The sequence below is a fragment of the Clostridium sardiniense genome, assembly GCF_019753795.1.
In the GTDB taxonomy this organism is placed as follows: Bacteria; Bacillota; Clostridia; order Clostridiales; family Clostridiaceae; genus Clostridium; species Clostridium sardiniense.
The window spans coordinates 288,357-346,027 of sequence record NZ_JAIKTU010000002.1 but is presented as its reverse complement, the minus strand read 5'-3'; the positions used below and the strand labels follow the sequence as shown (position 1 = coordinate 346,027).

53 protein-coding genes (1 of these 53 only partly in view) are annotated in these 57,671 nt (G+C 28.9%); 45 read left to right on the top strand and 8 right to left on the bottom strand.

The genetic code is table 11. From position 1 onward, the window contains the following. Positions 1–220: 220 nt before the first annotated feature. On the bottom strand, positions 221–685 hold the full coding sequence (locus K5V21_RS03410; RefSeq protein WP_221859146.1) for a hypothetical protein: 465 nt from the start codon (positions 683–685) through the stop codon (positions 221–223). Positions 686–1,047: 362 nt separating this feature from the next. On the opposite strand from K5V21_RS03410, the gene K5V21_RS03405 reads away from it, so the two are divergent. From K5V21_RS03405 to K5V21_RS03235, 35 genes are all read left to right on the top strand, one after another. Next, the gene (locus tag K5V21_RS03405; RefSeq protein ID WP_221859144.1) at positions 1,048–2,013 is read left to right on the top strand and encodes a PAS domain-containing protein; all 966 of its coding nucleotides are present in this window, start codon (positions 1,048–1,050) and stop codon (positions 2,011–2,013) included. Further along, positions 2,013–3,137 (top strand): sigma-54 interaction domain-containing protein, encoded by a 1,125-nt coding sequence (locus K5V21_RS03400; RefSeq protein ID WP_307495257.1) that lies wholly within the window; start codon positions 2,013–2,015, stop codon positions 3,135–3,137. The genes K5V21_RS03405 and K5V21_RS03400 overlap by 1 nt, the downstream gene beginning before the upstream one ends. 220 nt (positions 3,138–3,357) lie before the next feature. Further along, positions 3,358–4,356: a dihydroxyacetone kinase subunit DhaK gene (gene dhaK / locus K5V21_RS03395; RefSeq protein ID WP_221859142.1), complete on the top strand. Its 999-nt coding sequence runs from the start codon at positions 3,358–3,360 to the stop codon at positions 4,354–4,356. Positions 4,357–4,389: 33 nt separating this feature from the next. After that, a complete protein-coding gene (gene dhaL, locus K5V21_RS03390) occupies positions 4,390–5,016 on the top strand; it encodes a dihydroxyacetone kinase subunit DhaL (RefSeq protein WP_221859193.1) in 627 nt (208 codons plus the stop codon). Positions 5,017–5,043: 27 nt separating this feature from the next. Next, positions 5,044–5,436 carry a dihydroxyacetone kinase phosphoryl donor subunit DhaM gene (gene dhaM / locus K5V21_RS03385; protein ID WP_221859141.1) on the top strand — a complete coding sequence of 131 codons (393 nt, stop codon included), beginning with the start codon at positions 5,044–5,046 and terminating at the stop codon, positions 5,434–5,436. A 232-nt stretch (positions 5,437–5,668) separates the two neighbouring features. Next, the gene (locus tag K5V21_RS03380; RefSeq protein ID WP_221859138.1) at positions 5,669–7,837 is read left to right on the top strand and encodes a HelD family protein; all 2,169 of its coding nucleotides are present in this window, start codon (positions 5,669–5,671) and stop codon (positions 7,835–7,837) included. A 141-nt stretch (positions 7,838–7,978) separates the two neighbouring features. Continuing rightward, on the top strand, positions 7,979–9,199 hold the full coding sequence (locus tag K5V21_RS03375; protein WP_221859137.1) for a S41 family peptidase: 1,221 nt from the start codon (positions 7,979–7,981) through the stop codon (positions 9,197–9,199). A gap of 159 nt (positions 9,200–9,358) precedes the next feature. Beyond that, a complete protein-coding gene (locus tag K5V21_RS03370; RefSeq protein ID WP_221859134.1) occupies positions 9,359–10,192 on the top strand; it encodes a deoxyribonuclease IV in 834 nt (277 codons plus the stop codon). Between the two features lie 127 nt (positions 10,193–10,319). After that, on the top strand, positions 10,320–11,066 hold the full coding sequence (locus K5V21_RS03365; protein ID WP_221859132.1) for a CPBP family intramembrane glutamic endopeptidase: 747 nt from the start codon (positions 10,320–10,322) through the stop codon (positions 11,064–11,066). A gap of 197 nt (positions 11,067–11,263) precedes the next feature. Then, positions 11,264–12,409: a 1-propanol dehydrogenase PduQ gene (locus K5V21_RS03360; protein ID WP_221859131.1), complete on the top strand. Its 1,146-nt coding sequence runs from the start codon at positions 11,264–11,266 to the stop codon at positions 12,407–12,409. A 199-nt stretch (positions 12,410–12,608) separates the two neighbouring features. Beyond that, positions 12,609–13,433, top strand: a complete 825-nt coding sequence (locus K5V21_RS03355) for a MerR family transcriptional regulator (RefSeq protein WP_204594492.1) — start codon at positions 12,609–12,611, stop codon at positions 13,431–13,433. A 447-nt stretch (positions 13,434–13,880) separates the two neighbouring features. Further along, complete coding sequence (locus K5V21_RS03350; protein WP_221859191.1) at positions 13,881–14,933, top strand: hypothetical protein; 1,053 nt, start codon at positions 13,881–13,883, stop codon at positions 14,931–14,933. 5 nt (positions 14,934–14,938) lie between these two features. Beyond that, entirely contained in the window at positions 14,939–15,205 is a 267-nt protein-coding gene (locus tag K5V21_RS03345; protein ID WP_221859129.1) for a hypothetical protein, read from the top strand. A gap of 21 nt (positions 15,206–15,226) precedes the next feature. Next, positions 15,227–15,523, top strand: a complete 297-nt coding sequence (locus tag K5V21_RS03340; protein WP_204594494.1) for a BMC domain-containing protein — start codon at positions 15,227–15,229, stop codon at positions 15,521–15,523. 16 nt (positions 15,524–15,539) lie between these two features. Next, the gene (locus K5V21_RS03335; protein ID WP_204594495.1) at positions 15,540–15,839 is read left to right on the top strand and encodes a BMC domain-containing protein; all 300 of its coding nucleotides are present in this window, start codon (positions 15,540–15,542) and stop codon (positions 15,837–15,839) included. A gap of 27 nt (positions 15,840–15,866) precedes the next feature. Further along, positions 15,867–17,354 (top strand): aldehyde dehydrogenase family protein, encoded by a 1,488-nt coding sequence (locus K5V21_RS03330; RefSeq protein ID WP_221859127.1) that lies wholly within the window; start codon positions 15,867–15,869, stop codon positions 17,352–17,354. Positions 17,355–17,374: 20 nt separating this feature from the next. Then, the gene (gene cutC, locus K5V21_RS03325) at positions 17,375–19,921 is read left to right on the top strand and encodes a choline trimethylamine-lyase (protein WP_221859124.1); all 2,547 of its coding nucleotides are present in this window, start codon (positions 17,375–17,377) and stop codon (positions 19,919–19,921) included. A gap of 66 nt (positions 19,922–19,987) precedes the next feature. Further along, on the top strand, positions 19,988–20,941 hold the full coding sequence (cutD, locus tag K5V21_RS03320) for a choline TMA-lyase-activating enzyme (protein WP_221859122.1): 954 nt from the start codon (positions 19,988–19,990) through the stop codon (positions 20,939–20,941). A 17-nt stretch (positions 20,942–20,958) separates the two neighbouring features. Then, positions 20,959–21,312 (top strand): BMC domain-containing protein, encoded by a 354-nt coding sequence (locus K5V21_RS03315; RefSeq protein WP_221859120.1) that lies wholly within the window; start codon positions 20,959–20,961, stop codon positions 21,310–21,312. After that, positions 21,309–21,743 carry a EutP/PduV family microcompartment system protein gene (locus tag K5V21_RS03310; RefSeq protein ID WP_221859118.1) on the top strand — a complete coding sequence of 145 codons (435 nt, stop codon included), beginning with the start codon at positions 21,309–21,311 and terminating at the stop codon, positions 21,741–21,743. The genes K5V21_RS03315 and K5V21_RS03310 overlap by 4 nt, the downstream gene beginning before the upstream one ends. A 16-nt stretch (positions 21,744–21,759) precedes the next feature. Beyond that, complete coding sequence (locus K5V21_RS03305; protein WP_221859116.1) at positions 21,760–22,389, top strand: cobalamin adenosyltransferase; 630 nt, start codon at positions 21,760–21,762, stop codon at positions 22,387–22,389. Beyond that, positions 22,382–23,227: an ethanolamine utilization protein EutJ gene (gene eutJ, locus K5V21_RS03300; RefSeq protein WP_221859114.1), complete on the top strand. Its 846-nt coding sequence runs from the start codon at positions 22,382–22,384 to the stop codon at positions 23,225–23,227. Before K5V21_RS03305 ends, eutJ begins: the two co-directional genes overlap by 8 nt. Before the next feature lie 16 nt (positions 23,228–23,243). Further along, positions 23,244–23,546, top strand: coding sequence for a BMC domain-containing protein (locus tag K5V21_RS03295; RefSeq protein ID WP_221859112.1), 303 nt, complete (start codon positions 23,244–23,246; stop codon positions 23,544–23,546). Further along, entirely contained in the window at positions 23,543–23,809 is a 267-nt protein-coding gene (locus K5V21_RS03290; protein WP_221859110.1) for a EutN/CcmL family microcompartment protein, read from the top strand. The genes K5V21_RS03295 and K5V21_RS03290 overlap by 4 nt, the downstream gene beginning before the upstream one ends. A gap of 91 nt (positions 23,810–23,900) precedes the next feature. Continuing rightward, entirely contained in the window at positions 23,901–24,560 is a 660-nt protein-coding gene (locus tag K5V21_RS03285; RefSeq protein ID WP_221859108.1) for a cupin domain-containing protein, read from the top strand. A gap of 23 nt (positions 24,561–24,583) precedes the next feature. Further along, positions 24,584–25,258, top strand: a complete 675-nt coding sequence (locus tag K5V21_RS19495; protein WP_280637765.1) for a BMC domain-containing protein — start codon at positions 24,584–24,586, stop codon at positions 25,256–25,258. A gap of 26 nt (positions 25,259–25,284) precedes the next feature. Beyond that, positions 25,285–26,880: an acetaldehyde dehydrogenase (acetylating) gene (locus K5V21_RS03275; RefSeq protein ID WP_221859106.1), complete on the top strand. Its 1,596-nt coding sequence runs from the start codon at positions 25,285–25,287 to the stop codon at positions 26,878–26,880. Between the two features lie 8 nt (positions 26,881–26,888). Next, a complete protein-coding gene (locus K5V21_RS03270; protein ID WP_221859104.1) occupies positions 26,889–27,548 on the top strand; it encodes a phosphate propanoyltransferase in 660 nt (219 codons plus the stop codon). 77 nt (positions 27,549–27,625) lie between these two features. Then, complete coding sequence (gene eutM / locus K5V21_RS03265; RefSeq protein ID WP_204594508.1) at positions 27,626–27,913, top strand: ethanolamine utilization microcompartment protein EutM; 288 nt, start codon at positions 27,626–27,628, stop codon at positions 27,911–27,913. Positions 27,914–28,252: 339 nt separating this feature from the next. Then, entirely contained in the window at positions 28,253–28,636 is a 384-nt protein-coding gene (locus tag K5V21_RS03260) for a VOC family protein (RefSeq protein ID WP_221859101.1), read from the top strand. Positions 28,637–28,910: 274 nt separating this feature from the next. Beyond that, entirely contained in the window at positions 28,911–34,247 is a 5,337-nt protein-coding gene (locus K5V21_RS03255) for a glycoside hydrolase domain-containing protein (RefSeq protein ID WP_221859099.1), read from the top strand. Positions 34,248–34,445: 198 nt separating this feature from the next. Further along, positions 34,446–35,117, top strand: a complete 672-nt coding sequence (locus tag K5V21_RS03250; RefSeq protein WP_221859097.1) for a response regulator transcription factor — start codon at positions 34,446–34,448, stop codon at positions 35,115–35,117. Further along, the gene (locus tag K5V21_RS03245; protein ID WP_221859095.1) at positions 35,114–36,127 is read left to right on the top strand and encodes a sensor histidine kinase; all 1,014 of its coding nucleotides are present in this window, start codon (positions 35,114–35,116) and stop codon (positions 36,125–36,127) included. Before K5V21_RS03250 ends, K5V21_RS03245 begins: the two co-directional genes overlap by 4 nt. A gap of 111 nt (positions 36,128–36,238) precedes the next feature. Further along, positions 36,239–37,009: an ABC transporter ATP-binding protein gene (locus K5V21_RS03240; protein ID WP_221859093.1), complete on the top strand. Its 771-nt coding sequence runs from the start codon at positions 36,239–36,241 to the stop codon at positions 37,007–37,009. After that, on the top strand, positions 36,999–38,984 hold the full coding sequence (locus K5V21_RS03235) for an ABC transporter permease (protein WP_221859091.1): 1,986 nt from the start codon (positions 36,999–37,001) through the stop codon (positions 38,982–38,984). The genes K5V21_RS03240 and K5V21_RS03235 overlap by 11 nt, the downstream gene beginning before the upstream one ends. Before the next feature lie 33 nt (positions 38,985–39,017). Here the strand turns inward: K5V21_RS03235 and K5V21_RS03230 are convergent, their stop codons facing one another. Beyond that, positions 39,018–40,121 (bottom strand): amidase domain-containing protein, encoded by a 1,104-nt coding sequence (locus tag K5V21_RS03230; RefSeq protein WP_221859089.1) that lies wholly within the window; start codon positions 40,119–40,121, stop codon positions 39,018–39,020. A 31-nt stretch (positions 40,122–40,152) separates the two neighbouring features. Further along, positions 40,153–41,064, bottom strand: coding sequence for a M15 family metallopeptidase (locus K5V21_RS03225; protein ID WP_221859087.1), 912 nt, complete (start codon positions 41,062–41,064; stop codon positions 40,153–40,155). Between the two features lie 209 nt (positions 41,065–41,273). Between K5V21_RS03225 and K5V21_RS03220 the strand changes: the two genes are divergently transcribed. Beyond that, positions 41,274–41,618, top strand: a complete 345-nt coding sequence (locus K5V21_RS03220; protein ID WP_221859085.1) for a hypothetical protein — start codon at positions 41,274–41,276, stop codon at positions 41,616–41,618. Between the two features lie 56 nt (positions 41,619–41,674). Here the strand turns inward: K5V21_RS03220 and K5V21_RS03215 are convergent, their stop codons facing one another. Continuing rightward, positions 41,675–43,126: a cation:proton antiporter gene (locus tag K5V21_RS03215; RefSeq protein WP_221859083.1), complete on the bottom strand. Its 1,452-nt coding sequence runs from the start codon at positions 43,124–43,126 to the stop codon at positions 41,675–41,677. 278 nt (positions 43,127–43,404) lie between these two features. Between K5V21_RS03215 and K5V21_RS03210 the strand changes: the two genes are divergently transcribed. The 4 genes from K5V21_RS03210 to K5V21_RS03195 all read left to right on the top strand — a co-directional run bounded on the left by K5V21_RS03210 (position 43,405) and on the right by K5V21_RS03195 (position 47,359). Then, complete coding sequence (locus K5V21_RS03210) at positions 43,405–43,974, top strand: isochorismatase family protein (RefSeq protein ID WP_245000623.1); 570 nt, start codon at positions 43,405–43,407, stop codon at positions 43,972–43,974. Between the two features lie 100 nt (positions 43,975–44,074). Beyond that, positions 44,075–44,692, top strand: a complete 618-nt coding sequence (locus K5V21_RS03205) for an NUDIX hydrolase (RefSeq protein ID WP_221859081.1) — start codon at positions 44,075–44,077, stop codon at positions 44,690–44,692. Between the two features lie 266 nt (positions 44,693–44,958). Further along, entirely contained in the window at positions 44,959–45,312 is a 354-nt protein-coding gene (locus tag K5V21_RS03200; RefSeq protein WP_221859079.1) for a YxeA family protein, read from the top strand. 316 nt (positions 45,313–45,628) lie between these two features. Next, a complete protein-coding gene (locus K5V21_RS03195; protein WP_221859185.1) occupies positions 45,629–47,359 on the top strand; it encodes an oleate hydratase in 1,731 nt (576 codons plus the stop codon). 88 nt (positions 47,360–47,447) lie between these two features. Here K5V21_RS03195 and K5V21_RS03190 read toward each other — a convergent pair whose 3' ends face one another. Together K5V21_RS03190 and K5V21_RS03185 are read right to left on the bottom strand one after the other, a co-directional pair. Then, positions 47,448–48,485: a DUF4179 domain-containing protein gene (locus K5V21_RS03190; RefSeq protein WP_221859077.1), complete on the bottom strand. Its 1,038-nt coding sequence runs from the start codon at positions 48,483–48,485 to the stop codon at positions 47,448–47,450. Positions 48,486–48,488: 3 nt separating this feature from the next. Further along, on the bottom strand, positions 48,489–49,046 hold the full coding sequence (locus tag K5V21_RS03185) for a sigma-70 family RNA polymerase sigma factor (RefSeq protein WP_221859075.1): 558 nt from the start codon (positions 49,044–49,046) through the stop codon (positions 48,489–48,491). Positions 49,047–49,250: 204 nt separating this feature from the next. On the opposite strand from K5V21_RS03185, the gene K5V21_RS03180 reads away from it, so the two are divergent. From K5V21_RS03180 to K5V21_RS03170, 3 genes are all read left to right on the top strand, one after another. Then, positions 49,251–49,574 (top strand): DUF1904 family protein, encoded by a 324-nt coding sequence (locus K5V21_RS03180; protein WP_221859073.1) that lies wholly within the window; start codon positions 49,251–49,253, stop codon positions 49,572–49,574. Between the two features lie 105 nt (positions 49,575–49,679). Then, positions 49,680–50,135: a peroxiredoxin gene (locus K5V21_RS03175; RefSeq protein ID WP_221859071.1), complete on the top strand. Its 456-nt coding sequence runs from the start codon at positions 49,680–49,682 to the stop codon at positions 50,133–50,135. Between the two features lie 79 nt (positions 50,136–50,214). Beyond that, positions 50,215–50,397 carry a hypothetical protein gene (locus tag K5V21_RS03170; protein ID WP_204594524.1) on the top strand — a complete coding sequence of 61 codons (183 nt, stop codon included), beginning with the start codon at positions 50,215–50,217 and terminating at the stop codon, positions 50,395–50,397. A 148-nt stretch (positions 50,398–50,545) separates the two neighbouring features. Here K5V21_RS03170 and K5V21_RS03165 read toward each other — a convergent pair whose 3' ends face one another. Continuing rightward, positions 50,546–53,398: an endo-beta-N-acetylglucosaminidase gene (locus K5V21_RS03165; RefSeq protein ID WP_221859069.1), complete on the bottom strand. Its 2,853-nt coding sequence runs from the start codon at positions 53,396–53,398 to the stop codon at positions 50,546–50,548. Between the two features lie 210 nt (positions 53,399–53,608). Further along, a complete protein-coding gene (locus tag K5V21_RS03160; RefSeq protein WP_221859067.1) occupies positions 53,609–54,031 on the bottom strand; it encodes a hypothetical protein in 423 nt (140 codons plus the stop codon). Positions 54,032–54,324: 293 nt separating this feature from the next. Here K5V21_RS03160 and K5V21_RS03155 point away from each other — a divergent pair, with 293 nt between their 5' ends. Next, the gene (locus K5V21_RS03155; protein ID WP_221859065.1) at positions 54,325–57,201 is read left to right on the top strand and encodes a VgrG-related protein; all 2,877 of its coding nucleotides are present in this window, start codon (positions 54,325–54,327) and stop codon (positions 57,199–57,201) included. Between the two features lie 76 nt (positions 57,202–57,277). After that, a protein-coding gene (locus tag K5V21_RS03150) for a hypothetical protein (protein ID WP_221859062.1) crosses the window boundary here: on the top strand, positions 57,278–57,671 show its 5' portion. Its footprint extends 125 nt past the window's final position; 394 of the gene's 519 nt are visible here — the first part of the coding sequence; it begins with the start codon at positions 57,278–57,280; its stop codon lies off the right edge, out of view.

Here is a 57,671-nt window from a genome sequence, read left to right as displayed (position 1 = left end):
ATTAAAGATATAGAATATTATATTAAAAAACTGCTTGATTAAAATTTGAGCAGTTTTTTTATACTTAGAAGTTATTTTATATTATTAAGTTCTAATATCACTATATTGTTTACATTAATATTTCTGTTATTGTTGCTTTTATTAATATAACAGAACTTGCACTAATTACTATGCTTATGGCACCCACACCACGGATTTAACATTGTCATATGCTTTGTTTCTAAAATCTTGATTTATCATAGTTGTAAGGGATACTTGTACCCACAACTACATCTTCAATATTTTCAATAATTAGCCAGTCATCCATGTTACCTTGATGATCGAATTCTAGTGGTTCGATTTCTTTCACATCAGAAAACTCGATTAGACAAAGACATTTTTTATGCCAACGTGTTTTTTGTTTTTCAGAAAGATCTAATTTAGGCTGATTTTCCTCTAATATTTTTGTTATTTCATCCTCTGAAAGTTTCACATAATTTTGCACATTACTGACAGTAGCAGAAGCTGTAATCTTAGCACTTCCTTTTTCCATAAAGTAAAGAGTTTCTCCATTAAAAACACGGCTATGAGGTATTTTTCTTCCTGCTGCAGCTCTTACAATCATTGTTTTTGTACCTTCTAATATTTTATCTAGAACCTTCTCTCCTTTTTTACCAGTATTATCGCAATAGATCAAATGTACCACTATGCATTACCCCTCTCATTAAAATCTTGTTTCTATACGAGTTAAATAAAAAATTTAATTCATAAAAAATATAATTATTTATTAGTCTATATATTGTATTATACATAATTTATGGATAATAAATCCATAAATTATTTCATAATAAGTATACTTACACAAATATACTTTCTCTTTTTTATGAATATTTACAGTTATTTATCTTGAAATTACTAAGATTTATATTATAGCCCCTTTTTCAAAAACTAATCAATTAGCAATATCCATTTAAAATAAAGGTTAATATTTAAATAAAATATAAAAAATTGATATAATATTTATATAGAATTAAACAAATATATAAGTTTTAAAAAGTAGGGGATAAAATGAAAGAGAGAGTTGTAAAGATAAAACCGCAAAAAGGTCTTCATGCAAGAATTATAGCTATGCTTGTACATAAGGCAAATGAATTAAATAAGAAATATGATACAAAATTATTTATAAGATATAAAGATAGAAAAAGCATATCGGCAACAAGCCTTATGCCATTAATATTATTAAAGGTAAAAAAGGGAGAAAATATAATAATAGAAGCTTATGATGGAGAAGAGAAACAAGCTTTATATGAGCTAGAGGAGTTTTTAAATAGCGATTTTCATATAGACGATGAAGAACAAAAGCAAATAGATAATATAATAGAAGATAACAATATAACATGGGAGCAAGTTATTAAGAGTACAGCAAATGGAATCGTTGTTGTTGATGAAAATGGAAACATAATTATGACTAATTCTTCAGCTGACAAAATACTAGATATTAGTTATGGTGATGTAGTTGGAAAAGAAATTTCAGAGGTACTTCCAAAATCATTTATACCTACGGTACTAAAAGAAAAGAAAGCAAAACTTGGTATAAAGCAACTACATAATGACAAAATAATATTTAATAATATAACACCAATAATTATAGAAGGAAAATTAAAAGGTGTAGTATCAGTATTTGAGGATATTTCAAGTTTAGAAAAGATAAAATCGGAGCTTTATGAAGTGGAAGAACTTAAAGAAAGACTTCAACTTATTTTAGAAAATGTAAATGATGGAATTTGCTTTGTAAATAAAGAAGGAATAATAACTTATGTAAATAAGAACTATTCTAATTTATTTAATGAGGGTGAAGAAAATATACTAGGGAAGAATATAAAAGATTTACCAGGAAATGAAGCTAAAGTAGATGCTTTAAAAAGTGGAAAAGGTATAGCTAATTATATAGATAGAAGAAAAGAAGAGTCTACATTAATTGAAAACGTAAACCCAATAATAATAGACAATAAAGTAAGGGGGCTGTTTCGGTAGTGAAAGAACTTTCTGAGGTTCAAGTTTTGTGGCAGATGCTAAATGAATTATCTGATAAAGAAAATTATCTAGAAGAAGAGCTATTAAGAACTAAGGATAATGAGGATTTTCATAAATTTATAGGTAAAAGTGGAAAGACTATAGATGTATTAGCTATAGCTAAGAAGGCTGCTAGAGGAAATGCTACAGTTTTAATTAGAGGAGAAAGTGGTACAGGAAAAGAAATTATAGCAGAAGGAATTCATTTTTCATCTAACAATGCAAAAGGACCATTTGTGAGAGTAAATTGTGCAGCTATACCATCAAATCTTCTAGAGAGTGAATTATTTGGACATGAAAAAGGATCATTTACTGGTGCGATAAAAAGAAAGCTTGGAAAGTTTGAGCTTGCAAATAACGGAACAATTTTCTTGGATGAAATTGGTGAGATGGAAAAGAATATGCAGGCAAAGATTTTAAGAGTACTTCAAGAGAAAGAATTTACTAGAGTTGGTGGAGATGAAGTAATTAAAATAAATGTTAGAATTATAACTGCAACTCATAGAAATTTAGAGGAAATGGTTAGAGATGGAGATTTTAGAGAAGATTTATATTATAGATTAAATGTTATACCAATACATATACCTCCATTAAGAAATAGAAAACAGGACTTAGCATTTTTAATAGGACATTTTATAGAAAAGATAAGTAAAGATATAAATAAAAGAATAACTGGAGTTAATAATGAAGCTATGGAAGCCTTTTTAAATTATTCATGGCCTGGAAATGTTAGAGAACTTGAAAATATTTTAGAAAGAGTAATAACATTGACTGATAAAAATTATATAGATTATGAAGATTTACCTCTGTACCTAAAAAGTACAAAAGAATCTGAGAGGAAGGATGACAAATTTAAAGAAGTAAGTAGAATAAGTAATGATTATATAGAAGAGCTAATATTAGAAAGTGATGATGTTTTGCCTATGAAAGAGTATGAGAAGTTAATAATAGAAAAAGCATTAAAAAAATATGGGAGTTTTAATGCTGCTGGAAAAGTATTAGGTTTAACTCATAAAACAGTAGCAGCAAAAGCAAGACAGTATGGAATAGAAAAAAGAATTGGTTGGGAAAAAGTATCAAGGTAAAAAATATCATATTGATACTTTTTACCAACGAAAATGAATTTTAAGAAAGAGATGTATATAAAGGCATCTCTTTTTTATTTCTTTAAAAGCCTTAAGGGACAAGGAGGTTAAGAGATATTAACTGAACATATTTTAAATAATTGTAGTTTTGGCATAATAAATGCTATTACTATAGGCATAAAGATAAAAGAGAATAACTATAAAGGAGAGTTTTATAATTATGAAGAAGTTAATAAATAATCCAGATAATGTTTTAGAAGATATGTTACAAGGAATGCTTTATGCACATGGTGATTACTTAAAGAGAGTTGAGGGATTTGATGTATTAGTAAGAAAGAATTCTAAAAGTGAAGGAAAAGTTGCCTTAGTAAGTGGTGGTGGAAGTGGACATGAACCAGCACATGCAGGGTATGTAGGAGAAGGAATGTTAGATGCAGCTGTATGTGGAGCTGTATTTACATCACCAACTCCAGATCAGGTATATGAAGCTATAAAAGCAGTAGATAATGGATCAGGAGTACTTCTTATAATAAAAAATTATACTGGAGATATAATGAATTTTGAGATGGCACAAGATATGGCTGATATGGAAGGAATAAATGTTAAAGCTGTTGTTGTAAATGATGATGTGGCAGTAGAAGATAGCCTTTATACAGCTGGAAGAAGAGGGATTGCAGGTACAGTTTTTGTTCATAAGATTGTAGGGGCTAAGGCAGAAGAAGGAGCATCATTAGAAGAAGTTAAGAATGTAGCAGATAAAGTAATTAATAATGTTAGAAGTATGGGAATGGCATTAACATCATGTATAGTTCCAGCAGCAGGAAAAGCTAATTTTACATTAGCAGAAGATGAGATTGAAATAGGAATGGGTATACATGGGGAGCCAGGAACTCATAGAGAAAAAATTTCTACAGCAGACAATATATCAGAACAATTGGTAAATAAAATATTAAATGATATTACTATAGAAAATAGTGATGAAGTTGCAGTTATGGTAAATGGACTTTCAGGTACACCACTTATGGAGCTTTATATAGTAAATAAAAAGGTTCAAGAAATATTAGAAGAAAAGGGAATAAAGGTTCATAAAACTTTTGTTGGAGAGTATATGACTTCACTAGAAATGGCGGGCTGTTCAGTATCAATATTGAAGCTTGACGATGAACTTAAAGGATTGTTAGGTGAAAAAGCTGATACACCAGCATTTAAAGTATTTTAATATAGTTAAATTTAATTAATTATTTATGGAGGAATAACAATGGATGGAAAAAGAGTTATAGAACTAATAAATAAAATAAACGTAAAGATGAATGATAATAAGGAATATCTTACAGAACTTGATGCAGCTATAGGTGATGGTGATCATGGACTAAATATGAGCAAAGGGTTTAATGCAGTTGTAGATAAGTTAAAGGATGATGATGGAGAAAATATAGGAAATATATTAAAGAAATCAGGAATGGCTTTAGTATCAAATGTAGGTGGAGCATCAGGACCTCTTTATGGAACAGCTTTCATGAAGGGAGCTATCGAGGTAAATGGTAAGAGTGATATTAATATAAATGACTTCTTAAATGTATTAAAAGCAGGACTTCAAGGGATAAAGCAAAGAGGTAAAGCTGTTTATGGAGAAAAGACAATGATAGATGCATTAGAACCTGCCATAAAAGCCATGGAAGAGTCAATAAATAATGGAGATGACCCAAAAATAGTTTTAAAAAATGGAAAATATGCTGCAGAAGAAGGAGTTAACTATACAAAAACAATAAAAGCAACAAAAGGTAGAGCTAGTTATTTAGGTGATAGAAGTATAGGACATCAAGATGCAGGAGCTACATCTTGTCTTTATATATTAGAAACTATATACGAAGAAATATAGAGAAAAAGTAATAAAGGAGAAATATATATGGTAGGAATAGTTGTAATATCACATAGTGAAAAAATAGCAGAAGGATTAGTAGAAATGGCTCTTCAAATGGCACCAAACGCTCCAATTATAGCAGCGGGAGGAACAAATGATGGCAGAATTGGTACTGATATAGAAAAAATATCTGAAGCTATAAAAAGTGTTTATTCAAATGATGGAGTAGTAATTCTTTTCGATCTTGGAAGTGCATATATGAATGCAGAGATGGCAATAGATTTCTTAGAGGATGATATAGATAAAGAAAAAATAGAAATTATAGATTCTGCTCTTGTGGAAGGTATAATAACTGCTTCAGTTGAAAGTAGTATTGGTTCAAGTAGAGAAGGTATAAAGGAAGCGTTAAAACCACTATGCTTAAATAAAATGCCTTGATACAAAAAATAAGCTTTAGAAATATTGAAATAAATAAGGTTTATATAAATATATTTACTATAACAAAAAAATTAAATATATGACATCTTATTCTTAATAAAAACTGTTTAATTAAATTAAACAGTTTTTATTATTTATTCAGAAAGTTGCAAGATTAAATTCATTATAAGGCTTGACATATTTCATTATACAATTTAAAATTTAATGACGTTCATATAAGGAGAATTTAAATATGCTAATAGGTAAAGAACATTTAGATGAAGAAAATTACTTAAGATTAACACAAAAAACAATAGAAGAATTACTAGGTAAATATACTGATTTAAGTGAAATACAAGACAAAGAAATAGTAAAGCACAGAAAATTTCTTTGGGATAATAGAAGTGAATTAGATGAGATTGAGATAGATGATAATTGTAGTCAGGTTGCGTTACAAGAAAAGATGCATTCAAGAAAAATAAATAGAATAAGAACTTTAGAGAGACAACTTAATTCGCCTTATTTTGCTAGATTAGATTTTAGAGAAGATGGGGAAGCTGCTGAGAGTTTTTATATAGGATTATCTAGTGTTGAAGATGAAGAAAATTTTGAGTTTCTAGTCTTTGATTGGCGCTCACCAGTTTCAGCAATGTTTTATGATTTTGAAATTGGGCCAGCCTTTTATGAAGCACCAGCTAGAAAGGTAACTGGAACAATTGAATTTAATAGACAATTTAATATAAAAAATGGTGAGATAGTATTTATGCATAACTCAAATGAATCACTATGTGATGAAGCATTAGGTTCAATGCTTGGAGGAAATGCTACTGATAAGATGAAAAATATAGTAGCTACTATACAAAAAGAGCAAAATGACATTATTAGAAATGATGATAGTAGAGTTCTATTTATACAAGGGGCAGCTGGTTCTGGTAAGACTTCAATAGCACTGCATAGAGCTGCCTATATTTTATATAAGCATAGAAAAGAGCTTAAAGCAGATAATATTTTAATATTCAGTCCAAATGAAGTATTTGCAGACTATATATCTGATGTTTTACCTGAACTTGGTGAGACTAATATACTTCAAACTACTTTTGAAATGTATTCAAAGACATTCCTACCATCTAATTATATATATGAAGGTAAGAATGAGCATCTAGATTATATTTATTCACAAAAGGATGATAATGAAGAATTTAGATTAAGAACTATTGGAATGGAATATAAAAACACTACAGAATTTATGGAAGTATTAAATAAATTCATTAGAGATATTCCAAGATTATTAATTAAGGTTAAGCCTATAGTTATAGATGGAAAACAAATTCTAAATAGAAAAGCTGTAGAAAATACATTCTTAAGAAGATTTGAAAATATCCCATTCTTAAATAGAATAAAGGTTATAAAGGAGAGTATATTCTCACAAGTTGAGACTAAGTACTTAGCAAATAATGATGATTTTGAGTACGTAGAGGATAAAAAACAATTTTATGATTATTGCAAAGAACAAGTTGAACTTCAAATAGATGAGATGATAAGCACATTAAATAATGTAGCTATATATAAGATGCTTTGGGAAAATATATCTAGATATACAAGTAAAGATGTAGGTGATATTAAAGAACTTACATTAAGATATATAAATTATGGAGAAGTAAAGTATGAAGATATAACTCCAATTATATATATAAGAGCAGCTATGGAAGGTTTTAGAAATTATAGCCAAGTAAAGCATATACTTATTGATGAAGCCCAAGACTATAGTCCATTATTTTATGAAGTTATAAAACAATCATTTAAAGATGCTTCAATTACAATTATGGGAGATCTTAATCAAAGAATAGATAAACATTCAAATGTTAAAGATAAAGATGGAATAATAAATATATTCCATAATGTAAAGAAGGCCATTTTAACTAAAAGTTATCGTTCAACATTTAATATAACAAGCTTCACAAAGGAATTATTAGATACTCATGAACCTATTGAAGCCATTGAAAGAAAGGGTGAAAATCCTAAAATCCATATCATAAAAAGTGAATTAGAAACAAGGATATTAGATATCATTAATGAAATGACAGACAAGGGATACAAATCAATAGCTGTAATTTGTAAAAATAAAGCTGAGTCAGAAGCGTTGTATAGTAGGCTTAAAGAAGTTAATTCTTCTATAAATTTAATTGATGATGATAAGGCTGAATTTAAGACAGGAATTAATATAATACCATCTTACTTAGCTAAAGGCTTAGAATTTGACGGAGTTATTGTTGCTTATGGTGAGAATTATTCTGGAGAAAATGATAGAAATTTATTCTATACAGTTTGTACAAGAGCATTACATGAATTACATATATTAGCTAGTAAAGATATAGTTGATATCTTACCTAAGGACAAGAGTCTATATACATTAGTTAAGTAATGAATTTATAAATGAATAAGATTAATTTATATAAAGCAACTAGCATATTAATATGCTAGTTGCTTTTGCTTTTTAGAAGTATGTATAAAACATTAATTTGAAATATATGGTAAAATATAATTTGAAGAGAGGGGAGAATTTATGAAAAAGAGGTTAATTGGGATTAGTATCGTTATACTAATTATTTGTTCAAGCATATTTATTATTTTTGGAAGTAAAAAAGATCTATCAAAAAATCAGATGATGGAGGATTTTAACTACTTATTTAATTCTATAATAGATAATTATCCATATTTGGATGTTAATAAAAGAGTTAATGAAGTAGATTTTAAAGCTAATGAAACTATATATAGAGATATGATAAAAGAGTGTGAAAATGATGATGAATTTGAGACAGCTATAAAAATCATTGTAAAAGATTTAAATAATTCACATTCCTATATATTTAATAAGGAAGTACTAGAGCAATTTAGAAATCTATATAATAAAATACCAACAGGATCGTGGTATGACTTAAATAGAAAGGTTCTAAATAATAAAAAGGCTTTAAGAAGATATGGATTAAGTAGAGAGGTTAAAGAATTAGAGAAAAAAGAAAGCGCATTTTATGAAAAACCAAAATTCAAAGATATAATCAATGGAGAAATAGGTTATATGGAGATACTATTAATGAATAATAGTTCCTATATTAAAGAGGATAAAGAAGATATTTTAGGATACTTAGAAAGTATCAAAAATTATGATGCATTAGTAGTTGATATTAGAGGTAATAGAGGGGGAGATTCACGTTATTGGCATTATATCTTTAGTAATATAGTTAATAGAGATTACTATACTGAGTATTATTCTTTTTATAAAGATGGTAAATTAATAAATAAATTTCTAAATTATAATAAAAATTTTATTAAGCCAGTAGAAAAGCTAGACACAAGTAATCTTAAAAAATTACCAAAAGAAGTTACTAGAGATTTTAAAAGCTACTCCAAGGACAAATATTCTGTTGAAAAGGCAAGCTCATCAATAAATTTTAAAGGAAAAATATATTTACTTGTTGATGATAAAGTATTTTCGTCAGCAGAAGCCTTAGCTGTATTCGCTAAAAGTACAGGTATGGCAACATTAATTGGAGAAAAAACTAAAGGTGATGGTATTGGAAGTGATCCTATGTTAATGATGTTACCTAATAGTGGTTTAGTATTTAATTTCACTAAAGAGATGGGAACTACAAGTGATGGAACATGTAATGAAGAGCATAAGACAAAGCCAGATATAATAGTAAATAATCCTAAGAAAACTGGAGATTTTAAAACAGATGAATGCATTAAAAAAGTCCTTGAGTTAGAAGGTAGAAATAATATATAGGAATTTTTATTAAAAGATTATAAAATAGAAAGTAAGTTATATTATTAAATAATAAAAATTATCCATTGCAAAAGGATATTGAAATATAGTATTATTTTATATATAGAATTAAAGAAGAGATTAAAACTTAGAGTTTCGATATAAATGGAGGATAAACAAATGTTAAATATAGGATGTCACTTATCAACAACTAAAGGATTTGAGAATATGGGAAAAGAAGCACTAGGAATTGGTGCTAATACATTTCAATTTTTCACACGTAATCCTAGAGGGGGAAAAGCTAAGAAAATAGATGAAAAAGATGTTGCAGGACTTTTGGAGATAGCAAAGAATAATGAATTTGCTACAATATTAGCACATGCACCATATACATTAAATGCTTGCTCAGCAGATGAAAGAACTAGAGAGTTTGCATTAGAGATGATGGCTGATGACTTAGTTAGAATGGAGTATTTACCAAATAGCTTATATAACTTCCACCCGGGGAGCCATGTTAAGCAAGGGGTAGAGGTTGGAATAGATTATATTGTAAATATGTTAAATACAGTTATTAAGCCAGAACAAACAACAACTGTATTATTAGAAACTATGGCTGGAAAAGGTACAGAAGTTGGTAGGTCCTTTGAAGAAATTGCAGAAATAATTAATAGAGTAGAATTAAAAGATCACATGGGAGTATGTCTTGATACATGTCACGTTTATGATGCTGGATATGATATTGTTAATGATTTAGATGGAGTTTTAGAGGAATTTGATAGAGTAATTGGATTAGATAGGCTACGTGCAATCCATTTAAATGATAGTAAGAATCCTTTTGGAAGTCATAAAGATAGACATGAAAAAATTGGTGAAGGTAATATAGGACTTGAAGCTATTAAGAGAATAATAAACCATCCGAAGTTACGTCATTTACCATTTTTCCTTGAAACACCTAATGAACTTGAAGGCTATAAGAATGAAATAGAATTATTAAGAAGTGTTTATAGTGAATAATAAATTTACAAAAGCCCATGATAAGTATCATGGGCTTTTATATTTATAATAAATAAATTACTGTACATTATATGTAAAAAAATGGTACAATTGTATTGATTATAATATAGAAATTTCAGGGGGAATAATGGAAAAAGAGGGGATAAGAAATATATATAAATTATGTAAGATACTTATGACATCAATTGCTATTTGCTATGGATTACTTTTTTTATTTAAATTTTTTGGAGTTAATGGGGGACCTATAAGTAAGCTAATTCCATTTATAGCTATGATGGCAACGACTATAATATTTATGAAGAAAATTGATAAAAAATCTTTTAGAGATATTGGATTGAGAGGTAATAAGAATATAGTTATTTTAAGTATATTATTAAGTTTAATTGCTACAATACCAATGATATATACTGTACTAAAAGGAGAAAATTTAGTTTTTGAAAGTATGTCTTTTAAAAGTATTATTTGGATTGTTACATATTCATTTATAGTAGGATTTTCAGAGGAAATATTTATTAGAGGGTACATTTATAGTGAAATAAAACCTGAAAAATATAAAATTATTGGTTCATCATTTATATTTGCGCTATTCCATATTATAAGTCCAGAATTCAATCTTATGATATGTTTTATGTTATTTATAATAGGAATTATATTTGCATCAGCATTTTACTATATAAAGAGTTTATGGCCTTTAATTATATTCCATAGCATATGGAATCTTTTCACTGATATTACGCCATATTATAAAGATGTATTAGTATCTATGTTTGTATATGTAATTATGCTAATAAGTACAATTATATTCTTAAAATTAAATTTATATAAGAATGAGAAAAAACAATATAATAAATATAATGAGTATAATATAGGTTAGAAATAAAAAGAAGTTAACTAATTAACTGCTTTTTATTTTTATAATAGTTTTGTAAGAATTAAGTTAAAATAATAAGTTTTTTATTATTTTAGTTTACATTGATAAAAAAAGTGATACAATGTAAATATAATATATTGGAAACGTATACTTTGGAATCTTATTTTTATCTTTTAATTAATAGCAAGGAGAAGATAAAAATGAAAGAATTTAGTTTAAAAACTAAAATATATTTTGGAGAAGGAGCTTTAAATAAGTTAAGTGAAATCTCAAATAAAAATGTACTGATTATATGCGACAAGTTTATGGAAGAGAGTAAAACAACAGAAAAGATCTCAAATAAATTAAATAATTGTAGAATTTCTATTTTTAGTGATATTGTTCCAGACCCTAGCGTTCAAATAGTTGCTCTAGGAGTTCAAAAACTTAAAGATTTAAATGCAGATATAATTATTGCTCTAGGCGGAGGCTCAGCAATAGACGGAGCTAAAGCCATTCGTGAATATTACAATAATCTATTTAAAGAGGATTCAAAAACGATAGAATTTTATGCCATACCAACTACAAGCGGGACAGGCTCAGAAGTTACAGAATATGCAGTAATAACTAACAAAGAAGAAAATTTAAAATATGCATTAACTGATAAATCACTTCTACCTGATGTTGCTATTTTAGATGCAGAGCTTACTAAAACAGTTCCTAAATCTATAACGGCAGATACTGGTATGGATGTAATAACTCACGCTATTGAAGCCTATGTTTCAAAAAATTCTAATGATTTCTCAGATGCTTTAGCAGAAAAAGCATTATGTTTAGCCTTTAATAATTTAACATTAGCTTATAATGAACCAATAAATATAGTTTCTAGAGAAAAACTTCATAATGCATCTTGCCTTGCAGGTATTGCATTTAATGCTTCAGGACTTGGAATAACTCATAGCTTAGCACATGCTATAGGAGGTAAGCTTCATATCCCTCATGGAAAAGCTAACGCTATAATACTTCCTTATGTTATGGAGTTCAATGCTAATATTGATAACAAGTCATATATACAAGAATACGATTTAGTTGCATTAAAATATCAAAGACTTGCAAAAATTTTAGATATAAATGCATGCAGCACTATTATAGGAGTTAATAACTTAATAAGAAATATAATTAAGTTAAAAAGTGATTTATCTATTCCTAAGAATTTAATAGATCTTGGAGTAGATATCAAGGTAGTTAATGGTTTTAGAGAAGAAATAATAGATGCAGCATTAAAAGATGTATGTACTAGTTCAAACCCTAGGGAAGTATCTAGAAAAGATTTAGAAATATTATTAGATAAAGTAATTGGAATTTAAAATAAAGAGGTTAAGCATATAATTGCTTAACCTCTATTTTTTTTACATATTTTCTTATATTTAAAGATTATTAACATATTTTTTCAAGATAAGTATTGTATATATATTGAATTGTCAATATGATAAGGATATATTAACAATAGTTAACAATCTTAACTACAGGTTAATTATTGTTAACAAAAGGTAAGGGGGATAACATATGAAGGATGAAATGTATTACATTGGGAAAGTGGAGAAAATCTGCAAGATAAGTAAAAAAACATTAAGGTATTACGATAAACTCGGCGTTCTATCACCTGATGCTGTACGTGATGAAAACGGATACAGATATTATAGCAAAGGCAATATGCTGTCTATTCCAGTAATAAAGTACTATAAGCAAAGTGGTTTTAAACTTGAAGAAATTAAAAATTTAATTTGTGAATCTAAATGTACTGAGATTGAGGAGAATTTTCGAGAGAAAATTAGAGAACTTGAAGAAGCAGAAAGAAATATAAATTTAAAAAAGCAATCTATAAGAGATTGGCATTCTTTAGTTAAAGAAGCAAAAATGGTTATAGATAATAATTTAAATGAAGTATCAGCTAAATATCTAAATAAGATTGATATGTTATATCTAGATCAAGAGTTTAATTACGATTATATGGATTCAATAATAAATATTGATTTTACTAATTATATCGAAAGTATTGAAAATGCAATTACAGGACCGGTTATAATACAGTTTCCATCTTACGAAGAAAAGATTAAAGGAACTTGTAAAACTATGAGAATAATTCAGCAAGGTCTTATAAAATGTGAAAAAGAAAAAACTACAGAGTTTGGGGGAAACTTAGTAGCCTCATGTTATCATATAGGGTCTCATGATAATATTAATGAGACTTATAAAAAAATAAAAGATTGGATAAAGCTACATAATTATAAATGTGAAGGTGAATGTTACGAAAGATATGTAGTAGATTATTGGACAAGCAAAGATAGTAGAAATTTTGTCACAGAAGTTATGATAAAAATAAAAAATTAGATTAAATTTAAAGGTTATATAAAAAAAGGTTACCCTTAGGTACAATGTTTTTTATATGACCTTTTTTATATTTTAATTCATAATTCTCAGAAATTTGAAAAAATATGATTAAAAACTATAAAAAGAGCAGTTTTTTATAAAAAATAACATTTATAAAAAGATAAAACTTAGTATTGACCTTTAAGTTAGGGGGAGGGCTTATAATTAAATCGAAGAGAACAAAGATAAAAATAAGAAGTATACAAAATATTCCAATAAGAAATAATTTTATAAGCACAATTACACTTCAAAAGTAAACGTTTAGGAGTAAAATGATTGCTAAAAATTTAACAAGGTAATCAGCTTATTTATAAATCAATTAAACGGGAGGAGTCCTTATTTATGACGGAGATATCAGTAGGAGTCAATTCTAAAGATAATGCTAGCGATAAAAGAGTTAGCAAGGCTATGGAATTGAAAGAAAAAATGAAAAGCAATTTCTTTAAAAAGGGAGTTGCAATAGCACTATTTTCAGGTGTTGCGTACGGGCTTTATACAGCATTCTTAACAATGGGAATGAGCAAGGGAGTTTGGGCAGATTGGTATGGAGCAAACACAGCTGGGCTTTCAGCATTTGTTGTAGTTTACTTACTTGCTGCACTTGGAAATGCAATTAATGATACGTGTAGTGCTTTTTGGGCAATTGGGAATTCATTAGTACAAGGTAAATTCAAAGATTTTATAAGATGTTTAAACTCTAAACCAGGCAGAATAATCGTGGGAGCAGCACTTTTAGGGGGACCAGTTGCAGGAACAGCTTATGTTATAGCTCTTCAAATGGCAGGTCCAATAATAGTTCCAATATCAGCTCTTTGCCCTGCAATAGCAGCGATACTTGGAAAAATACTTTATAAGCAAGAAATTACAAAACGTATGGCAGTAGGAATTGCAATATGCGTATTTGCTAGTTTCTTAATAGGAAGTACAGGTTTTTCAGCAGGAGTTTCAGGAACTGTATTTTTAGGAATTTTTATAGCAGTTATAGCAGCTTTAGGCTGGGGATTTGAAGGTTGTGTTGCTGGATATGCTTCAACCATGGTTGATCCACAAATCGGAATTTGTATCCGTCAATTAACATCAGGAATAGCAAATCTTTTCATAGTAGTACCTATAATGGGACTTTTAGCTGGAGGATTAGAGGTTTCTAAAAACTTAGTTATTCAAGCATTCACTAGCGGACCTGCAATGATATGGTTTGTATTAAGTGGATTATTAACATTCTTAACTTTCATGTCTTGGTATAAAGGAAACAGTATGTGTGGTGCTGGACTTGGAACTGCTTGTAATGGTACATACTCATTCTTCGGACCATTTTTCTGTTACTTAATTCTTGGTGTTATTTCAGGAATTGAAGGATGGTCATTACCTATAGTAGCTTGGATAGGAGCAATAATCATGATGCTTGGAATATTAACTATAGCTACAAATCCTTTAGATTTTTTCAGAAAGAAGGAGGCATAAGATTTATGAAACCTTTAAATTACGCTATATTAAAGCATTTTACAAAAGTAGGAGAAGCTTCAGCGTCAGATGTAATGGAAGCTTTAAAAGAAGATTATTCAAGCTTCAAAACATTTACTAAAGCGGCTGTAATAGATGCCTTATTAACAGCAGAAGCTAATGGATTAATCGAAGAAACTAGAGTCGATTTAGACCACAATGAAGAGCTCGTTATCTTTTATTATGCAAATGAAGAGAGTAAAGCTGTAATCAATGGTTATATAAGAGATTAATTTAAAATGGAGGTATTTTAGATGAAATATTATGGTGATGAAGCTTTAGGGCTTGTAGAAACAATAGGTTTAGTTCCTGCACTTGAAGCGGCAGATAAAATGCTTAAAGCTGCAAATGTTGAATTAGTTTCATATGAAAATATAGGTTCAACTCTTGTTACTATAATGGTTAAAGGTGATGTTGCTGCTGTAAAGTCTGCTGTAGAAGTTGGAGCAGAAGCTGCAGGGGCTATAGGAAAACTTACAGCAAAAAACGTTATGCCAAGACCAATTAGAGAAGTTGGGAAAATAGTATCAGTTCATGATATCGATGAATAGAAAGGAAATGGTTAATATGATTAGACGTGAAGCAATAGGATTAATTGAAACGTTTGGATTAGTTTTTGCTCTAGAAGCAGCAGATGCTATGTGCAAAGCAGCAGATGTTGAATTAGTCGGTTATGAAAACGTGGCATCTGGTTATATTTCAGTTATAGTAACAGGAGATGTTGGAGCTTGCACAGCTGCCGTAGATGCAGGTGTTAGAGCTGTAGAAGAGATGGAAGATGGAAATCTTTATAGTTCAGTAGTTATAGCAAGGCCTCATAATGATCTTCAAAAAATAATAGATAAGTATGCTATAGAAGCACTTTAATATAGTTTTAGAAAAGGGGAGAAGAGAATGAATATTATAGATAATGATTTGCTCTCCATGCAAGAAGCTAGAGTACTTGTTGAAAATGCAAGAGAAGCTCAAAAAAGTTTAGCTACATTTCCACAAGAAAAGCTAGATGAGATAGTAAACCGCATGCTTGAAGTAATTAAAGAGTATGATAGTGAACTAGCAAGATTAGCTTTTGAAGAGACAGATTCAGGAAAAGTAGAAGATAAATTAATAAAAGATAAGTTTGTAGTTTGTTATCTTAAGAAAAAACTAGATGGAATGAAATGTGTAGGAGTAATAGGAAAAGATGAAAAAAATAAAACTACTGACATCGGAGTACCTATTGGTGTAATTACAGCTTTCTGCCCTATGACTAGTCCAGTTTCAACTATAATTTATAACGCTGTAATAGCAGTTAAATCAGGAAATGCAATAGTATTTGCACTTCATCCTAAAGCAAAAAATGTCATGAAGAGAACTTTAGACATTTTAATAAGAGCAGCTGAAGGGTATGGACTTCCAGAAGGCGCTATCTCTTATCTTAGTATAGTATCAGAAAGTGGATCTTTAGAACTTATGAAACATAGAGACACATCATTAGTTATGAACACTGGTGTACATGAATTATTGAAAGTTTCAGATAAATGTGGAAAACCAGTTATTTATGGTGGGACAGGTAATGGACCTGCATTCATAGAGAGAACTGCTGATATTAAAAAGGCAGTTAAAGATATTATAGATAGTAAAAGTTTTGATTTTGGAGTAGTCTCAGGCGCAGAACAATCTATAGTTGTAGACAGTCCTATTGCAAATGAAGTAAAAAATGAGCTTATTAAAAATGGAGCTTATTTTATGAGCGAAGATGAATCTAAGTCTCTTGGAAAAATTCTTTTTGACAAGTATGGAAACTTCGAAAAAGAGTTTATTGGGAAATCACCAGAATTTTTAGGAAAAAGAGCTGGGTTTAGTGTTGCATCTGGTGTAAAGGTTTTGATATCAAGTCAAAAGTTTGTATCTTTAGATAATCCTCATTCGAGAGAGAAACTTTGTCCAATACTTTCATTCTATGTGGAGGATGATTGGATGCATGCTTGTGAGAAATGTATAGAGTTACTATTAAGTGAAAGGCAAGGACATACTCTTATAATTCACTCAAATGATGATGAAGTAATTAAACAGTTCGCACTAAAAAAACCAGTTGGAAGAATCTTAGTAAACACTTCAGGAGTATTTGGAAGTATGGGGGCTACAACAAATCTTTTCCCATCAATGACACTTGGTAGTGGATCTATTGGAAAAGGAATGACTTCTGATAATGTATCACCAATGAACTTAGTATATATAAGAAAAGTTGGATATGAAGTCAGGGATAAAGATGAATTTTTAAATTCTATAGGCATGAATAGAGAGGTTAATAAGGTTATAGATGAAGATTTAGATAACTCTTCAGATAATATGAAGCTTCTTAAAAATGTTTTAACTCAAATATTAAAAGAAACTAATTAAAAAGAAAAGGAGTAGATAAAATGGATATTCGTGAATTTTCAAATAAATTTATAGAAGCCACTAAAAATATGTCAGAAAATGAGCGTCAATCATTATTAAAAATGTTTGAGAGCGTTTCAGATGAAATAAAAAAAGATGATGAACCTGTAAAGGCTGAATGTATAGTTTCTTCAAATGATGGCAAAGTTCCAGAAGGAATAACAGAACGTTTAGCAAAACTTAAAGAAAATTATTTAAAACAAGTTCCATCAATCACAACACATAGAGCAAGAGCCATAACTGAAATAGCTAAACAAAACCCAGGAACACCAAAATCAATATTAAGAGGTAAATGTTTCAAACATTGTTGTGAAACTGCACCACTTGTAATTCAAGATCATGAACTTATAGTTGGAGCTCCAAATGGTGCACCAAGAGCTGGAGCTTTCTCTCCAGATATAGCTTGGAGATGGATGGTAGATGAAATTGATACTATAGGTGAAAGACCTCAAGACCCATTCTATATTTCAGAAGAAGATAAGAAATTCATGAGAGAAGAACTATTCCCATTCTGGCAAGGTAAGTCAGTTGATGAATATTGTGAAGACCAATATAGAGAAGCTGGAGTTTGGGAACTTTCAGGAGAATCATTCGTTTCTGATTGCTCATACCATGCAATAAATGGTGGAGGAGATTCAAACCCAGGATATGATGTTATTTTAATGAAAAAAGGTATGGTTGACATAGTTAAAGAAGCAGAAGAAAAGCTAAAAGAACTTAACTATGCAAATCCAGAAGATATAGAAAAAATCTACTTCTACAAATCATTAATTGATACTGCAGAAGGTGTAATGATTTATGCAAAACGTATGTCAGATTATGCAAGAGAATTAGCTGAAAAAGAGACAGATCCTAAGAGAAAAGCAGAGTTATTTAAGATTTCAGAAGTAAATGCTAAGGTTCCAGCTCATAAACCAGAAACTTTCTGGGAAGCAATTCAAGCTGTTTGGACAATAGAATCACTTCTAGTAGTAGAAGAAAACCAAACAGGTATGTCAATTGGACGTGTTGACCAATACATGTATCAATTCTTTAAAGATGATATTGAATCAGGAAGAATGACTGAATTTGAAGCATTTGAACTTGCAGGATGTATGCTTATAAAAATGTCAGAAATGATGTGGATAACAAGTGAAGGAGGATCTAAATTCTTCGCAGGATACCAACCATTTGTAAATATGTGTGTTGGAGGAGTTACAAGAGCAGGTAGAGATGCAACAAACGAATTAACTTATCTATTAATGGATGCAGTTAGACACGTTAAAATTTATCAACCATCTTTAGCTTGTCGTATCCATAAATCATCACCACAAAAGTATCTTAAAAAGATAGTTGAGGTAATAAGAGCAGGAATGGGATTCCCAGCATGTCACTTTGATGATGTTCATATAAAAATGATGCTTGCTAAAGGAGTTTCAATTGAAGATGCGAGAGATTATTGCTTAATGGGATGTGTTGAGCCACAAAAATCAGGAAGATTATATCAATGGACTTCAACAGGATATACTCAATGGCCAATATGTATAGAGTTAGTACTTAATAATGGAGTACCTCTATGGTATGGAAAACAAGTTTGTCCAGATCTAGGAGATATTGATAACTTCAAAACTTATGAAGAGTTTGAAGCTGCTGTTAAAGAGCAAATTAAATTTATAACTAAATGGACAAGCGTAGCTACAGTAATTTCACAAAGAGTTCATAAAGAACTTGCACCAAAACCACTTATGTCAATGATGTATGAAGGATGTATGGAAAAAGGTAGAGGTGTTGAAGCTGGTGGAGCAATGTACAACTTCGGTCCAGGAGTAGTATGGAGTGGACTTGCTACTTATATTGATTCTATGGCTGCAATCAAAAAATTAGTTTTCGATGAGAAAAAATATACATTAAGAGAAATGAAAGAAGCATTAAAAGCTGATTTTGTTGGATATGAAAAATTAAGAAAAGATTGCTTAGAAGCACCAAAATACGGTAATGATGATGATTATGCTGATTATATTGGAGCAGATCTTATAAACTTTACTGAAATGGAACATAGAAAATATAAAACATTATATTCAGTTTTAAGTCACGGAACATTATCAATTTCAAATAATACTCCATTTGGGCAATTAACAGGAGCTACTTCAAATGGACGTAAAGCATGGACGCCTCTATCAGATGGAATAAGTCCAACTCAAGGAGCAGACTTTAAGGGACCTACTTCAATAATTAAGTCAGTTTCAAAATTAGCTTGTGACAATATGAATATAGGAATGGTTCACAACTTTAAATTAATGTCAGGTCTTCTTGATACTCCAGAAGGAGAACAAGGAATCATAACATTATTAAGAAGTGCTTGTGCTCTTCAACTTGGAGAAGTTCAATTTAACTACTTAGATAATAATACATTAATTGAAGCTCAAAAGAACCCAGAAGCTTATAGAGATTTAATAGTAAGGGTTGCTGGATATAGCGCATACTTCGTAGAGTTATGCAAAGATGTTCAAGATGAGATTATAAGTAGAACTATGCTAACACATTTTTAATAAAACTATAGATCATGTAGTAGATTTTTCTACTACATGAACTTAAGAAAGCTGGAGAGTTTAGGTATGAATAATAACGCAAATGGAATTATAGAAAGAAAGGCAAGAATTTTCAATATACAAAAATACAATATGTATGATGGGCCAGGAATTAGGACTATAGTATTCTTTCAAGGATGTCCTCTGCGCTGCAAATGGTGTGCTAATCCAGAAGGGATGATTAAAAAAAATAGAGTCATGTTTAAAAGCAATCTTTGTGAAAATTGCTTAGAATGTGTAGATGTTTGCCCAGTTGGGGTTCATACAGTAAATAGCAGTACAAATAAACATGAAATAAATAGAAGCATAGATTGTGTTGGATGTAAAAAATGTGAAGAAGCTTGCGTAAAATCAGCAATAAATATAATTGGAGAAACTAAAACAATATCAGATCTATTAGAAGTTATAGAAGAGGATAGAACTTTTTATGAAATGTCTGGTGGCGGAGTTACATTAGGTGGCGGAGAAGTTTTAATGCAACCTGAAGCAGCTTTAAGTCTTCTTATGGCATGTAAGAATGTAGGAATAAATACAGCCATAGAAACTTCAGGATATACCAAAACAGAAACTATTTTAAAGATTGCAGAATTTACTGATTTATTCCTATTTGATATTAAGCATATAAACTCAGAGGAGCATTTTAAATGGACTGAAGTCAGAAATGAGCAGATTTTAGAAAATTTAAAAAATCTACTTCAAAATAAATTCAATGTACAAATTCGTATGCCTCTTTTAAAAGGTGTAAATGATAGCGAAGAAGCTATAACTAAAGCTATGGAGTTCTTACTTCCTTATAAAGACTATAAGAATTTTAAAGGTATAGATCTTCTACCATATCACAAGATGGGAGTAAATAAATATAACCAACTTGGCATAGATTACCCTGTATATGGCGACCCTAGTTTGAGCGATGAAGATTTAAATAAAATTGAATCTTATATAAAAAGATATGATATGAACGCAAAAGTAGTTCGTCATTAGAAATGAGTAGAAAAGTTATGGTTAATTTTGAGGAAAAAAATATACAAAGGGTAATTCAAGAATCAGTACCAGGCAAGCAGATAACTTTATCACACATTATTGCATCTCCTATGAAAGATATTTATGAAAGATTAGGAGTAGATGAAAAAGGAGCTATAGGGATCTTAACAGTAACACCATACGAAACTGCAATCATAGCTGCTGATATCGCAACTAAAGTAGCTGATGTAGAGATAGGTTTCTTAGATAGATTTACAGGATCAGTCCTTATAAATGGTGATGTTGATAGTGTTTATGAGGCACTTAATTCAGTAAATGAAACTTTAAGAGATATGTTAGGTTTTACAATATGCCCTATAACTAGAACATGAGAAAGAAACGAATAATGGTTGTTGGTCCAAGCCGCTCTGGTAAAACAACTATAGTAAATTACTTAAATGATTATAATGGTCCTCTAAAGCGGACAGCAGATGTTATTTATGGTGAAAATACTATGGATATTCCTAGTTCTTATATGGAAAATGCTTGGATGTATAAACATATTATCGCCTTAGCACAAGATGCTAAAAAAATAGTATTTGTATTAGATTCTAAAAATCCTAAAGAAGTTATTGGAGACGGCTTTTCAAAACTTTTTAATATAGAAGTTATTGGGGTCATAAATAAGGCAGATAGTAATTATGAAAATATAGATAAATGCAAGCAGAGCTTAAAAAGAATAGGAATTGTAGAGCCATATTTTTTAATTAGAGAAAATAGTGAAGTAGATATAAAAAAACTTAAAGAATATCTACTTAAATAGGTAGGTGAATAGATAAATGCTTAGATTTATTACTGAAGATTATTTAAAAGACTTGTATAGAAAAGAGCCTTTTAAAGAATTTAAGCTTAATGAAGGTCAAAGGCTTACTCCAGGAGGTAGGCAGTACTTGTTAGATAAAGGGATAAAGATAAATAGTAATTTACCTACAGATAGCAAAAAAGAAGAAAAAAGTGATGATATTTTAATAGATGAAAATAAACACGTAAAGTATAAAAGACTTACATATAAATGTAAATCTATTGAAGCATCATTCTTAAAGGCAGCAAGCAAAATAATTAATGAGGACTTAAATTTAGCTCAGAATCTTATAGATTTAGAAAGAGAAATTAAAAACATAAGAGAGTTTACAGAAGGAAAAATAAAATTAGAAGTCATTGATCCTAAAGTTTGTGATTTCAGCAATGAAGAAATAGAAATTACAGATGTGTATATATACCTAAAAAATAGCGAAAAAATATTAAATCTTTACATCCTTTTATGTAAGCTAAATGAATTTAAATATGACATTCTAGAAAGATATGAAAATGATGAGCTAATAAATAAGATTTTAACTAATTTAGAAAATATTATAAATATATTATCTACGACTATATCTAAGGAAATAGGAGGCAGAAGAGTTGAGTGATAAGAGTAAAACTTTCGAGTACTGTGATAAATTAGTAAGCCAATTTGAAAAAGTTATAGAAAAGCCTATCTTAGAAAAATCATCAGTTTATTATATTGGGGTAGACCTTGGAACTGCGTGTGTAGTTTTAGCAGTATTAGATGAAAATTACAGACCAGTTGCAGGAGCTTACAGATATGCTGATGTAGTAAGAGATGGTATGGTAGTTGACTATATCGGAGCTGTAAAGATAGTTAGAGAATTAAAAGAGGAAATAGAAGAAAAGCTTGGTACTGAATTACTTTATGCAGCAGCAGCTATTCCACCAGGGACAGATTCTTTAGATGGTGGTGCTATAAAAAATGTTGTACAAGCTGCAGGCTTTGAACTAACGAATTTATTAGATGAACCTACAGCTGCAAATGAGGTTTTAAAAATTCAAAATGGTGCAGTAGTAGATATCGGTGGAGGAACTACAGGAACATCTATTATAAAAGATGGAAAAGTAGTTTGCGTAGCAGATGAGGCTACTGGAGGAACACACTTCTCTTTAGTTATCTCAGGTGCATATAAAATGAATTTTAAAGAAGCTGATGAATTTAAAAGAGATAATAGTAACCATGAAGAACTATTACCAGTTTTAAAACCTGTAATTGAAAAGGTTGGATCAATAATTAATGATCATATAAAAGGTCATGATGTGAGAGAGATTTCATTAGTTGGTGGTACAGCTTGCCTTACAGGAATAGAAGGGGTAATAGAAAATAAGATTAAGGTATATACGCATAAACCTAAAAATCCAATGTTTGTTACACCACTTGGAATAGCCCTTAGCTGCACAAGTGAAATCATGGACTAAATGGAGTTGTAGCTTTATGTATTTTAGACTTATAAAATCACCAACAGAGGGAACAAAACGTGCTCTTATAAAAAGGATGGGAATAGAAGGCAAGGAAGTAATAGAAAATGTAGATGCTATTGGCCTTGCTCAAGGTAAGCTAATTGATATGATTTATGCAATAGATATTGCTGAAAAGGCAGCAGGAGTAGTGGTTGAAGATATTAAGGGGGTATGCCCTCAACATATGACTTCAATTGCTATATTAGGTGATACTTCATCAGTTCAAGCTGCAATAGAAGAAATCAAATTAAATATGAAAGAAGGCTTAGGCTTATGATAACAGCAAAGTTAATAGATAATATCTGGGCAACTAGAAAAGCAGATAATCTTTATGGATTAAAGTTTATGCTAGCAGAAGAGATTGGTGGAAGCTTTAGTGGTAGAAGATTCATAGTTGTAGATAATATTGGGGCAGGAATTGGAGATAGAGTTATCGTAAGTACAGGATCATCTGCAAGAAGGATGGTTGGAGATGATGATATTCCAGTTGATGCAGCAGTAATTGGAATAATTGATCAGGATTGTAATTTTAGTGAGTAAAGTATAATCTTTGGGGCGATGGTAAGCATTGAACTTATAGGAAATGTACTTTAAATATAAACTGAAAAATTCAGTGAAAGGATGTGAGAGTGTGAAAAGATTAATTTGTGCAAAAGATATGGAAGAATTTCTAACTACAGGGGAAAAGGTTTTTTATATAGACAAAGATGTAATCCTAACTCCATCAGCTAAAGATATAGCTAAAAACAATAACATCTCAATTACTACAGAAAAAATTAGTGAGAAAGAAATTTGTAGTACTAACTGTAAAGGCGTAGAAGGTTTAGATTCTAATAAGTTATTAGAGATGTTTAAAGAGTTAGTAAACGAAGGACTGCTTCAAGAGATGTTAAAAGTTTTAGCTAGCGGGGAAGCTTCAAAGTTTGTATCTTCATGTGATGAAAGTGGACTTAAAGTAGTAAGAGGAAGTTCAGTAAAGATGGATGTATTCGATACTGGAAATCCTAATAATAAAGTTTATTTCCAAGAATTAATAAGCAAAGATGAATCTAAGATGAGTGCTGGTTTTTTAATCATTGAAGATTCAAAATTCGAATGGGAATTAACTTATGAAGAAATAGACTATGTTATTGAAGGAACAGTAACTGTAGAAATTAACGGTAAGACTTATGAAGCGAATGCCGGTGATGTACTATTTGTTCCTAAGGGATCTAAAGTAGTTTGGGGATCACCTAATAAAGCTAAATTGTTCTATACAACATATCCAGCGAATTGGGCAGATTTACTTTAATTACTTAAGGAGGATAGATAATTATGCAAGCAATAGGAATGATAGAAACTAAAGGATTATTAGCTACTATTGAAGCAGCTGATGCTATGGTCAAATCAGCAAATGTTAATATCCTTGAAAAAGTATATATAGGCGGAGGCTATGTTTCAGTTACAGTAACTGGAGATGTTGGAGCCGTAAAATCAGCAGTTGATGCTGGTGTTTCAGCTGTAAATAGACTTGGCGATAGTATTTTAGTTTCACACCATGTGATTGCAAGACCACATTATGATTTAGAAAGTATAATGGAAACTAAACCTGCTATAGAAAGATTAGAGGAAGCTATAGAGGAAAAAGTTTTATGTGAAATGGTAGAAGAATCTATAGAAGAAGCAATCTCTGAAACTGTAGATGAAGCAGTAGAAGAAACTATAGAAGAATCTATAGATGAAGAAATAATAAATGAAGGATCAGAGGAAGTTGAAGCTTTAGAAATTTTAGAGAAGGTTATAGATTTAGAGATTACTAAAGAAGAATTAGACAAGCTTGTAGAAGAGAAAGGCTTAGATGAAGCTTTTAAAATTTTAGAAGATTTAAAAGTATCTAGAATAAGAAAGTTAGCAAAAGAATTTAAAGATCTCGATATTACAAGTAAGACTATTTCTAAAGAAGATAAAGGGTCACTTCTAAATAGACTTAGAAACCACTATAAAAAATAGTGTTTTAAAGAAGGAGGAAAATTGATTTGGAAAATTTTGATAAAGATTTGCAATCAATACAACAAGCAAGAAATTTAGCTAGAAGAGGTAAAATAGCAGCAAATAAAATAGCTGATTTTAATGAAGAACAAATAGATAAAATAATTAAAAATATGGTTAAAGCTGCAAAGGAACATGAAGTTTGCTTAGCAGAGATGGCTGTAGAAGAAACAGGTTTTGGTAAAGTTTTAGATAAAGCTACTAAAAATAATTTAGCATCAACAGTTTTATATGACTCAATAAAAGATATGAAAACTATAGGTGTTATAAAAGAAGACAAAGAAAATAAATTAATTGATATAGCAGAGCCAGTAGGTTTAGTAATGGGAATAGTTCCTTCAACTAACCCAACATCAACTGCAATATTTAAATCAATTATTGCTATAAAATCAAGAAATGCTATAGTATTTTCACCACATCCATCAGCTGTAAAATGTACATCTACTGCAGCAAAACTTATGCATGATGCAGCAGTAGCTGCTGGAGCGCCAGAAGACATAATAACTTGTGTAGAGTTAACTTCAATTGGAGCTACAAATGAGCTTATGAAGTCAAAAGAAGTAAGTATAATAATAGCTACTGGAGGACCAGGAATGGTTAAAGCTGCTTACTCTTCTGGAAAACCAGCACTTGGAGTTGGCGCTGGAAACTCACCAGCATATATCGAAAGAACTGCTGATATTGAAAAAGCTATAAGAAATATAATAGCTAGTAAAACATTTGATAATGGTACTATCTGTGCATCAGAGCAATCAATCATCTGTGAACATTGTAATGAAGCTAAAGTAGTAGAAGAACTTAAAAAACAAGGCGGATACTTCATGACAGAAGAAGAAACTAATAAAGTTTGTAATCTTCTATTTAAGAAAGGAAATGCAATGAATGCAGCATTTGTTGGAAGAGCTGCTGATGTAATTGCAAAAGCGGCAGGATTCTATGTTCCAGAAGGAACTAAAGTACTTATAGGAAGACAAGGTGGAGTTGGACCTAAATATCCACTTTCATATGAAAAACTTACTACAGTGCTTGGATTCTATGTAGTTAATGACTGGATGGAAGCCTGCGAATTAAGTATAGAACTTCTTCAAAATGGTATAGGTCATACAATGAGTATCCACACTGAAGATGTTGAAATAGTTAAAAAGTTTGCTAAAAAACCAGCATCAAGAATTTTAGTTAATACAGGTGGATCATTTGGAGGAACAGGAGCTTCAACAGGACTTATGCCATCATTCACTTTAGGATGTGGAACATGGGGAGGAAGTTCAGTATCTGAAAATGTTACTCCAATGCACCTTATAAATATAAAGAGAGTTGCTTATGGATTAATTGACTGTGACAAAATAGGAAAAGATAGAGGATGCTGTGAGGAAACTTACAATACTAAATCTTTTGAAAATACTAATTTGAATACAGGATTAAGTTTTGGAAGTTCAGAAATGAACTTAAGTCCAGCAGAAATACAAAAAAAATCTACTGAAACAGAAGTAACTGCTGAAAATATAGTAGAAAAAGTTAATAACTTAGATAATGAGGAAGTAATGGATTTAGTAAATAAAATCATAGCAACTATGAAGAGGTAGATTAAAACATGGAAAATTTAGAAGAAGTATTAAAGCTTTTACTTAATGCAGTTAAGGAAAGTGAAGATAAGAAAAAGGAAGTTAAAGAATCATTTGAGATACCTGTTGGAATTTCAAATAGACATATACATCTTTCAAAAAGACATGTAGATATACTTTTTGGAGAAGGATATGAATTAACAAAATTAAAAGATTTATCTCAAAAGGGACAATATGCTTGTAAAGAGACTATAACGATAGGTGGACCTAGAGGATCTATAGAAAAGATAAGAGTGCTTGGACCTATAAGAAGTAAGACTCAAGTTGAGTTAGCTATAGGTGACTGCAGAAAAACTGGAGTATCACCAAGTGTTAGATTATCAGGAAATCTAAAAGAAACTTCAGGGATAACTCTAATAGGACCTAAAGGAAGTGTTCAATTAGAAGAAGGCGTTATAGTAGCACAAAGACATATTCACATGAACAATAAACATGCAGAGCATTTTGGAGTTAGTGATGGAGATATTGTAAAAATTGAGGTAGATGGATTAAGAGGTGGAATCTTAAATAATGTAAGCATTAGAACTAATGATTCATTTAACCTAGAATGTCACTTAGATGTCGAAGAGGCAAATTCATTTGGTATTACACCAAAATCAAAAATTAAGATAGTTAAACACAGTGCTTAAAAATAAATGCACTTAAATAAAAAGTTTATAAAAATAATTAATATAAAAAATAAAAGGATTTTTAGGAGGATTTTAATATGAAATACGATGCTTTAGGAATGATTGAAACAAAAGGATTAATAGGATCAATAGAGGCTGCTGACGCAATGGTTAAGGCTGCTAATGTTTATTTAATAGGAAAAGAATATGTTGGAGGCGGACTTGTAACTGTAATGGTTAGAGGAGACGTTGGAGCAGTTAAAGCTGCTACAGATGCTGGAGCTGCTGCTGCACAAAGAGTTGGAGAGTTAATTTCAGTACATGTTATCCCAAGACCACACTCAGAAGTTGAAGTTATTTTACCAGCTTCAAAAGAAGTAAAGTAATAAATTAATTTTAAAAAGCTCAAGGATTATTATAACCTGTCCCTTTTGACAAGGACAGTTTAAAAAGTCTAAGTAGCGGTAATAAGATGATTTCTGTATTAAACAGGAGTCATCTTTTTTTATTTTAATCGAACTCTATAATTATAAATAAAAGTACTTCATAGAATAGACTTTTTAATTGATTATTCTATATGATACTTTTTAGATAATAATATTATAATAAATTTAAAGTAATGAAGTTTTTTATTATGATAAAATGTAATTAGAACAAGAATAATAGACATTAAAGAAAAACGTATATAATTTATAATAAACTTATAAGATATGGGAGGAATACTAATGATTAATAAAATTGGAAAGGTAACATTATATGTACACAATCAAGATAAAGCAAAGAAATTTTGGGTTGATAAATTAAACTTTGTAGTTAAATTTGAACAGCAAATGGGGCCAGGAATGAAATGGTTAGAGGTTGCTCCTAAGGATGAAGATTTTACTACATTTGTATTATATGATAAAAAACTAATGAAAGAACAAAATCCAGAAGCTAATGTAGAGAATCCATCAATTATATTAAGTACTTCAAATATTCAAAAAACATACGATGAGATGAAGGATAATGGAGTAGAAGTAGGAACTCTTCTAAATATGCCTTATGGAAAGATGTTCTCATTTAAAGATCAAGATGCAAATGAATATTTAGTTCGTGAAGATGTATATTAAGAAAAAGCTACTCAGTATCTGAGTAGCTTTTTTATTATAAAGAAATTATATATGATATTTAATTTTATAAGTTGAGATTATAATTAAGTGAAAAATTTATTCCGAGATAAATTTAATTTAAAGTAGTAAATCTAGGTGTATAAAAGCATGATTTAGGAAATATAAATGCTATAGTATGAAATTTAATTAAATTAAATAATAAAAAGGGAGGATGGTTTATATAAAATAATGATAAAATTTTTAATAATATATTTTAAGGTTATGGGAGGGGAATATGAGAAGGAAAAGAGGGATTAGCTGGTTAATACTATTTGTACTGTCGTTTGTAATGGTATTAGAGAATTTAGGAATTTCGGTGTATGCAACTATAAATAATAAATCAGATGAAATGTCACTTATAAATGATATGACCACTGAAGGTGACAGTAATAAATTCTCTTATTACGGAGAAGGGTGGAGTTGTGGTGATACAAATGATAGCGTTAATGGTGCAGGTGATGAGCACTTTAATGATATAAACACTGATGATACTACTGCATCTACAAAATACTATAAAATTGAGTTTGTTGGAAATAAGATAGAAGTGTATGGGCATAAAAGTTGGAACCATGGAATTGTAAGTTACTCTATTGATGGAGGAGAAGCGATAGAAGTAAGTTGTTATTCAGAGAATAGAGTAGGAAATCAATTATTATTTAGTGCAGATGGATTAAGTGAGGGGAAACATACGCTTACTGCTATTGCAACAGGTAAAAGTGATTCACCAAGAGGAAAGGCAGTAATTCAAGTTGATTATGCAAAGGTCTATCATAAAAGGTATCAAGTAGAAGACATAAATATAGAAAATAATAATATTGAGTTAATGGAGGGAGCCGAAATAAAAATTTTATATAGTTCTATTCCAAGTTATGCAGAGATATCAGATATTAAGTTTACTTCTAATAATAAAAACATTGCAACTGTAGATAAGGAAGGAAAAATAAAAGCTATTTCAGAAGGGGAAACAAATATATCTATTATCTCTGAGGAGTTTGGTATAGTAAAGGATATCGTAGTTAAAGTAAAAGCATCAACGCCATCAATACACGGAAGTATAGTTGATACAAATACGCATTATACACAGGAACAATATGACTTAATTAAATCGATGGGTTTAGTAAATAAAAATTTATATTCTTGGAAGTCAGATAAAACTATATCAGAGATAGCATTAATATCGAGAGAATCTAAATTAAAAAATGTAAACGTTAAAGCAAGCGACTTTATTTCAGGTGAAAATATATTATCAAAAACAAATATTACTACTACCTTTTTAAAAGAAACAAAAGCTTATATAGGAGATGCAGGATATCATAATCAAGATGATATATCAATGCCTAATGGAGAAAAGGCAGATGTTCCAGATATTTTATATACTACAGATCCTGTAGATATAGAATTTAATAAAGTACAACCAGTATGGGTAGAATTTAATATACCAAAAGATACTCAAGCAGGAATTTATACTGGTACTATTGAAGTAACTGCTGATGGTATTAATCATCCACTTATATTCACATATAATATTGAAGTATTAGATGCAGTTATGCCAAATAGTGAAGAGTATGAATTTGATATAGAAATGTGGCAATATCCATATAGTTCAGCCGAATATTATAATGTTACTCCATTTTCAGAAGAACATCTTAAAATCCTAAAACCTCATATGCTTAAATACAAAGAAATTGGTGGGCATGCTATTACAACATCAATTGTAGATGAAGCATGGGGGGGACAAACTTATAGTAAAAATGATATTCGATATCCATCTATGATTAAATGGACTAAAAAATCAGATGGAAAATTTATTTTTGATTTCACTAATTTTGATAAATGGATACAATTTAATAAAGATTTGGGTATTGGAGATAAAATCATTTGCTACAGTATGATACCTTGGGGAAATAAGATTTACTATTATAATGAGGCTACAGGAAATCAAGAAAATATTATATTAAATCCTGGAACAAGTGATTATGAAGTTATTTGGACTCAATTCCTTAATGCTTTAATATGTCATCTGGATGAAAAGGGGTGGTTTAAAGATACTTATATTGGAATTGATGAAAGAACAAATATGGATAAAGCTTTTGATGTTATAGATAAAGTTAAAAATAAAGATGGCTTAGTATTAAAAAAAGCTGCGGCTATGGATCATTTTAATGCTAATTATTTCAATATAACAAAACGTGTTGATGATTTAAGCGTAGGATCTACAGCAGCAAAAACGGATTTAGAAGGTTATAGAAAGTTTGTTAAAGAGAGAAGAAATTCTGAAAAAGAATATAAAACTACAATCTACACATGTACAGAACACTTTCCTAATTCTCTTGCACTTAGTATGCCAGGAGAAAGTTATTGGACAATGTTATTTACAGCAGCACAAGGTGGAAGCGGATATATGCGTTGGGCATATGATGCATGGGTTGAAGATCCGCTAAGAGATACTACTCATTGGGCATTTGAAGCTGGAGATACCTCTCTTATATATCCTGATGAAAAGGAGAGTGAAAATCCAGTATCTAAGTCAAGCGTTCGTTTAGAGAAAATGGCTGAGGGAGTAAGAGATGTTAATAAACTTTATCATATGATAAAAGAGATTCCAGAATTAAAAAGTGATGTAGAAAAATTATTAAAAACTGTAAGAGTAGATTATGCTGGAGTAAAAAATGGAGTAGGAGAACATGGTGGCGCAAAGTTTGCAACAAGTCAGACAAGAGAAGAAATTCCGAGAGATATGGAGAATATAAGAGAAGGAATTAAAAATATTTCAAAAAAATATATTGATATAAAGAAAAACGGAGTTGATAGAGTTGATTCAATTGAAGTTAATAAGACATCATTAACATTAATTGAAGGGACTGAAGAAGCCTTAACAGCCAATGTATTACCAGAGAATTCATTAAAAAAGGAAGTTTCATGGAGTACATCAAATGGAGAAGTAGCAATAGTAGATAGATTAGGTAAGGTTACTGCAAAAGCTGAAGGCGAAGCAATAATATCTGTTATATCAAAATATGATAACTCAATTAAAAAGGAGATATCAGTAAGTGTAGTAAAACCAGATTATAGTGAAAATAATATATCTTACTATGACTTTAATAATATAATTGATAACAAAGTTATAGATAATTGGGGTAAACATGATGGAGTTTTAGATGGAGCAGAAATAATTGATGGAAAAGTAGGAAAAGCACTACAATTTAATAATGATAGTGATAATGTAACTATTACCTCTCCTGCAATATTATCAGAAGATTGGACACTTGCAATGTGGGTAAAAAAAGGTGATATTAAAAATTTACCTGCATCTATAATGTGGGATGGAAATGAATTTAAAAATGGAGATAAAGAAACAGAGTCAATAGATATTGAAAGAGATAGTAGTGGTAATATGGGGGTCCATGTAAAGCAAGGCTTCTTAACTTTTAGAAATATTATTCCTGATAATGAATGGATACACTTAGCTTGGGTAAATAATAAATCTGAAGGATTAAGAATTTATATTGATGGAGTATCAACAGAAGTTAATTCATGGACAAAAAATAATTCATTTACTGCACCATTAAAGATAATTGGAGGAAGAAATTATATTGGTGCTATTGATGAGGTTAAGGTATATAATCGTGCTCTTTCTAAAAAGGATGTTGATGAACTTAGAAAGGTACCTGGATTAAATGTGCTTGATAAATCTGTTGAGATTATGGTAAATGAGACAAGTCAAATAGTTGCAGAATTGGTAAGTGATAATAATGATAAAACAATAAAATATATAAGTGATAATCCTGAGGTTGCGGCAGTAAGTCAAAATGGTTTAATTACAGGAGTAGCATATGGAGATACATTTATAACAGTAGTTAATGAAGCAACAGGATTTAGTAAAAGAGTAGATGTGCGTGTTAATAAGAATATGAATATAGGTTTTACAATACCTGAATATAAATATGATTCTAATAAGCAAATAGTAATAGATCGTGAATCAGGACAATATTTAGGACAACCAGATATGATTTTATTGGATGATGATAAAACACTGTTTACTGTTTATCCTAAAGGACATGGATTGGGAGAGGTATTGCTAAAGAAATCTACTGATGGAGGTGTAACGTGGTCTGAAAGATTAGAAACAAATCCTACTTGGAAAGAATCAATGGAAACTCCAACAATATATAAACTAAATCTAACAGATGGAAGCACAAAATTAATTCAAATCTCAGGCGGACCAGGATGGGGAAATGGATTCAGAGGTTGGACAACATCAATATCTGATAATCAGGGAGAATCTTGGAGTGACTATAAAAAGTGGCATGAAGGATCAACAACAATTGTTGCGATGGCAAGTTTAGTACAATTAAAAGATGAAAATGGAAACTTTATTGATAAGTGGATGGGTGTGTATCATGATTATGGTTATGTTAACTATAAAACTTATTTAACATTTGATGAATTGGGAAATGAAGTATGGAGTAAACCAGAGCCATATTTATCAAAATGGAGAGACGTTGAAAAGGAAACACAATTATGTGAAGTTGGAATGTTTAGATCACCTGATGGAAATCAATTAGTAATGTTAGCTAGAAGTCAATCGCATAGACATAAGTCAACAATTGCATTTTCAAATGATGAGGGAGAGACATGGAGTAAGCCAAGGGAAGTTCAAGGAGCTTTAAATGGAGAGAGGCATAAGATATCCTATGACCCGATAAGTGGTAGATTACTAATTACATTTAGAGAAATTATTTTAGATTATAACAATAATGGCATAATTGAAAATAATGATTGGATGGCTGGTGATTGGATTGCATGGGTAGGAACTTATGATGACTTAATAAATGGTAATGAAGGCGAGTATCGTATAAAATTAGCAGAAGATTTTACACCTACAGCAAAATCAGGGGATTGTGGATATGCTGGAAATGTTGTATTACAAGATGGAACATTTGTTTTAAACTCTTATGGTAATTGGGATAAAAATGATCAAAGTAATAAGCCGTATATAATTGGTGTTAGGCTGAAGCTTGGAGAAATAGATAATGCTTTAGGGCTTGTAGATAAGGAAGAATTGTTAAAAGAAATAAAGGTATTTAAAGCCTTAGATAAAAAGTTATATACAAAAGATTCATGGTCAGATTATAAGAAAAAAATTAATAATGCAAAAGAAGAGGTCAATAGAAATGACATACAACAAATAGAAGTTGATAATTTAGTAATCAATTTAAAAAATGCAGCAGAGAAATTAGTACCCAAAACAGATAATATACTAGTTCCTAATGTCACAAATATTAAAAAAGTAGAAAACTATAATTCTATAAAACTAAGTTGGGATGAACCGAAGAGTATTAGTAAAGTTAAAGAATATATAGTATATAAAGATGGGAAGGAATTTAAAAGAGTACCAGTAGGAACAAATGAATTAAGTATTCATGACTTAAAATTAAATAATATTTATAAGTTTAAGATATCAACTAAATATATAAATGGACAGATATCAGAACCAATATCAATAAATGTAAAAACAAAGATTGCTGAAAGGAATCTTTGGGAAGCACCATCATTTGTGGTTAAAGAATAAAATATGAGAATTTAAATCTAAAGCCTAGGTATAACTATTCATAGTTATACCTAGGCTTTTATTTAATTTAGCAATTAAGCTGCATTAAATGCTAAAGGCAAGAGTGATTTCTATTTCTATAATAAATATTAATTTGAATATTTTGTTATAATATAAAAGTAAATATATTTATATATAGTAAATAAGAGGTGTAATTGTATGAATAATAAAATATTTATTATAGAAGATGAAGAGAAAATAAAAGTAGAGTTAAGTACATTTTTAGAAAGGTATGGATATAAAACTAAAGCTGTAAATAATTTTGAAAATGTAATTGAAGAAGCATTGGATTATAATCCAACAATAATATTATTAGATGTAAATCTTCCATATTATGATGGCTATTATATATGTAGAGAGATGAGAAAAAAGAGTAACGTTCCTATAATAATAGTTACAAGCAGAGATAGTGATGTTGATGAACTTATGAGTATGAATTTAGGAGCAGATGATTTTGTAACTAAGCCATATAATCCTCAAATTTTATTAGCTAGAATAACATCAGTTATAAAGAGAACTTATAATAATGAAAATAGTGAAGTATTCCAATATAGAGATTTAAAATATAATTTATCTCAAAGTGAAGCAGAATTTAATGGAAATAAAATAGAATTAACTAAGAATGAAAGTAAAATTTTATATGTGTTTATGAAGAATAAAGAGAAGATAATATCAAGAGATAAAATAATGAAAGAATTATGGCAATCAGATGAATTTGTAGATGATAATACACTAACTGTAAATATAAATAGATTAAGAAAAAAATTAGAAGAGATAGGTGCCAATAATTATCTACAAACTAAAAGAGGACAAGGATATATATTAATATGAGTATAATAGAGTTCTTTAAAGAGAGAGTAATATTTTTAATAATAAATATTTTAATACTAGTATTTACAGGAGTACTATTAAAGGCTTTAAAAGTAAATTTATATGCAATAATCTTTATAGTAGTTATAAATTTTATCGGAATAATAGTATTGCATATTTATGAATATATAAAAAAGAAAAAATACTATGATGAAGTTTTAAGCAATTTAAAATCACTAGATAAAAAATATTTAATTTCTGAGGTTATGGATGAAGCAGATTTTTTAGATGGGAAAATATTATATAGCATAATACAAGAAACTAATAAATCTATGAATGATGAGATTTTAAAGTTGAAGCTTAATATTGGTGAATATAAGGAATATATAGAACTTTGGGTTCATGAAATAAAAACTCCAATATCAACATGCAGGTTATTAATAGAGAATAATGATTTACCAGTAACAGAGAGTATAGGAGAAGAGATTGAGAAAGTTGAAAATTACATAGAACAAGCTTTATTCTATGCAAGAAGTAATGCACTTGAGAAGGATTATATTATAAAAGAAATAAAGCTAATAGATTGTATAAAAAGCTCTATAAAGAAAAACTTAAATCAACTAATAGAAAATAAAATAAAAATTGATATAACCAATATTGAAGATATTATTTATTCAGATTCTAAGTGGGTGGAATTTATATTAAATCAGATAATATCTAATTCAATTAAGTATAGAAGAGAAGATAACAATATACTTAAGTTTTATTCCGAAAAAATTGATGAAAATATAATTTTAACAATCGAAGATAATGGTATAGGAATGGATGAAAAAGATGTTTTAAAAGCCTTTGATAAAGGATATACAGGTTCAAACGGACGTAAGTTTACAAAATCAACAGGTATAGGCTTATACCTTTGTAATAAGCTATGTGAAAAGCTTGGGCTTAACATAAAGTTAGAATCCTCATTAAATGAAGGAACTAAAGTATCTATATTATTTCCAATTAATAAAATGATGCTCTTTGATTAGTTTTATAATTCTATGTGACAAGTTTGTAAGTTTTCTGTTAGGTTCTATTATGGATGTAACTTTATATGAAGACTAAAATAGAATCATAGAAAGAATTTTGGAGGGAAAGTTATGAGCAAAGAAGTATTAAGGGTTAGTAATATAGAGAAATACTATGGAAGAAAGGGCAATATTACAAAGGCTATAAATAATATAAGCTTTTCAGTAAATGAAGGTGAATTTATTGGAGTTATGGGGGCGTCAGGTTCAGGTAAAACAACTCTTTTAAATTGCGTATCTACTATAGATAAAGTAACAAGTGGGAAGATATTTATATCAGGTAATGATATAACAAAATTAAATGCTAAGAAAATAGCTAAGTTTAGACGTGAAGAGCTTGGCTTTATATTTCAGGATTTTAGTCTTCTTGATACATTAACTGTATATGAAAACATAGCATTAGCTTTAAGTATTTTAAGGCTAGATCATAAAGAAATAGATAGGAAAGTTAAAGGAATTTCAAAAAGATTAAATATAGAAGAAATTTTAAAAAAGTTTCCATATGAGATATCAGGAGGACAAAAACAGAGAGTTGCAGCTGCAAGAGCAATAGTTACAAGTCCTAAAATGATATTAGCAGATGAACCAACAGGTGCATTAGATTCAAAGTCTGCTAAGGTGCTTTTAGAGAGCCTAGATGATTTAAATAAAAATCTAAGTGCAACAATACTTATGGTTACTCATGATGCCTTTACAGCAAGTTATACAGATAGGATATTATTTATAAAAGATGGAAAGATTTTTAATGAACTTATCCGTGGAAATGATACAAGAAAAGAATTCTTTAGCAAAATTATTGAGGTTATAGCAGTTCTTGGAGGTGACTCTAGAGATGTATTTTAAGCTAGCTTTAAGAAATTTAAAAAGAAGTCTAAAGGATTATACAATATATTTTTTTACACTTATATTTGCTGTATGTGTATTCTACACATTTAATTCAATAAAATCTCAAAGTATTATGATGGATTTAAATTCCTCACAATCAGAATCATTTGACTCAATACAAAATGTTATAGGAGTAGCTTCAATATTCATATCATTTATTTTAGGATTTTTGATTGTATATGCTAATAATTACTTAATAAAAAGAAGAAAAAAGGAATTTGGTATATATATGACACTTGGAATGGAGAAGAGTGAATTATCTAAGATAATATTTATAGAAACATTATTAATAGGGATTACATCATTAGCAATTGGACTTTTTATAGGAGTTCTAGCATCACAAGGGTTATCAATTTTGACAGCTAATATGTTTAAAGTAGACCTTACAAAGTTTCAATTTATATTTTCTTATAATGCATTCTTAAAAACAATAATTTGTTTTGGAATAATTTATATTATAGTATTATTATTTAATTCAATAATAATAAATAAGGTTAAGTTAATTGATTTATTAGAAGCATCTAAGAAAAATGAAAAATTAAGAGTAAAAAATATTTGGATATCTGTAATAATATTTGTAATAAGTATTATTATGATAGGATATGCTTATTATAATATATTAGATAATGGAATAGCTAAACTTGACTTGATAAGTGTATTTTGGGGAAGTGTTGGAACATTTTTATTTTTCTTTTCAATATCAGGATTTTTCTTAAAGGTAGTGCAAAGTAATAAGAGAATATATTTAAGAGATTTAAATATGTTTGTGTTTAGACAAATTAACAGTAAAATAAATACTGCATTTATATCTATGACATTTATATGTTTAATGTTATTTATAGCGATATGTACATTTTCAGGAGGGCTTGGAATAAATAAAGCTTTAAATTCAGAGATTAAAGACCTTACACAGTTTGATGCAACATTTTGGAGTAATAAAGGAGTAGATATAGATAAGGTATTAAAAAATAAAGGGGTAGATATTAAAAAATATTCAAATGAATATGTAAGCTATACTAATTTTAATAGTGGAGTTAAATATAGAGATTTTCTAGATGAAGAAGGAATTAATGATGGAAAATCTTATTACCCTATATCTGAAAATATGGATATTCAAGTAATAAAACTTTCAAAGTTTAATGATATTATGAAGATGTTAGGTAAGAGTACAGTCAAATTAGAGAAAAATAATTATATGGTTTTTGGAGATATACAAGATATGATAGGTAGTCTTCAAAGATCAGTAGATAATAATAAAGTAATAAATATTAATGGATATAAACTTACGCCTTCTAAGAGAAGTGTATTAGATATAACTACTTATAATCAAATGCTGAAAAATAATATATGTACATTTATAGTAAATGATTCTATAGTAGATGGATTAAAGCCTATTAGCTCCTTTTTAAATACTGATTTAAATGGAGATAAAGATGAAATAGAAAAAGAATTGAAAGAAAAAATGAAAGCTATAGATAATAAAGAAAATAATATTTTCTTAATAACAAAAGATGATCTAATATCATCACAAGTAAGTACTGGAGTTATGATAGCTTATTTAGGAATATATATTGGTATTATATTCTTAGTGACATCAGCTGCAGTACTAGCGCTTCAACAATTATGTGACTCAACAGATAATTTAGAAAGATATAAATTACTTAGAAAGATAGGTGTTGATGATAGTATTATAAATAAATCCTTATTAATTCAAATAGGAATATATTTTATGGTGCCTTTATCATTAGCATTAGTTCATTCAATAGTAGGCCTTAAAGTTTCTTCAGATATAGTATCTATATTTGGAAATGAAAGTATATTTAAAAATATAATTATAACTGTTATTGTACTTTTAATTATATATGGTGGATATTTTATTGTTACTTATACATCAGTAAAAAAGACTATAAGAGAAAAATTAAATAAAAGATAAAAAATAAACCACTCATAGTATGAGTGGTTTATTTTAATAGTTCATTCTTACTAACCAGAATTTCATATTTTTATTGCTCCATCCTAAGTCCCAAGGAACATTATTTCTATCTGTATTATGGCAAGTTACTAAAGAATACCCTTTAGAGTCAGCACCAGTAACCATAGATATATGAGTTATATCTCCCTTTCTCTCATAAGCTATGAAGTCTCCAGGTAAAAGCTTGTAAGATGCTTTATATACTTGTTCATAACTACCTCTAGCAAGTACATATCCACGGCCACTTCCTATCATATAATGAGTAAATTTATCAGCATTTACCCAAGGACCAGTAGCACTGCCTTTTGCATAATTCCAAATAGCATTTTTCTTAAACTTTCCACCTTCATGTAAAATTTGAGATGCAAAGTTTGCACAATCCCCACCTTCAGGATTAAAGTCTCGATAGGCTTTATTATATTTATATCCATATTCTTTTGCTGTTGCAGAACCACAATACTGGTCAGCATAAGAAACGGCATTTTTTCGTCTATCATTAATACCTGATAGATCTCTTGGGGGTTGAGCATTTATATATTCTTTGATTTTATCCATTTTAATATCTTCAAGCTTTAATGAATCAGCAAATGGATCAGTGTACCATTCTTTTGTGATTATCCATTCATTATCTTTTTTAGTAAGGTTAATTGAGTGATAAGTTCCTATTCTTGAAGAGTTTACTATATGAGGTTGATCTTCATAAACATATGTATATTCTGTATTACATAATACATAAAAAGAGCAGGCTTTATCAGAAACTTTAGCTTTTCTAAACACTATATCTGGAGTTATATCGGTAAATTTAATACCTTGCTTTTTAGCCCAGTTATTAATATACTTTACTTTTCGTTCTTCATATTCATAAGCCCATTGGCCATATTTTGTATCTGTGTCATACAAAGATTCAATTGAATCTAAATCTTGAGTTAACACTGATTTACTCTTTGATAAGAATATATTTTTAACAAAATTTTTCATTTCATCATCTGGGTTAGATTCTGCAAAAGCTTTTAAAGGAATCATAAAAATTGTACATAAACAAATAAAAGCAATTATAAATATTTTAAGGTATTTGAAATAAGATTTTGATTTTAGCATTAGACTTATCACCCCTTTCATAGAGAATAAATTATTTTAAACTTTTATCAATTAAATCTATATACTTCTTAGTATTTTCTTCATCTATAGGAGCACCATCAAACCAATTCTCGCTATTTTTAGCATCTGAAAAATATTTAGCTTTTAGAATGATTTCAGGTCTATATTCGAAGTGTAATATATCAAAGTGATTCCATTTTCCACCCCAAACAAAATTATGTTTTTCAAATGCTTCTACTAATTCAGTAGGATATTCTGAAACTCTTTTACTTCCTTTTTCTTTAGAACTCCATTTCCAATAATCTCTTGGATCACTTTTTAAATCAATGGCAATTCCATAAGCATGAGGACTAAGTCGTCCTGTTCCAGATATAACCCTGTAATTATAAGTACCACTAGCAGGATATAGTATAGCACCTATATCATTTCGTCCTTTTGATAAAGGTATTATTTCTCTTAAGGCATTTTCTAATGATGCATTAGCAGAATTTTGACTATTAAATTGATAATTAGTATAGCCATATTTAAGTCTAGATAAATTTTTTTCTATAGTACCTTTAGAACTTCCATATACCTCATTTAATAAGTCATAATTTCTAGCTCTACCTGGATCAAAACCTTTATCCACAACAGAGTTATTTTTAGTAATTGGATAGTATTGTTCCATCATATCTTGTATATCAGGATTAGCTAATTTCTCCTCATAGCTTTTTTCTCTCTTATCATCATATAGAATTTTTTTGCCAGATTTCATAATGATATATACCTTATCATCAGATTTTTTTTCTACACCTTGTATATGCTCTGGATAAGCAAGCATTAATGATAATATATCTCTTTTCATTTCTATTAGATAATCTTCACTATTAGAGGCTTTTGGAGTTATAGGAATATTTAAAATAATTAAAAATGATACCATAAATATCTTCAAAAATTTTTTCATAATTAATACCTGCCTTTTAAAATCATATTGAATATAGTTTATCCTAAGAATAATTCTAATATGTAATATATATAGGCAGCGAAATTTGGAAAGTAACTTATATATTTCATTATTTGCGTAATTAAAGAGAGTTGAAAATAATATTTACTTTTTTATATAAAATTAAAATGTTAATATATAAATATATATTTTAGAAAGAGGTTTTGATAATGAGCTTAGTAATGACATATGAAGAATATAATATTATAAATAAAAAATTTTTAGATTTTACAAATAAAATAGCTGAGGAAAATTTAGAGAATTATAGTGAAGAAAAATTAGAAAAGCTTAAAAATTATAAAGCTAAGTTTGAAGAGATAATGGAAAAGAGTAATGAAGAGTTAGCTTCAGAAGATAATGAAAATAATCTAAAGGATTTAAGATATTTAGTTTTAGATAGTTTATTCCTTGCAGCAGATCTTACAAACTTTTATAGCTACAAAGAATCAGAAAGATTTAAGATGAGGGTAGCAAACTATTTGAATAAAAGAAGAAGATCTGAATTTGGATTTTAGTGAATATATATATATAAAAATACTCAGTAACTAACCGCTACTGAGTATTTTTTATTTTAGTCTGGCAGTGATAAATTGCAGACTGTTAGCATATTTATTGTATCTTCAACTGCATGGCGCACACCAGCTAGTATTATTAAATCATTTGCTTCAAGTACAGTATCAGCGTTTGGCATTATTTCTTCATTATCTCTAATAATTGAGAAAATTCTACATCCAACAGGTAATTTACATTCCTTTAATGATTTACCAAGATACAATTGATTGCTAATTAAGAATTCACGTATTATTATTTTTTCTTCCTCTGCAACTTTTTGAACTGTATTTTCATCTTCAACTATTAATTTTTCAAAAAGTATAGGGAATAAAATACAGGATATAACAGTAGTAACAATGAAAGCAGAGTAATCAGAATTATTTATATACCTTAAGTTTAAAGCCATCTGAGCTCCGACTATTACTAAACTAAGTTGTGCTGTTAATATCATTGAAGATGCTAATGAATTTCTCATACCATATTTCTTTTTTAGCAATAAGCAAGGTATAAATTTAACTAAGAAGAAAATAATTAAAAATACAGGTATCTTTGCAATGGAACCAGGGTTTTCAATTATAGCATTTAAATCTATATTTACACCTATCATAATAAAAAATATTGGTATTAAAAATCCATATCCAATTACATCTAATTGGTGAGATATTTCTTCTTTTGCTTTTCCAACAAGTAGTGAAAATATTATTCCAGCTAAGAAAGATCCAAGTATAATCTCAGAACCAACTTTTTCAGCAACTGCAACTAGAACTAATACAAGAGCAAAAGCACCTCTAATACTTAAGTGTAAATTCTTAAAAGCTACTGCTGAAAAATCATTTATCTTAAATAAAATTTTAGCTAAAAAATACATCAGAAAAGCAACACCAAATATTATTAAAAATGTAAAACTTTTAAGTGATAATCCATAAGTAGTTACTGATGATACAAAGGTTATACCAATTAAACTTACTAATTCACCAATTAATCCAAAAATCAATAAAGATTGACCAAAGTCACTATTTAAAATATGCTTTGCCTTTAATATAGGAACAAGTAGTGCTGGTGCTGCAGCTGTAAATAGTAGTGCAAAAAATAATGTTCCACTATCTATTCCAACAAATTTTAATGAGAAAGATAATATTATTGATACTATAAGAGATATAATAAACATTTTTATACTTAAAAATATCTTCGAATCAATAATTGATTCATTATCTTTTAATTTTAAATCATCAAAATTTATTTCAAGACCACTTAAAAACATTAAATAAGCAAGGCCTAGATTTGATAAAAATAAAATCCAAACATCGGGTTTTATAATATTTAAAAAGCTTTTTCCGAGAATAATTCCTATAAAGATTTCTCCAACCTGATAAGGGATTTTTATTTTCTTTAATTTTGCTACTAAAAATGGCGTGAAGAAAGCTACCACAGTCAAAATTAGTAGAGAATCATAATTTAAAGTCTCTTCCATATAGAATACCTTCTTTTTCTTAAGTTTATAAACTATATTGTAAATAACATAATTTAATTTCGCAAGTTTGATATATGTAATTAGATAACATTAAGTTAATAATAATAGAAATAATTATTCATACTTAATTTATAGTATGTTAATTGTATTGATTAAATATTAGATTATATAATTCAATTAAATTGTTTTATAAAACTATATAATTAAGAGTTGTTAAGATTGGTATATGCATTAAAAACATAAAAGGATTAGCAATATAATAGGAGGAAACTTTAATTATGAAAGATTTAAATTTAGATTTTAAAAAGACAGCATTAGTGATTATTGATTTACAAGAAGGAATAGTAAAAATGAGTAATGGGGGCGAGGTAGTAAAGAAAGCCAAATTACTTGTAGATTTATTTAGAGAAAATAATGGTTTTATTACATTCGTAAATGTTAATTTCTTAGATGGAAAAGATAGATTAATGCCTATAACAGATAGTGAAAAAAAACCTATGAATATGCCACCAAAGGGATGGTCTGATTTAGTAAAAGAGTTAGAGGTAAGAGAGGATGATTATAAAGTTACAAAGCGTCAATGGGGAGCATTCTTTGGAACAGACTTGGATATTGAGTTACGTAGAAGAGGAGTAGATACCATAGTTTTATGTGGTATTTCAACTAATATAGGGGTAGAAAGTACAGCACGTGAGGCTTATAGTTATGGATATAATCAAATCTTCGTAACTGATGCAATGACTGCGGCAAGTAAAGAAGAGCATGAGTGTACTATAAAATATATTTTTCCAAGGATAGGAAGAATAAGAACTACAGATGAATTTATATCAGAAGTAAAAGGTGAATAATTAAGCTTTAGTATGGGTTTTATAAAATTAAAAACTTACTTATAATATTACTATAGAGGGAACTTTATTTATAATGAATTTAATAGGGTATGGAGGTAATATGAAAGAATTATTAAAGAAGATTTTTAAAGATTATAAGCCTGGAATAAATGATGGAGATGGAAGAAAATATTATTCTGTAATAATACCTATAATAGCAATAGATGGGGAATATAAGATTGTATTCGAAGTAAGAAATGATAATTTAAAAGATAACCCAGGCGAGATATGTTTTCCAGGAGGGTCAATAGAGGAGGGAGAGTCTCCAAAGGAAGCGGCTCTACGTGAATGTTATGAAGAAATAGGTGTAAAGTATTCTGACATAGAAATAATATCAGAACTTGATTTATTTATTCCAAATAATAATATGGTTATATATCCTTTCTTAGGATATATAAAAGATAGAACTAGTTTTTTCATAAATAAGGATGAAGTAAAGGAGCTGCTGATTGTTCCATTAGATTACTTATTAAATGCTGATGTAAAATCTGTAGAAAATAAAATTATTACTATTCCAAGCGAAGATTTTCCATATAAGTATATAAAGGATGGCAAGAATTATAAATTTAGAGAAGGCTCCTATAGGGTTGTATTTTATAAATATGATGATTATATTATATGGGGAATGACGGCTAAAATATTAGAAAACTTTTTAGAAATAATAAAGTCGAGTACTTAATTATATATAAATATAAAAGTAGATTTACTTAGTGGATATAATATTAAGTAAATCTACCTTTATTTTTAGAGAAATAAAATTAAACCTATCTAAAGTCTACTTTAAGAAAGGCTTACAGAATTAGAATAAGTAATAAATCTTACAGTTGGTAACGACTTAAATTAAAAGGCTTACATAAATGAAAGAATAATGTAATGAATTTAAATATGAGATTAATTAGTTAAAATTTATAATTAAGTTATATTAATTATAAAGGAGATATATGTATGAAAAAAGTAATAGGAATAATAGTAGTTGTACTATTAATTGGAGGTGGACTTACAATAACTAATAGAAATACAATACTTAAGTTAGGAACAACAAAATATTATCTTAAGACAGTAAAAGATTATAAAGATATTAGCAATCAAAATAAAGAACATCATACTCAATATGAATATAATATAAAAGGTTATGACAAAGATGGAAATGAAAAAGTATTAACTTTTACAACTAATAAAGTATTAAAAGTAGATAAATATTTAGAAGTGGCTGAAAAAAAAGATGAGGTAAAAGCCTACGAAGAAGTAAAAGCAAATGATTTACCTAAAAAAGTTAAAGAAATATATAATATTAAATAAATATATAATATTATAATAGTTAAATTCATTAGAAATAAAGAAGATAATGTTTTTGGGGAGTTGTTATTATAAAAAAGTTCATAATTTAATTTTATAAGAAACTATATAAAAATACATTTTTATATAGTTTCTTATTTTAATATTATTAAGTTTAATAATATTTCTAATTATAATTATGTGTATTAAATATAAAGAATAATATTTTTAGACAAACACATAATATTGTCTAAATACAATTATTTTTCTTTGAATTATAATATTAAATAAGAGATACAATAACTTGAAATAACGAAGTGGAGTGAGTTTTATGAGAAAAATGAGAAGTAAATCAAACAAAAATAATACTAGAAATGCACTACTTGCATTAGGAGCAATAGCAGGAGCTGCAACTGTAGCAACTATTGCTACAAAAAAGATAAAAAACAAATCTCAAGTACCTGAGAAATCTGTATTAGATATAAATAATGAAGATAGACAAGTATATTTCGTTGGTGGTGGATTAGCTTCATTAGCTGGAGCTCTATATCTTGTGAGAGATTGCAATTTTAAAGGCGAAAATATTCATATCTTTGAGGGAATGAAAATATTAGGTGGTAGTAATGACGGGATAGGAGACCCTGTAAATGGATTTGTATGTCGTGGTGGTAGAATGCTAAATGAAGAAACCTATGAAAATTTATGGGAGTTATTCTCAAGTGTACCTTCATTAGATATGCCAAATATGAGTGTAACTGAAGAAATACTTAACTTTGACCACTTGCATCCAACACATTCACAAGCACGTTTAGTTGATAAGTATGGAGTTATCTTAGATGCTCACAGTATGGGATTTAACAATGCTGATCGTATGGCTCTTGGAAAATTACTTATAACTCCTGAAGAGAAATTAGATGATATGACTATACAAGAATGGTTTAGCCATACACCACACTTCTTCCAAACTAATTTCTGGCATATGTGGCAAACAACATTTGCATTCCAAAAGTGGTCTAGTCTTTTTGAATTTAGACGTTATATGAATCGTATGATTCTAGAGTTTTCTCGTATAGATACTTTAGAAGGGGTCACACGTACACCATACAATCAATATGATTCACTTATATTACCATTAAAAGCTTATTTAGATGAATTTGGAGTAGATTTTAATACAAATTCAACAGTAACAGATTTAGATTTTAAACCAGGTGATGAAATTACAGTAACAGCTATACATTTAGAACAAGATGGAGAAGAAAAAGTTATTGAATTAAATTCTGGTGATGTATGCATTATGACAAATGGTTGCATGACTGATAGTGCGACTTTAGGAGATATGAATACACCAGCAGAATATAATCCAAACAACCCAATTTCAGCTGATCTTTGGAGAAAGGTAGCTAATAAGAAAGAGGGGCTTGGTAATCCAGAGCCATTCTTTGGTCATCCAGAAGAAACTAACTGGGAAAGCTTCACTGTTACTTGTAAAGGTAATAAGATATTAAAGATCATAGAAGAAATAACAGGAAATATACCAGGTAGTGGAGCGTTAATGACATTTAAAGATTCAAGTTGGTTAATGAGTATCGTTGTTGCAGCACAACCTCACTTTAAGAATCAACCACTTGATACAACTATTTTCTGGGGTTATGGTTTATACACAGAAAAGATTGGTGATTATGTAAAGAAACCAATGCGTGATTGTACAGGTAAAGAAATGTTAGAAGAACTTCTATATCACTTACATTTAGAAGATGAAATGGATGAACTTATGGGTACTGTGGTAAATGTAATACCATGTATGATGCCATACATTGATTCACAATTCCAACCTCGTAAGATGAGTGATCGTCCAAAGGTTGTTCCAGATGGATCAACAAACTTTGCAATGATTAGCCAATTTGTTGAGATTCCAGAAGATATGGTATTCACTGAAGAATACTCAATACGTGCAGCAAGAACAGCTATATATAAATTATTTGGAGTAAAAGATAAGAAGATTTGTCCAGTAACTCAATATAAGAAGAATCCAAAAGTATTAAAGATGGCTTTAAAGACATCATATAGATAAGTTTATATAAGAGTTTTATAAATGAAGAACTTAACTCTTTAAATTAAAAATCGCAATAGAATAATTAAATTCTATTGCGATTTATTTATTAGTTATCAAAATTTATAGTAAATTTATCTCCGATTTTTTTAAAGTCATCACTAAGTTTTCCTGATTTTTCTGGGAATTTAACTGCATATGGAGTAAGTGATATACTTGTGGCTTTATCTGATAGTTTACCTAAAACAGGTTCTAGTTTTAGTATACCACCAGTATAGTTTCCTGAAGATAGATCAAATTCAATTGGATTATTTAAGTTATCTGTGCCTACTAATTTAATATCATATACATTTTTATCAGTAGAGTTATTATTTTTAATAGTATAGAATATTTCTTGTTCCATAGAATTTGAAGTAAATTCATTTAAAGTTACTTCATTCCCATTATCTAATGAGAAACTATTATTTAAGGCTATCCTTTTAGTATCTTTAGATAAATCGGAGCCGTTAGCTTTAAATTCAAATATCCATGGACCATATATAGGCTTATTACCTACTAGAACATCAGAATAGATTATTTTTATATCTATTTCTTTACTTAAATCAATATCAGGTAATATATAATTTGTTATTGATGCCATAGTTGATGTATCTATTGCTTTTGAACTACCAGTAGAACCAGATTTTATCCTTTTTCCATTTATAAATATTTTAGAATATTCATGAAAACCTTCATTAGTAGCATCGCCTTTAGAGGATTGAATAGTTGATGATACTATAAGTTCATTGTTGTTTAGTATAACATCATTTAGACTAATTGTTACTCCATTTTTTGATATATACTTATTAATTATAGTAGAGTACTTATCTAAATTTTTATTAAGACCAAGATAGCTTGAGATATTAGAAGTAGCTATAGTAGCAGATACAAGAATCTCAGAGCCTAAATTAGTTGTTACAAGGGCAGTTGTTAATAGTAATGATATAGCAATAGCTATTGGTAATTTCTTTATAGACTTTTTATTTTTAATTGACTTTCTAAAGTTATTTTTCATTTTTTTCTTTTCTATATCGTTTAACTCATATTTTATATAGTTATCTATACCTATATTAGAATCATTTAAAATTTCATAAATATCTTTTTTCATTTTTTAAAGCCCCCTTATGTGAGATAGTCTAAAAATCTCTCTTAGTTTTTTCTTTCCACGAGATACTCTGTTATATATAATTTCTTTTTTTATCCCAGTTTCTTTAGAGATGGTTGTTACATCGTCTTCTTCAACATATAGTTTTAAAAATAAACTCTTATCAGCTTCTTTTAAACAGCTTAAAAGAGACTCTAAGTCATCGTTTAACTCATTTCTATCTATATTATAAGAAGATTCATCTTTTATACTTATACTTAGGTCGTCTATATTAGCATGCTCTAATTCTTTTAAGTATTTTCTAACATAATCAATAGATTTGAATTTTGATATACCAGATAACCAGTTTTTAAATGTACTTCTAGTAGGATCAAATTTATCTATGTTGACCCAAACAGCCATTAATATATCATTTATGCAATCATCTTCGTAGTTAGGCATCTTATACAAATGTTTTTTAACTATAGTTTTTATTATCCATCCATAATTATCAATTACATAGTATAATGCATCATCATTTTTTTTCTTTAATTGTTCAATAAAATTTTCTTCTACAATTTTCATTGTTACCTTCCCCTCAAGCGCTTGATGATTAGTATATTTTTACTTTACACTTAATATTTCGTAACATAAATAGCAAAATCTATCAAAAATAAAAAATATATATTTAATGCAAAATAAATTGATTATAATAGTAGATAGATAAAATTTATAAATATAATTTACTTTAAATTAGAGAAATAGAAATAAAGAGAGGAAGTTATAGTTATGCCAATGCTAAAAATTAAAGGAATATCAAAGGAAGAAGTTAAAAAGGAAAGTACAAAGCTTGTAGACTCATTAGTAGAAATAATAGAATGTCCAAGAGATTACTTCACTATAGAAATAATAGGAAATACATTTATCATGGATGGTATGGAAGTGAAACCTTCTCCAATGATTGATATATTATGGTTTGATAGAGGACAAGATGTACAAGATAAAGTAGCAAAAGTTGTAACAGATTGTTTTAAAAAGGATCGTGATTGCTTAGAAGTTGTATTTTATAAATTAGATGAGTCTCGCTATTATGAAAATGGAGAACACTATTAGTTATTAAAAGAATAATTTTATATTGATAAGTTAAAAATTTGATTTAAATAAGTTTTTATTATATAATAATTATTATTAGTTAAAATGATTGTAGAAGGTGATAGTGTGGAAAACATAATTTTAGAAAAAGGTATGATGGCCCCAGATTTTACTTTAATGGGATCAGATAATAAAGAACATAAATTAAGTGATTATAGAGGAAAGAGAGTAATCTTATACTTTTATCCAAAGGATAATACTCCAGGATGTTCATTAGAAGCTCAAGATTTTAAGGCTTATCATGAAAAGTTTTTAAATAATAATACTGTGATTTTAGGGGTAAGTAGAGACTCATTAAAATCTCATGATAAATTTATTACAAAATATGACTTGCCATTTGTTTTATTATCAGATGAAAATGAAGAAGTGTGCAAATTATATGATGTATTAAAAGAAAAGAATATGTTTGGAAAAAAAGTTTTCGGAATTGAAAGAAGTACATTTGTTATAGATGCAGACGGTAAGATTGAAGATATCTATAGAAAAGTAAAAGTTAAAGGACATGTAGAAAGTTTAGTATAAGAGTTTAGAATTATATTAAAAGTATTCTTCACTTATGTTATAATAGTAGCGATTATTAAGCAAATGGAGGATACATACAATGTTTACTGATGAGGAACTTCTAGTAATTCAAGATGCACTTAAGATTGCAGATGAAGAATATATAAGATTAATTGATCTAAATAAGAAAAATAAATCTAAATTAGTAGCGTACAACAGAAAGCAAAAAAGGCTTTGGCTAGTTCAGAATAAATTAAAGAAGATTATGGAAGAACAAAAATAAGAAAGTTGTTCTTATTAAGCCAGAGGGAAGTTAGAGTATCTCTGGCTTATTTTATTTAGATTAATATAAGGAAATAATTTGGGGACTACAGAGAGATTTGTATAAAAATAAGGTAGAAGCAATAAAAATGCTTCTACCTTTAATTGATTTAGATAGTTCCATCTAATCCACGAACTTCTATACCATATATTCTTGCAGCTGAGTCTGAACCTTGAGTAGGTTTTTTAACAATAATTTTTACATATCTAGCTTTAGTAGCTTTAAATGTAGTTAGTGTTGTTGCAGCTTTATTTTTATCTATTGAAGCTACTTCTGTGAAAGTTTTACCATCTTCACTTACTTCTATTGAATACTTTTCTGTATTCATATCAGGGCTTTCACCACCATTTTCAGCATGCTCTACATATACTTCACTTACAGTCTTAACATTACCAAGATCTATAGTTATATCATGTGGAGCTGTTCCAGTTGCACACCATTTAGTATCACTTTTGCCATCTAAAGCAAATTCAGGAGCTTCATTAGCATTTACAAAGCTTGAAGCTGTAACTTTTTTCTTACTTGAAAGATCTTTAAACTTATTACCAGCTTCTTTAGTTACAGTTATAAAGTATTCCAATAACTTAACATCTTCACCTTTTTCATTTTTAGCTTTTAGAGTAACAGAGTATACGCCTTCTTTAGCATAACTTACAGATGGAGTATTTTCAGTGCTTGTCTCTACATCGGCACCAGGGAAGCTCCACTCTATACTTTCAGTTATTTTAGAGCTAAGGTTTTCAAATTTAATCTTTTCGCCGGGTGCAACTATTGTTTTAGATACTGTAAAGTTTGCTTTAGGAACATCATTTGCTGGCCATTCCATTTCAGCAGAAGCTTCCTTGCCTCTAACAGAATCTTTATTAACAGCTACTACTTCAAATTTAGTTTTATTTTCTTTTTCTTCTCTTTCAAGTGCATTTAAGAAGAAACTAGTATTTGGAGTAGCACCTAAGAATGATTTCGATTTATCTTCATTAACTTTATATATTTCATAGTGACTAACGGCATCTTTATTTTCATTTTCCCATGAAAGTCTTACACCAGCATACATATTATCTTCTTCAAAGCTAGTATCATCAATATTTAACTTAGTAACATTAACTTTATCAGAATCCTTAGAGTCTTTTATTGTTATATTACCTAAGTTTAATGAAAGATTACTTATAGCTTCATCTGATGATACACTATAAGATATTGATTTGATTGACTTTCCAGCTAGCTTAGAAACATCATAAGTAACTGTTGTCCATTCTGATTCGATAGCTTTATCAGCTTTTATAGTTTCACTGCTTCCATCATGGAATTCTAAAACTAGGTCAAGATTTACTTTTTTACTTGCTTTAGCACTAGTTGAGAATTTAATATCTTTATTAAGTTCAAGGTCAGCACTATAAAGTTTTATAGTAGAAGGTTTTGAAGCTTCTAAATTACCAGATAAATTTATTGAATTTCCACCATAGAATGCATTAGAAAAATCTAATGAAGCCTTTAATGTATTGTTACCTTCATTATTAATAATCCATCTATAAGTAGGCATTATATCTGCAAGACTTCTATTATTCCAGTCAAGAGATGATACCTTTTCTCCATTAATAAAGAAGTTATAACCATTACCTATATTGAAGTTAGTTGAGAATGGTAATGAGCTCACAGCTGTTCTTTCAACAGCATATTTTGAAATACCATTCCATGTAGTTCCTTTAGCTTCTGTATCTTTAGATGGATCACCAAATTCATTAACCCATAGTCTATTTTCTTTAGCTTGGAAATCTTCTATAGAGCTTGATGAGAAGAATGTCCAACTTGGGCAATAAAGACCAAGGGAAGTAAATGGAGTATTATCTTTTCCTCCAAATAGATCCCAGCGGATAGGAGTATTTGTACCATTAGCTTGTATATCAATACCTGCATATAGATCATATGGATCTACTCCAACTTTTTTAGCTCTTTCATTTGAGGCTTTAAGAAGTTCTTTATCAGCTAATTTTTTATTAGTCCACCAGAAATTTAAGAACATACTATCAGCTACATCTTTTTTATCACCATCTATTAAGAAGTAATCATTTTTCTCAGTAAGGGCATTTTGCCAATCCATTTCACCATCTTTAGTAATTGAATCATACCACATCACTTCTAAATCATTTGATTTTTCTTTGAATTGTTTTATAAATTCTTGCATAAGCTCTGAGTGTTTTTTAGTAATCTTTGATGCTTCCTTAACTGTATCTTTTTGGTCTATAAAGTCATTTTCACCTTTTGTTAGGCCAGTCTCTTGATTTATAAACCAACCATCAAAACCTAAAGTTTTAGCAACTTCTATAAGTTTATCTACCATAGGGAATTTACCATCTTTGTCCTTTGTTAGGAATTCATCAACCCACTCAGCTTTTCCGCCATGTTCAGTTGTTGGGAAGAATATAGTTCCAAGGACTGGAACACCATTTTTATGTGCAGAATCAGTAACATCAGCACTTGGAGGTACTATAATACCTTCTCCGCTTGATCCACCCCAGTAAACAAGTTTATCTATATATTGCCAGTAGGAGAATGTATTAGATGAAAATTTATTTGAACCTTGTGATGGGTTACCACTAGTGCTAGCATTCATAATTGATATTGCTACAACGTCCATATCTTTCTTTTGAGTTTTATTTACAGGAGATAATTTCTCCTTATCGACTCTTTTAGCTAATGGAACCATACTTTTATTGAACTCTAAATTTTTATCTTCAGATGGATTCCAAGCTAAAAGTTCACTTGGGAACCAATGTGGTGCAGTTGGTTGATTTTGCATAACAAGGTCAGTTTCTTGTTCAGCAGTAATTTTGTAATTAATGTTACTATTATTCCCTACAGTAGAACCTGTAGAGCAGGAAACAAGATTAAAGCCAAGAGTAATTGTTAATACTGCTGGGACTAATAATTTTGCACCCTTATTCTTATGTTTTCTTAAATACATGTAGATACCCCTCTCTGAGTTAGAATAAAATTGTTAATTTTTAAAATAAGTAAATAAAATATTATAATATTTTGAAAACAATTACATGAAAAGTTTACCATATGTAAAAGAATAATATATAGTGGATAAATTTTAAAAAAGTGAACAAAATATACATTTATTAAAGAAAAATAAGACTCATGGCTAAATTAGTCATGAGTCTTATTTGTTTTATGTTTTTATACGAAATTCATTAGAACATTTTCTGCAGGTTACGATTATATATTTTTTTCCTCTAGGTAGTCTTAATTTTTGTCCACACTTAGGGCACGATACTATCTTAAATTTAATCTTTTGATTTAATTTATACTTAAAGTTATTAAATAATGAACCTATATGCTCTAGACTAACCCTAGGCAAATTGTCTGGAAGTCTTTTCCCAAATTTACTTAAAAGTTTGTTTACAAAAGTAGTAAATTTATTTAATTCAATTGTACGTTTATAGATATTCTTAGAGAATGTTCTATAAATAACTAGAATTAATAAAAGTAATCCTAGAATATTAGTGTGACGATTCATATTTAAAAGACTGCTTATTATAAGTAGACAAATTGATAATATATCAATTCCATATGCACCATAAAATATATTCATATATTCACCTCTCAAGTTTATAGGAGTATTTTAACATAATATATTATAATTAGTAAGCTAAAAATATTATATTGAAAATATCCTGTCCTTTTTTGTTATATAGATTTAATATATGAAGTAGTTATTTATAATGAATTTATATAATCTATTTTATATTTAAAAATTTAAAATAATTAATAATATATTAAAAATATTGATTTAAATTAAAAAGGCTTAATAAAATATGTTATAATTTACAATAGTTTAATTTAACGTAAATAACAAAATTAATAAAAAGGGGAAACAAAAGTAAAATGAAAAGAGAAAGTATAATAAAAATGTTAATCTTGTCTGCTGTTGTAGCAGGTTCAGGTGCAACACCAAACTTAGAAGCAAATGCAGCAACACTTATTAACGATAATGCTAAAAATATTAGTAGTGATGTAAAGAGCGGTTGGATAAATAAGGATGGCAAAAGATATTATGTAAAACCTAATGGAGAAGTAGCAAAGTATCTACAAACTATAGATGGAAAAACGTATTATTTTAATGGATCAGGAGAAATGGTAACAGGCTGGCTTAGATATGTAGATAATAATGAATGGCATTATTTTGGACAAGATGGAAGTATGCAAAAGGGATGGCTTACTCTTGGAGATAAAAAATACTATTTAAATGATAAAGGAGCAAGAGTAAATTATCTACAAATTATAGGTGGAAAAACATATTATTTTAATGGTTCAGGAGAAATGGTAACAGGTTGGCTTAGATATGTAGATAATAATGAATGGCATTATTTTGGACAAGATGGAAGTATGCAAAAGGGATGGCTTACTCTTGGAGATAAAAAATACTATTTAAATGATAAAGGAGCAAGAGTCACAGGAAATATTAAAATAGATAATAAAGAATATAACTTTGATAAAAATGGCATATTAATAGAGTCAAATCAAGGTTGGGTAACTAGAGATGGAAAAAGATATTATGTAAAACCTAATGGAGAAGTAGCAAAGTATCTACAAACTATAGATGGAAAAACGTATTATTTTAATGGCTCAGGAGAAATGGTAACAGGCTGGCTTAGATATTTAGATAATAATGAATGGCATTATTTTGGACAAGATGGAAGTATGCAAAAGGGATGGATTACTCTTGGAGGTAAAAGATACTATTTAAATGATAAAGGAGCAAGAGTAAATTATCTACAAATTATAGGTGGAAAAACATATTATTTTAATGGTTCAGGAGAAATGGTAACAGGCTGGCTTAGATATTTAGATAATAATGAATGGCATTATTTTGGACAAGATGGAAGTATGCAAAAGGGATGGCTTACTCTTGGAGATAAAAAATACTATTTAAATGATAAAGGAGCAAGAGTCACAGGAAATATTAAAATAGATAATAAAGAATATAACTTTGATAAAAATGGCATATTAATAGAGTCAAATCAAGGTTGGGTAACTAGAGATGGAAAAAGATATTATGTAAAACCTAATGGAGAAGTAGCAAAGTATCTACAAACTATAGATGGAAAAACGTATTATTTTAATGGCTCAGGAGAAATGGTAACAGGCTGGCTTAGATATTTAGATAATAATGAATGGCATTATTTTGGACAAGATGGAAGTATGCAAAAGGGATGGATTACTCTTGGAGGTAAAAGATACTATTTAAATGATAAAGGAGCAAGAGTAAATTATCTACAAATTATAGGTGGAAAAACATATTATTTTAATGGTTCAGGAGAAATGGTAACAGGCTGGCTTAGATATTTAGATAATAATGAATGGCATTATTTTGGACAAGATGGAAGTATGCAAAAGGGATGGCTTACTCTTGGAGGTAAAAAATACTATCTAAATGATAAAGGAGCAAGAGTAAATTATCTACAAACTATAGATGGAGAAACATATTACTTTACTAGTAATGGAGAAATGGTATCAGGATGGGTTAAATATGTAGATAATAATGAATGGCATTATTTTGATCAAGATGGAAGTATGCATAAAGGATGGCTTACTTTAGATGGTAAAAAATATTATTTTAATGATAAAGGAGCAAGAGTAAATTATCTACAAACTATAGACGGAAAAACATATTACTTTACGGGTAATGGAGAAATGGTATCAGGATGGGTTAAATATGTAGATAACAATGAATGGCATTATTTTGATCAAGATGGAAGTATGCATAAAGGATGGCTTACTTTAGATGGTAAAAAATATTACTTTAATGAGGTCGGAGCTAGAGTTACAGGACAAGTAGAAATAGATGGCGAAATGTATGAATTTAATAATGATGGAGTATTAAAGGACAACCCATTTGGTGAAGGAAAGATTACTGATTATACAATGAATCTTAGATCAGAGCCAAGTCTTAATTCTGAAGTTTTAACAACAATGCCACCAAATTCAAAGGTACAGATACTTGGAAAAGTAAAGGGAGACCTTACTTATTATCATGTTAAATATGTTAATAATGGTCATACATATTATGGATATGTAAGTATTTATTTAAATGGAAATACAGCTGTGCAAGTTTATGATGACAATAGAGCAGATGATTATTTAGGTGTTTTATCAGAAAAATATGAATCAAATGGAGATCCAGGTTCTGTATCTTCAGGAGAAGGAGATTACGGCGGTAAGTCTTATGGTGCATGGCAGTTGTCATCAAATATGGGTTCATTAGGGGGATTCATAAACTGGCTTTCAGGTAAAAATGATAGTTTTTATAAAGAATTAACTAATGCAAGAAAGCTTGATAATGGATCATATGATAAACATTTTGATGACGCTTGGAGAGATATTGCAAAAAATCATTATAATGAATTTTATAATTTGCAACATGAATATACAAAAATAACTTTCTATGATGATTTAATAAAAAGATTGAAAAACAGTGGGGATTATACTAGTGTGCTTAATAATTTTGCTGCTAAAAATGTACTTTGGTCAACAGCAGTGCAGCATGGTGGATATGGAGCTTATAAAATAATAGCACCTCTTACACATACTACAAATGTAGAAGATTTTATAACATCTGTATATAAAGAAAGAGGACGTAGGGATTCAGATGGTAATTTAGTTTATTTCAGAAGTTCTTCAAAAGCAGTTCAAGAAGGCGTTGCAAGTAGGTATGTAAGAGAAAGAGAAGATGCTATAAGAATGTATAGAGATAGCCTATAGTTATGGATTGATTTAGATGAAAGTTTTTCTTCCATCTAAATCAATCTTAATTTTTAATGAAAAGAGGGATTATGAAATGAAACATAAGAAAAGTTCTCTATTAAGTATATTAATGGTTGGAATTTTAATTTTAGTGCCAATGTATCTCTTTGTAGGTTGTGGTAATAAGGATGAAGATAAGCAAGCTACCAATACACAAACTACAAATACGGAAAATGCAGCTAGTCAAAATACAACTAAAGAAAATCAAGATGTTAATAAAAGTGAAGTAAAAAGCAATGAAAATAATAAAAAGGTAGTAACAGCAGAAGAAAAAAATAAAAATGTTAAGTCAGAAAGTCAAGTAGCGAGCAAAAAAGAAGAAACAAAACCTTCAACTAGTAAATTTACACCACAGGATGCTATAAATATATGTGAAAAAAAATATGGTAAAGATTCAGATACTATTTACGCAAGTAGTGAAAATATGA

Coding starts and splice junctions, on each gene's coding strand:
- K5V21_RS03405 (WP_221859144.1), top strand. CDS start 1,048: ATGAAAGAGAGAGTTGTAAAGATAAAACCGCAAAAAGGTCTTCATGCA.
- dhaK (WP_221859142.1), top strand. CDS start 3,358: ATGAAGAAGTTAATAAATAATCCAGATAATGTTTTAGAAGATATGTTA.
- dhaM (WP_221859141.1), top strand. CDS start 5,044: ATGGTAGGAATAGTTGTAATATCACATAGTGAAAAAATAGCAGAAGGA.
- K5V21_RS03380 (WP_221859138.1), top strand. CDS start 5,669: ATGCTAATAGGTAAAGAACATTTAGATGAAGAAAATTACTTAAGATTA.
- K5V21_RS03375 (WP_221859137.1), top strand. CDS start 7,979: ATGAAAAAGAGGTTAATTGGGATTAGTATCGTTATACTAATTATTTGT.
- K5V21_RS03370 (WP_221859134.1), top strand. CDS start 9,359: ATGTTAAATATAGGATGTCACTTATCAACAACTAAAGGATTTGAGAAT.
- K5V21_RS03365 (WP_221859132.1), top strand. CDS start 10,320: ATGGAAAAAGAGGGGATAAGAAATATATATAAATTATGTAAGATACTT.
- K5V21_RS03360 (WP_221859131.1), top strand. CDS start 11,264: ATGAAAGAATTTAGTTTAAAAACTAAAATATATTTTGGAGAAGGAGCT.
- K5V21_RS03355 (WP_204594492.1), top strand. CDS start 12,609: ATGAAGGATGAAATGTATTACATTGGGAAAGTGGAGAAAATCTGCAAG.
- K5V21_RS03350 (WP_221859191.1), top strand. CDS start 13,881: ATGGAATTGAAAGAAAAAATGAAAAGCAATTTCTTTAAAAAGGGAGTT.
- K5V21_RS03345 (WP_221859129.1), top strand. CDS start 14,939: ATGAAACCTTTAAATTACGCTATATTAAAGCATTTTACAAAAGTAGGA.
- K5V21_RS03340 (WP_204594494.1), top strand. CDS start 15,227: ATGAAATATTATGGTGATGAAGCTTTAGGGCTTGTAGAAACAATAGGT.
- K5V21_RS03335 (WP_204594495.1), top strand. CDS start 15,540: ATGATTAGACGTGAAGCAATAGGATTAATTGAAACGTTTGGATTAGTT.
- K5V21_RS03330 (WP_221859127.1), top strand. CDS start 15,867: ATGAATATTATAGATAATGATTTGCTCTCCATGCAAGAAGCTAGAGTA.
- cutC (WP_221859124.1), top strand. CDS start 17,375: ATGGATATTCGTGAATTTTCAAATAAATTTATAGAAGCCACTAAAAAT.
- cutD (WP_221859122.1), top strand. CDS start 19,988: ATGAATAATAACGCAAATGGAATTATAGAAAGAAAGGCAAGAATTTTC.
- K5V21_RS03315 (WP_221859120.1), top strand. CDS start 20,959: ATGGTTAATTTTGAGGAAAAAAATATACAAAGGGTAATTCAAGAATCA.
- K5V21_RS03310 (WP_221859118.1), top strand. CDS start 21,309: ATGAGAAAGAAACGAATAATGGTTGTTGGTCCAAGCCGCTCTGGTAAA.
- K5V21_RS03305 (WP_221859116.1), top strand. CDS start 21,760: ATGCTTAGATTTATTACTGAAGATTATTTAAAAGACTTGTATAGAAAA.
- K5V21_RS03295 (WP_221859112.1), top strand. CDS start 23,244: ATGTATTTTAGACTTATAAAATCACCAACAGAGGGAACAAAACGTGCT.
- K5V21_RS03290 (WP_221859110.1), top strand. CDS start 23,543: ATGATAACAGCAAAGTTAATAGATAATATCTGGGCAACTAGAAAAGCA.
- K5V21_RS19495 (WP_280637765.1), top strand. CDS start 24,584: ATGCAAGCAATAGGAATGATAGAAACTAAAGGATTATTAGCTACTATT.
- K5V21_RS03270 (WP_221859104.1), top strand. CDS start 26,889: ATGGAAAATTTAGAAGAAGTATTAAAGCTTTTACTTAATGCAGTTAAG.
- eutM (WP_204594508.1), top strand. CDS start 27,626: ATGAAATACGATGCTTTAGGAATGATTGAAACAAAAGGATTAATAGGA.
- K5V21_RS03260 (WP_221859101.1), top strand. CDS start 28,253: ATGATTAATAAAATTGGAAAGGTAACATTATATGTACACAATCAAGAT.
- K5V21_RS03255 (WP_221859099.1), top strand. CDS start 28,911: ATGAGAAGGAAAAGAGGGATTAGCTGGTTAATACTATTTGTACTGTCG.
- K5V21_RS03250 (WP_221859097.1), top strand. CDS start 34,446: ATGAATAATAAAATATTTATTATAGAAGATGAAGAGAAAATAAAAGTA.
- K5V21_RS03245 (WP_221859095.1), top strand. CDS start 35,114: ATGAGTATAATAGAGTTCTTTAAAGAGAGAGTAATATTTTTAATAATA.
- K5V21_RS03240 (WP_221859093.1), top strand. CDS start 36,239: ATGAGCAAAGAAGTATTAAGGGTTAGTAATATAGAGAAATACTATGGA.
- K5V21_RS03235 (WP_221859091.1), top strand. CDS start 36,999: ATGTATTTTAAGCTAGCTTTAAGAAATTTAAAAAGAAGTCTAAAGGAT.
- K5V21_RS03230 (WP_221859089.1), bottom strand. CDS start 40,121: ATGCTAAAATCAAAATCTTATTTCAAATACCTTAAAATATTTATAATT.
- K5V21_RS03225 (WP_221859087.1), bottom strand. CDS start 41,064: ATGAAAAAATTTTTGAAGATATTTATGGTATCATTTTTAATTATTTTA.
- K5V21_RS03220 (WP_221859085.1), top strand. CDS start 41,274: ATGAGCTTAGTAATGACATATGAAGAATATAATATTATAAATAAAAAA.
- K5V21_RS03215 (WP_221859083.1), bottom strand. CDS start 43,126: ATGGAAGAGACTTTAAATTATGATTCTCTACTAATTTTGACTGTGGTA.
- K5V21_RS03210 (WP_245000623.1), top strand. CDS start 43,405: ATGAAAGATTTAAATTTAGATTTTAAAAAGACAGCATTAGTGATTATT.
- K5V21_RS03205 (WP_221859081.1), top strand. CDS start 44,075: ATGAAAGAATTATTAAAGAAGATTTTTAAAGATTATAAGCCTGGAATA.
- K5V21_RS03200 (WP_221859079.1), top strand. CDS start 44,959: ATGAAAAAAGTAATAGGAATAATAGTAGTTGTACTATTAATTGGAGGT.
- K5V21_RS03195 (WP_221859185.1), top strand. CDS start 45,629: ATGAGAAGTAAATCAAACAAAAATAATACTAGAAATGCACTACTTGCA.
- K5V21_RS03190 (WP_221859077.1), bottom strand. CDS start 48,485: ATGAAAAAAGATATTTATGAAATTTTAAATGATTCTAATATAGGTATA.
- K5V21_RS03185 (WP_221859075.1), bottom strand. CDS start 49,046: ATGAAAATTGTAGAAGAAAATTTTATTGAACAATTAAAGAAAAAAAAT.
- K5V21_RS03180 (WP_221859073.1), top strand. CDS start 49,251: ATGCCAATGCTAAAAATTAAAGGAATATCAAAGGAAGAAGTTAAAAAG.
- K5V21_RS03170 (WP_204594524.1), top strand. CDS start 50,215: ATGTTTACTGATGAGGAACTTCTAGTAATTCAAGATGCACTTAAGATT.
- K5V21_RS03165 (WP_221859069.1), bottom strand. CDS start 53,398: ATGTATTTAAGAAAACATAAGAATAAGGGTGCAAAATTATTAGTCCCA.
- K5V21_RS03160 (WP_221859067.1), bottom strand. CDS start 54,031: ATGAATATATTTTATGGTGCATATGGAATTGATATATTATCAATTTGT.
- K5V21_RS03155 (WP_221859065.1), top strand. CDS start 54,325: ATGAAAAGAGAAAGTATAATAAAAATGTTAATCTTGTCTGCTGTTGTA.